39 protein-coding genes and 4 pseudogenes (1 of these 43 running past the window's edge) are annotated in these 49,801 nt (G+C 65.5%); 27 read left to right on the top strand and 16 right to left on the bottom strand.

Features of this window, described 5'->3' with window-relative positions; translation table 11 throughout:
• Window positions 1-124: 124 nt before the first annotated feature.
• Window positions 125-394: pseudogene (locus B9C99_RS26170) on the bottom strand (transposase); the annotation flags it as partial.
• An 81-nt stretch (window positions 395-475) separates the two neighbouring features.
• Between B9C99_RS26170 and B9C99_RS17815 the strand changes: the two are divergent.
• Window positions 476-1,541: pseudogene (locus B9C99_RS17815) on the top strand (IS1634 family transposase); the annotation flags it as partial.
• A gap of 256 nt (window positions 1,542-1,797) precedes the next feature.
• On the opposite strand, the gene B9C99_RS17810 reads toward B9C99_RS17815, so the two are convergent.
• The 5 genes from B9C99_RS17810 to B9C99_RS17795 all read right to left on the bottom strand — a co-directional run bounded on the left by B9C99_RS17810 (window position 1,798) and on the right by B9C99_RS17795 (window position 11,523).
• Window positions 1,798-2,853, bottom strand: a complete 1,056-nt coding sequence (locus B9C99_RS17810) for a restriction endonuclease (RefSeq protein ID WP_088898774.1) — start codon at window positions 2,851-2,853, stop codon at window positions 1,798-1,800.
• Window positions 2,854-2,960: 107 nt separating this feature from the next.
• The gene (locus tag B9C99_RS26285; protein WP_301179094.1) at window positions 2,961-3,404 is read right to left on the bottom strand and encodes a DUF3761 domain-containing protein; all 444 of its coding nucleotides are present in this window, start codon (window positions 3,402-3,404) and stop codon (window positions 2,961-2,963) included.
• The gene (locus tag B9C99_RS26160) at window positions 3,401-3,772 is read right to left on the bottom strand and encodes an HNH endonuclease family protein (RefSeq protein ID WP_253250118.1); all 372 of its coding nucleotides are present in this window, start codon (window positions 3,770-3,772) and stop codon (window positions 3,401-3,403) included. The genes B9C99_RS26285 and B9C99_RS26160 overlap by 4 nt, the downstream gene beginning before the upstream one ends.
• Window positions 3,773-4,506: 734 nt before the next feature.
• Complete coding sequence (locus B9C99_RS17800) at window positions 4,507-5,277, bottom strand: replication protein (protein WP_088898772.1); 771 nt, start codon at window positions 5,275-5,277, stop codon at window positions 4,507-4,509.
• Window positions 5,278-5,508: 231 nt separating this feature from the next.
• On the bottom strand, window positions 5,509-11,523 hold the full coding sequence (locus tag B9C99_RS17795) for a DUF3320 domain-containing protein (RefSeq protein ID WP_088898771.1): 6,015 nt from the start codon (window positions 11,521-11,523) through the stop codon (window positions 5,509-5,511).
• Window positions 11,524-11,677: 154 nt separating this feature from the next.
• Here B9C99_RS17795 and B9C99_RS25635 point away from each other — a divergent pair, with 154 nt between their 5' ends.
• Window positions 11,678-13,039: a hypothetical protein gene (locus B9C99_RS25635; RefSeq protein ID WP_143543571.1), complete on the top strand. Its 1,362-nt coding sequence runs from the start codon at window positions 11,678-11,680 to the stop codon at window positions 13,037-13,039.
• 48 nt (window positions 13,040-13,087) lie between these two features.
• Here the strand turns inward: B9C99_RS25635 and B9C99_RS17785 are convergent, their stop codons facing one another.
• The gene (locus tag B9C99_RS17785) at window positions 13,088-13,612 is read right to left on the bottom strand and encodes a hypothetical protein (RefSeq protein WP_088898769.1); all 525 of its coding nucleotides are present in this window, start codon (window positions 13,610-13,612) and stop codon (window positions 13,088-13,090) included.
• A gap of 519 nt (window positions 13,613-14,131) precedes the next feature.
• Here B9C99_RS17785 and B9C99_RS17780 point away from each other — a divergent pair.
• The gene (locus B9C99_RS17780) at window positions 14,132-14,887 is read left to right on the top strand and encodes a hypothetical protein (protein ID WP_143543570.1); all 756 of its coding nucleotides are present in this window, start codon (window positions 14,132-14,134) and stop codon (window positions 14,885-14,887) included.
• A 159-nt stretch (window positions 14,888-15,046) separates the two neighbouring features.
• Here B9C99_RS17780 and B9C99_RS25630 read toward each other — a convergent pair whose 3' ends face one another.
• The 4 genes from B9C99_RS25630 to B9C99_RS17765 all read right to left on the bottom strand — a co-directional run bounded on the left by B9C99_RS25630 (window position 15,047) and on the right by B9C99_RS17765 (window position 19,450).
• Entirely contained in the window at window positions 15,047-15,424 is a 378-nt protein-coding gene (locus B9C99_RS25630; RefSeq protein WP_143543569.1) for a hypothetical protein, read from the bottom strand.
• Window positions 15,421-16,635, bottom strand: coding sequence for a hypothetical protein (locus B9C99_RS17775; protein ID WP_253250117.1), 1,215 nt, complete (start codon window positions 16,633-16,635; stop codon window positions 15,421-15,423). The genes B9C99_RS25630 and B9C99_RS17775 overlap by 4 nt, the downstream gene beginning before the upstream one ends.
• A 26-nt stretch (window positions 16,636-16,661) precedes the next feature.
• Complete coding sequence (locus B9C99_RS25910) at window positions 16,662-17,231, bottom strand: hypothetical protein (protein WP_088898779.1); 570 nt, start codon at window positions 17,229-17,231, stop codon at window positions 16,662-16,664.
• Window positions 17,232-17,593: 362 nt separating this feature from the next.
• On the bottom strand, window positions 17,594-19,450 hold the full coding sequence (locus tag B9C99_RS17765) for a DNA/RNA non-specific endonuclease (protein WP_088898767.1): 1,857 nt from the start codon (window positions 19,448-19,450) through the stop codon (window positions 17,594-17,596).
• A gap of 327 nt (window positions 19,451-19,777) precedes the next feature.
• On the opposite strand from B9C99_RS17765, the gene B9C99_RS17760 reads away from it, so the two are divergent.
• The 4 genes from B9C99_RS17760 (at window position 19,778) to B9C99_RS17745 (ending at window position 22,741) form a co-directional block, all read left to right on the top strand.
• A complete protein-coding gene (locus tag B9C99_RS17760) occupies window positions 19,778-20,743 on the top strand; it encodes a serine protease (RefSeq protein WP_016692133.1) in 966 nt (321 codons plus the stop codon).
• On the top strand, window positions 20,731-21,000 hold the full coding sequence (locus B9C99_RS17755) for a carboxypeptidase-like regulatory domain-containing protein (RefSeq protein ID WP_016692132.1): 270 nt from the start codon (window positions 20,731-20,733) through the stop codon (window positions 20,998-21,000). The genes B9C99_RS17760 and B9C99_RS17755 overlap by 13 nt, the downstream gene beginning before the upstream one ends.
• A 163-nt stretch (window positions 21,001-21,163) precedes the next feature.
• Entirely contained in the window at window positions 21,164-22,189 is a 1,026-nt protein-coding gene (locus B9C99_RS17750) for a DUF2235 domain-containing protein (protein ID WP_253250116.1), read from the top strand.
• A 186-nt stretch (window positions 22,190-22,375) separates the two neighbouring features.
• Complete coding sequence (locus B9C99_RS17745; protein ID WP_019288181.1) at window positions 22,376-22,741, top strand: VOC family protein; 366 nt, start codon at window positions 22,376-22,378, stop codon at window positions 22,739-22,741.
• A gap of 208 nt (window positions 22,742-22,949) precedes the next feature.
• Here B9C99_RS17745 and B9C99_RS17740 read toward each other — a convergent pair whose 3' ends face one another.
• Window positions 22,950-24,494, bottom strand: coding sequence for an HD domain-containing phosphohydrolase (locus B9C99_RS17740; RefSeq protein WP_088898765.1), 1,545 nt, complete (start codon window positions 24,492-24,494; stop codon window positions 22,950-22,952).
• A 109-nt stretch (window positions 24,495-24,603) separates the two neighbouring features.
• Here B9C99_RS17740 and B9C99_RS17735 point away from each other — a divergent pair, with 109 nt between their 5' ends.
• The 3 genes from B9C99_RS17735 to B9C99_RS17725 all read left to right on the top strand — a co-directional run bounded on the left by B9C99_RS17735 (window position 24,604) and on the right by B9C99_RS17725 (window position 29,597).
• Entirely contained in the window at window positions 24,604-25,341 is a 738-nt protein-coding gene (locus B9C99_RS17735; RefSeq protein WP_253250115.1) for a hypothetical protein, read from the top strand.
• A 340-nt stretch (window positions 25,342-25,681) separates the two neighbouring features.
• The gene (locus B9C99_RS17730; RefSeq protein WP_088898763.1) at window positions 25,682-26,782 is read left to right on the top strand and encodes a hypothetical protein; all 1,101 of its coding nucleotides are present in this window, start codon (window positions 25,682-25,684) and stop codon (window positions 26,780-26,782) included.
• Window positions 26,769-29,597: an FtsW/RodA/SpoVE family cell cycle protein gene (locus B9C99_RS17725; protein WP_088898762.1), complete on the top strand. Its 2,829-nt coding sequence runs from the start codon at window positions 26,769-26,771 to the stop codon at window positions 29,595-29,597. The genes B9C99_RS17730 and B9C99_RS17725 overlap by 14 nt, the downstream gene beginning before the upstream one ends.
• Before the next feature lie 4 nt (window positions 29,598-29,601).
• Here B9C99_RS17725 and B9C99_RS17720 read toward each other — a convergent pair whose 3' ends face one another.
• From B9C99_RS17720 to B9C99_RS17710, 3 genes are all read right to left on the bottom strand, one after another.
• Window positions 29,602-30,591 carry a rod shape-determining protein gene (locus B9C99_RS17720; protein WP_088898761.1) on the bottom strand — a complete coding sequence of 330 codons (990 nt, stop codon included), beginning with the start codon at window positions 30,589-30,591 and terminating at the stop codon, window positions 29,602-29,604.
• Window positions 30,592-30,762: 171 nt separating this feature from the next.
• Window positions 30,763-31,116 carry a hypothetical protein gene (locus B9C99_RS17715; RefSeq protein WP_060654408.1) on the bottom strand — a complete coding sequence of 118 codons (354 nt, stop codon included), beginning with the start codon at window positions 31,114-31,116 and terminating at the stop codon, window positions 30,763-30,765.
• 140 nt (window positions 31,117-31,256) lie between these two features.
• Window positions 31,257-31,808 (bottom strand): helix-turn-helix domain-containing protein, encoded by a 552-nt coding sequence (locus B9C99_RS17710; RefSeq protein ID WP_088898760.1) that lies wholly within the window; start codon window positions 31,806-31,808, stop codon window positions 31,257-31,259.
• Window positions 31,809-31,890: 82 nt separating this feature from the next.
• Here B9C99_RS17710 and B9C99_RS17705 point away from each other — a divergent pair, with 82 nt between their 5' ends.
• On the top strand, window positions 31,891-32,250 hold the full coding sequence (locus tag B9C99_RS17705; RefSeq protein WP_088898759.1) for a hypothetical protein: 360 nt from the start codon (window positions 31,891-31,893) through the stop codon (window positions 32,248-32,250).
• A gap of 9 nt (window positions 32,251-32,259) precedes the next feature.
• Here B9C99_RS17705 and B9C99_RS17700 read toward each other — a convergent pair whose 3' ends face one another.
• A complete protein-coding gene (locus tag B9C99_RS17700; protein ID WP_088898758.1) occupies window positions 32,260-32,925 on the bottom strand; it encodes a FadR/GntR family transcriptional regulator in 666 nt (221 codons plus the stop codon).
• An 11-nt stretch (window positions 32,926-32,936) separates the two neighbouring features.
• Here B9C99_RS17700 and B9C99_RS17695 point away from each other — a divergent pair, with 11 nt between their 5' ends.
• The 16 genes and pseudogenes from B9C99_RS17695 to B9C99_RS17620 form a co-directional block, all read left to right on the top strand.
• Window positions 32,937-34,157: an MFS transporter gene (locus B9C99_RS17695; RefSeq protein WP_088898757.1), complete on the top strand. Its 1,221-nt coding sequence runs from the start codon at window positions 32,937-32,939 to the stop codon at window positions 34,155-34,157.
• A gap of 182 nt (window positions 34,158-34,339) precedes the next feature.
• Window positions 34,340-35,704: an MFS transporter gene (locus B9C99_RS17690; RefSeq protein ID WP_088898756.1), complete on the top strand. Its 1,365-nt coding sequence runs from the start codon at window positions 34,340-34,342 to the stop codon at window positions 35,702-35,704.
• Window positions 35,705-35,806: 102 nt separating this feature from the next.
• Window positions 35,807-36,685, top strand: a complete 879-nt coding sequence (locus tag B9C99_RS17685) for a sulfurtransferase (RefSeq protein WP_088898755.1) — start codon at window positions 35,807-35,809, stop codon at window positions 36,683-36,685.
• A gap of 120 nt (window positions 36,686-36,805) precedes the next feature.
• Window positions 36,806-37,435: a nicotinamide riboside transporter PnuC gene (gene pnuC / locus B9C99_RS17680; RefSeq protein WP_088898754.1), complete on the top strand. Its 630-nt coding sequence runs from the start codon at window positions 36,806-36,808 to the stop codon at window positions 37,433-37,435.
• Entirely contained in the window at window positions 37,435-38,490 is a 1,056-nt protein-coding gene (locus tag B9C99_RS17675) for an AAA family ATPase (RefSeq protein ID WP_088898753.1), read from the top strand. Before pnuC ends, B9C99_RS17675 begins: the two co-directional genes overlap by 1 nt.
• 115 nt (window positions 38,491-38,605) lie before the next feature.
• The gene (locus B9C99_RS17670; RefSeq protein ID WP_088898752.1) at window positions 38,606-41,128 is read left to right on the top strand and encodes a phosphoenolpyruvate synthase; all 2,523 of its coding nucleotides are present in this window, start codon (window positions 38,606-38,608) and stop codon (window positions 41,126-41,128) included.
• A 63-nt stretch (window positions 41,129-41,191) separates the two neighbouring features.
• Entirely contained in the window at window positions 41,192-41,977 is a 786-nt protein-coding gene (locus B9C99_RS17665; protein ID WP_088898751.1) for an AraC family transcriptional regulator, read from the top strand.
• 141 nt (window positions 41,978-42,118) lie between these two features.
• Window positions 42,119-43,156, top strand: a complete 1,038-nt coding sequence (locus B9C99_RS17660) for an iron-siderophore ABC transporter substrate-binding protein (RefSeq protein WP_088898750.1) — start codon at window positions 42,119-42,121, stop codon at window positions 43,154-43,156.
• The gene (locus tag B9C99_RS17655; protein ID WP_088898749.1) at window positions 43,153-44,196 is read left to right on the top strand and encodes an iron ABC transporter permease; all 1,044 of its coding nucleotides are present in this window, start codon (window positions 43,153-43,155) and stop codon (window positions 44,194-44,196) included. The genes B9C99_RS17660 and B9C99_RS17655 overlap by 4 nt, the downstream gene beginning before the upstream one ends.
• A 29-nt stretch (window positions 44,197-44,225) precedes the next feature.
• Entirely contained in the window at window positions 44,226-45,245 is a 1,020-nt protein-coding gene (locus B9C99_RS17650) for an iron chelate uptake ABC transporter family permease subunit (protein ID WP_088898778.1), read from the top strand.
• Window positions 45,242-46,042, top strand: a complete 801-nt coding sequence (locus tag B9C99_RS17645) for an ABC transporter ATP-binding protein (RefSeq protein WP_088898748.1) — start codon at window positions 45,242-45,244, stop codon at window positions 46,040-46,042. Before B9C99_RS17650 ends, B9C99_RS17645 begins: the two co-directional genes overlap by 4 nt.
• A gap of 151 nt (window positions 46,043-46,193) precedes the next feature.
• A pseudogene (locus B9C99_RS25905) lies at window positions 46,194-46,366 on the top strand (LacI family DNA-binding transcriptional regulator); the annotation flags it as partial.
• Window positions 46,366-46,581 (top strand): annotated as a pseudogene (locus B9C99_RS17635) (bifunctional 3,4-dihydroxy-2-butanone-4-phosphate synthase/GTP cyclohydrolase II); the annotation flags it as partial. The pseudogenes B9C99_RS25905 and B9C99_RS17635, both read left to right, overlap by 1 nt.
• Window positions 46,582-46,711: 130 nt before the next feature.
• Window positions 46,712-47,770: a DNA polymerase IV gene (locus B9C99_RS17630; RefSeq protein ID WP_088898747.1), complete on the top strand. Its 1,059-nt coding sequence runs from the start codon at window positions 46,712-46,714 to the stop codon at window positions 47,768-47,770.
• Window positions 47,771-47,799: 29 nt separating this feature from the next.
• Window positions 47,800-49,797, top strand: a complete 1,998-nt coding sequence (locus tag B9C99_RS17625; protein ID WP_216359309.1) for an ABC transporter ATP-binding protein — start codon at window positions 47,800-47,802, stop codon at window positions 49,795-49,797.
• Window positions 49,794-49,801, top strand: the start of a protein-coding gene (locus B9C99_RS17620; RefSeq protein ID WP_088898745.1) for an energy-coupling factor transporter transmembrane protein EcfT. Its footprint extends 742 nt past the window's final position; the window shows 8 of its 750 coding nt (coding positions 1-8); the start codon lies at window positions 49,794-49,796; its stop codon lies beyond the right edge, outside the window. Before B9C99_RS17625 ends, B9C99_RS17620 begins: the two co-directional genes overlap by 4 nt.

Below are 49,801 nucleotides of genomic sequence, written 5' to 3'. Positions count from 1 at the left end.
ACATCAGAGGGCAAATCGATGCCTGAGATCATCAGATGCCAGAAACGCTATCTCGCCCGCGAAGTGTTCACCGCGCTACGACAGGACTACCGAGCTCTGACCACTTGACCTCTATAGGAGCGTCCTTCGCGATCTCCCGCAACGCGTCCTTCTCCAACTCGGCATCTGCGAGCAACCGTTTGAGCCGGCTGTTCTGCTCCCGCAGTTCCTTGAGCTCCTTCGCCGCATCGGCATCCATGCCGCCGTATTGACGACGCCAGTTGTACAGCGTCGCCGCCGACACCTCGAGCGCGGCGGCGATCTCCTCGCCGTTCTTGCCTTCCGCGGCCAACTCGTCGGCCCGGCGCAGCTTGCGCACGATGTCCTCGGCCGAGTGACGTTTGCGTCCCGCCATGATTCCTATCGTCCCTTCTTCGCCCTTACCAGGGCAATCAGGACTCTAGAACAACCCGGATCTACTCACAGGGGACACGCCACCACCTTGTACTTCGAAGCGGAGAAGGAAGACGACCTGCGCAAGGTCGGCTATTCGAGTTATGCCGAGGTCGGCATAACTCGAAGGAACGACGAGTCGACCCGCAGATCGTTGTCGGGCTGCTGGTGGATCGCACCGGTTTGCCGCTCGAGATCGGATGCTACGAGGGCAATTCGGCCGAGACCCACACGATTGTGCCGATCGTGCGACAGTTCCAGGCCCGTCACGACCTCGACGGGGTCGAGATGGTCGTCGCCGCCGACGCCGGGATGCTGTCCGCGTCCAATCTCGCAGCGTTGTACGAGGCCGGGGTGAAGTTCATCGTCGGCTCCCGCGCCACGAAAGCGCCCGGTGATCTAGCCTCCCACTTCCATTGGAACGGCAATGTTTTCACCGATGGGCAGATCATCGACACGATCACACCACGGCACGGCCGCTCCGTGGTCAACAACCGCCGGCGACGAGCCGAGCCCGTCTGGAACGAGAGGGACCATCCGAATGCGTGGCGGGCGATCTGGCAGTACTCGCGCAGCCGCGCCGCCCGGGACGAGAAAACACTCAACGCGCAGGAAGCCCGCGCCCGGGCAGTGGTCGACGGGGACACCGCCCCGAAATCGACGCGGTTCGTGAAGACGACTGCGAAAGGCCGGCGACTGGATACCGCGTCGCTCGAACGAGCCCGGATGCTCGTCGGGCTGAAAGGCTACGTCACCAACCTTCTTGTCTCGCTAATCGATCCGAGTGAAGTCATCGGGAAGTATCACGAGTTGTGGCACGTGGAGCAGTCGTTTCGGATGTCGAAAACGGATCTGCGGGCACGACCGATCTTCCACCGCACCCGCGACGCCACCGAGGCGCACCTGACGGTGTGTTCGCGGCGTTGGCGGTCTCCCGGGTGGTGCAGGACCGCAGCGGTCTCGCGATCGGCAAGGTCGTCAAGCTGTTGCGGCCGCTGCGGTCGGCGACCATCGCGATCAACGGCACCCGACACACGCTCCCGCCGCAGGTCGAGGCCGATATGCAGGTGCTGCTCGATCGGATTTCAGGTACCGAAGCCACGCACTAACGAAATGAGCCAACTCGGGTTAGACATGCACAGATGGGCTGGCATGTATGAAGTCTCACCCGAGTCGATCGAGGCGCGGTTGTACCAATTTGGCAGGGCGATCGGAAACAGTCGCCGAGCAGGGCTCAGTGCTGACGTTTCGCTTTATCGAGAGGGCGCACGCCGGTGACCTTCGAAGCCATCCTCGCCAGGATTGCCGAGCGGTGACTTCTTGCTGCCAGTAAGTGCCTATTGACAGAGGCGAACTCTTTCCCGGTCAGTCCTCCGGATTGCTCAGCATCCAAACCTGTTTCAGTGGTAGCCGGGTTTGGATACCGGAAGGGAGCCGTGCGTAGTTACGCAATACCGCGTCCACCACATCGGCCGCTTCCCACACTCGGATCCGCAGCCGATGGTGTCGCATCTGATCGCGCGCCGGGCGAGTCAGTCCACCCCATGCCACCAGTAGACCTTGATCTGCGCCCTGTGCGGACATCACGCCCTGCAACTGGGACACCACCGGTGCGCCCACCTGTCCGCCCACCTGTCCGCCCGACTTCACCTGCACCAACAAGGTCGGGGTGTCCAGCCCGAGCGGACCGCGTCCTGCGGTAATGTCGACACCACCGTCCGGTCCCGGAGGTGCCATGTCGCATCGAAATCCTTCCGCTTCCAGCACCGCAGTCACGAGACCGGCCAGTTCATGACCGGCGAAGTCCTCACAGATCCGAGTCAGAATCTGGTCTGTGACCACCTGTTCGAAATCCGTGCTCAGCTCCGGAGAATCGACTGAACTGTCCGCCTCGACCGATGTCGCCCCTTGGCTGATCAAGGTAGGCAAGGGCTCGACAGCGCCCGGATCGGTGCCGTAGTCGAGGCGAGCCACAGCGTTGTTCTTGCTGGGGGCAAACACCGTTAACACGCTGCCGAGGATGTAGAGCAGATCCTGCTTGACGGCCGAGCGGGGAAGATCTGTTCGTTGCCAATCAACCGAGACCACGTGACGCATCGCCGGCGAATTGTCGCTGCGATAGCGGTAGCCCTCCGTGACTCTGCCCAAAGCCAGCTGTTTGGTTGTCTTCATCGGCATCACCAGGATATCGCCGGGTGTGATTCGGCCTCGTAGTGCCCATAACTGGGCGACGGCATTTTGGATTCGTCCCTTGCTTTCCCTACTCAGAACGTCGTTGACGACCTTCGCTACTTCGTCGCGGCTGGTGCAATCGGTCAGATCCGGGAGTTCTTCCCATCCGCCACCGGAGCAGGACTGCTCGAGAGCGATCTGATCACGTTCTCCGAGCTTGCCGGATCGCACCACCCATGCTGCTGTCATGCAAGCCACAATAGCTATACCGTGACCGAGCGACTCGATCCGAATCTCTGTGTCCGGGAATCTGTACAGTGCTCAACTGCATGTCCGAGGTCGGCTGCCGAGTGCAATTACAGCCATTCGTCGACACCTCCATGACCCGAGCAAGTGCCGCGTCGATTCTGGCTGAACGAGTACGTGCCATCGGCACAGCGGGCGGATGCTCCAGCCGGAGCTGTGGGCGCCTGGACAGGGCCGGGAATGGAGTTGCCGTTCACATTGACGTAGCTGTTCGCTCCGCAACCGCCGCTGTAACCACTGTCGGGAGCGGGAGCGGGAGCGGGAGCGGGAGCGGGAGCGGAAGCAGGAGCTGGTGCCGGTTCGATCTCGACCGGCGGGGGAGGAGCGACGAACGCAGCCGCCGGCGGAGGTGTGTACTGCTCTGTGGTCGGCGCGGGCTCGGTAGTCGTGGGCGTCGGCGTCGGCGTCGGGGCAATGCCGCCACACGAAAGCAATTCACGCTCGAGCGCTTGGTGTTCCGTGATCGTAGTCCACAGCTGGTAAGCGGCCTTCACCTCGACCTGCCGTGCTGCACACGTGCAGCGGTATCCCTCGTTCGATGGAAACCATGCAGAAGCGTCCCTCTCGTCCTTTTCCGTGCTGACGTTCTGTGCGACCGCCTGAAGGTTACGAGGATCGTTTGCCAGGTCCCGGAGGTCTCGGCATCGAGTTCGTACGCACCCTTCTGCCATGCATCCCTCAACGAGACGACGTGGTCGATGACGACATCGTCGAATGCGACCGAATCACCTGTGTAGACGTCTTCGAGCGTTCCGGTGCGGACTGTGCACACAGACTGCGGATCGAGTGATACGGCCGTCAGATCGCGGCGGAGGATGTCGTTACGCGTGTCGCAGCCGTTGTGGCCACCGTCGACTGCCACGTCGTCGGACCATTCTTCACCGAAACGAGAGAGATCGAACTGCGTGGAAGGTGCTTCATCGCGGACGCTGATCGTTGCAAGAGTCTTCAGCGCTTGCGTTGCGCCATCGCTGTCGACTAACTCGAAACTGGCCGGTGCCGGTAGCGGCTCCGGTGGCGGCGTCGTCGTAGTCGATGTGGAGGAGGAGATCGGTGCTGCAATAGCGGAAGTCTGCTCGGTAGTGGCGTTTCCGGCTCAGGTTCGGGATCTGGGGCAGTAGCGCCAGCGAGTATGAAGCTGGGGATGAGGGCCCATGCCGCCCATTTGTAGCGCGCAGGACGTGTGCGGTCCTCGCGCAAGTACATGACGCCGGCAGCGACCGCAAGGAGTCCGAAGACTGCATGCCCCACGCTCCTGCGAAGACGGTCAACGCAAACATCGCGCCGAACACGATCGCGATTACAGCAATGAGCTTTCCCAGGCGAGTGCGTGCTCCCCGGTCACGTTGGGGCGTTCGGGAGGGATTCGTCGACATGGTTACACCTGCTCGACGCGGAAGCAGGGATGGATGACCGCGGCCAGAATGGCATGCGCGAGGGTGGAGTAGAGCATGTGTATACCAATTCATAGGGGCCGGCAATGGACGCCGAACCGGTGCACTTGTTTGTTTCGGCGGCAGTGTGAAATCCGTTACGGCATATCCGAAAAGACTGAAATTCTGTTTCTCAGAGGTGATCCAACGGGTGTAAGCCTGCTTACGCGACGCGATCGCCGCGGCACCGGCACTTCACCGCACGCCCGTACTCGTCGTCCGGTAACCATCCGTACTCGTCGCAGGCGTCGCACTTCTCCGGGACGCTGCGTGGGACGGTCAATTCTTGCCACATCCGCACCCACGCTTGTGCGTACTTCATGGGGTTCTCCGGACGATGGACTGCCCTGGCTGCTGCGACCAGCTTCGCGGTGCCGTGGGTGTCGATCAGATTCTCGATTGCAGTTGCCGCCTCAGGCTTGAGGTACGCGAATGTCGCCATCAATCCCGCTTGCTTGCAGGCCGCTGCCAGGCCTGCCACGGCTGGAGTGAGCGGAGCATTGGACGCCGGCCGGGTGCGGTTGGTTTTCGTTCTTGGATCATCAGTACTGGTAAGAGCGCCTGACATACCGTTATCCGCGTGACCGTGCGTCGGCTTTTCAGGCCCCGGGTCGGTGCGCGGCTCCTCATAAATCGTTTGAATAGTGATCCACTGCCCGCGCTCGTTCTGGATCTTCTCTCGGATCAAGTAGCCAAGCTCAGCCAGCTCTCGGAGGGCGGAGCGTATGGCGTCTCGTCCCTCCTTCGGTGACTGGCCGGCTATCGCGTCGGATCGAGTACGCCAGTCGTCCGGCTTCGACAAGAGCCAGATGAGCACGCCACGGGCGCGGAAGGACAAGCGCTCGTCGTTGATGACGGCATTGCTGAGGATCGTGAAGTTGCTGGCGAGGCGCGGTCCACGACGCACGCCGCCAGCCAGGGTATTCTGGCCCACGTTCGACTCCTACTTAGTCGGACATCCGGCCCGTCGGGAGTTGCCGCTCCTGGCGGGCCTTCTTCACTTGTGACGCCACGCGGGTCGGTGACGATCTTGGAATCTTGGCATCGAACGATGATCAGCGCAAGGAGAATCCTCGACATCGTTGTTGCCCAATGTTTTTGGCGCACGACGAGAGTGTCGCAGTTCCGGACGGTCGATGCCGAGTATGGGTGTTGTCGGACGCAGTCAGATACCGGATCGGATCACCGGCCCCAGCTGAATCAAGCGCCCGCTCCTGAGACCGAGATTGAGGCACTCCTCCAGGCGCTCACGGGTGGGACCCGTAAGGCGCCGTTGGTTGAAGATGGCCAACGTTTCCCGGATCAGTGCTTCGACGTCCAGTTCTCGGCCCTCGCAGGTGGCGTGCATCGCGTTGAGGATTTCCTCGGGCGCGATTTCGCTGACCGGGCGGGTCACCTCGTCGGGTGTAGTACGGAACCCGCGCCAATTGGTCCTGTCGATCTGGCGAGGCCATACGAAAGATCCGAGAGAAGTCGTTTCGATCAACTCACTAGGCACACAATCGATTACGAAATCCCTGCGCGCTGCGGACACCCGGTCGAACCCGAATCGTCTCGCGACGTCCCGGGCCAACCGCTCCAGGAGGATCGGTCCTTCGATTTCCACCGTCTCGCGTACGGCGTCGGTGATGATTTGCCGTACCGACGTGGAGTGGACACGGTCGAGGTCGTCGCGCTCCCCGAGCGGAGTGGTCGGCGCACAGCTGTAGGTAATGCCGCGACCATGCCAGTCGCGTTCGGCGGAGGACGACGCCGGAGCTTCGTCGAAGTGGATCGTGGGGGTGGTAGTCGCCGCGACTCCTGCGACGAATTCGTGCCGCTCCTCCGGGGCAGTGTCGGGCACGCGCACCTGCTCGGACTCATCCTTCGCGAAGGAGAGATCGGCCAACACCTCCAGGTTCTCGACGACGAGCTCCTCCGGGGTGCGTGCTTCTGCCTCCGCGATCGCGATGGCGCGTGCCTCCGCTTCCTTGGCGAGCTGTTCTTCGTACTGTCGCCGGCGTTCACGCGCTGTGTCGACAGCAGCATCGATACGGTCGAGGACCGCCCCGGGATTCTCGATCCACTCGGGAAGCCACACACGCACCGACGAACCCCAGTGCATCAGAGTTTCGAGCAATCGGGGGGTGAGGTCGCGGTCGGACACGGTCGGGCGGCCGGCCCAACGCGGACCGTCCAGCATCACTGCGACCTGCCAATGATCGGAACCGGGCTCTCGCACAACGATGTCTAGAACGAACTCGGACAGGCCGTAGTTCGTGGTGACCTCGTACCCGCGGTCGGCGAGGGCCGTGCGGATGCTTCGCTGGACGGCATCGACGTTGTCGTTCGTCGTCACAGACGGGTTGGGAGCCACCCTCTGCGCTGCCATCTCCAGATACCCACGCAGATGCGCGAGCCCCACAGACTTCGTGCGCGACAGATCGATATCGGACGGTTCGAACGACGTGAAGATCACGACCTTCCGACGGGCACGCGTGATGGCGACATTGAAGCGCTTCTCGCCACCCGCCCGGCTCAAAGGACCGAACTGGAGGGGCAGCTGGGACTCACCCGGCTTCTTCGAGAACGCCGTTGTGAAGAGGATGACGTCGCGCTCGTCGCCCTGGACGTTCTCGAGGTTCTTGACAAAGATGCCCTCTTCCTTGTCAGGACGAAGCTGCTCGCGGACGAGGGGGTCGTCGCATGCCTCCAAGAGGTCCTGGACGAGAACGCGCTGCTGGAGGTTGAAGGTGACGACGCCGATGCTCTGGCCGGCCAGGCGCGGGGTGGCGAGCCGGGTGCGGATCTCCTCGACGATGGCTTCTGCCTCGACGCGGTTCGTGCGGTACCCGTCCTTGCGGTTCTCACGGTTGAAGTGACCGTCGACGCGTCGCCACTCGACACCCGCCGTGTCGTCCCCTCCGGGCGACGGAAGGCTGGCGAGGCGACCTTCGTAGTACTTCTGGTTGGAGAAGTTGATGAGCGTCTCGTCCTGACTGCGGTAATGCCACGACAACCACAGACGTGGAACTCCGGACTCGACGCACTCGGTGAGAATGCTCTCGAGATCCTCCGGTGCGATCGTCCCGTCCTCGTCCGCCTCATCATCGTCGACCGCACTGACCTGACCGAACGTCGATGGAGGCATCTGCTGCGAGTCGCCGACGATGACGGCTGCGCGACCCCGGCCGAGAGCACCGATGGCCTGGGCGACAGTCACCTGAGAAGCCTCGTCGAACACGACCAGGTCGAATGTCGCCGAACCCGGCGGGATGAACTGAGCCAACGACGTCGGACTGACGAAGACACAGGGCGTCGTCGCCAGGATGTGGTGTGCATACCGTGCCATGAGGTTGCGGAAGGATGCGCCGCCGCGTTTGCGTTCGAGCGCGCGACGGAGTTCACCGACTTCACCCTGGAGCGCACCGGCCTGGAACGGACGACGGGACAGCAACGCGGCTGGCAACGCTTTGACCTGCTCGCCGCGAAGTGCGTCTGCACTACGCGCGAAGTCCGAGATCTCACCGTCGCGCAGGGTAGGGGTGAAGTTGATGACCCCGGTGGCGCGACGCCGCTCGTCGAGCGAAGCACGTGCTGCGCCACGAATGAAAGCGACCGGCGCATCGGCCGCAAGAATCTGGCCGGTGAGAAGGGCTTCGACGAAGTCGTGCAGCTCGGCGCGACGCAACGGTTCGAGATATGCGGACATGCGTGACCACGCGAAGAATCGCTGAGAACCGCCGTACTGCGCCTCTTCTCGCACGACGAGACTGTCGCGTTGCCATGCAGTGAGCCAGTGGTCGCCATTCGTCCAACGTGCTACGTCGGCATCAGTGGTCCCGAGGCACGAACGCAAGCTCGCCCACGCGCCGCCCGCTTCGTCGAGCACGCGGATTTCGTGATCCGTCAGGAATCCGGCGGATTCGAGCTCTTTCCACAATCCCGGCGTTTCGTCGACGAAACGGATTGTGTCGTCGATGTATTCGAAGATCGGCCGTAACTCGTCGGTGCATGTGGGAGCGAGCGGATTCCAGGCGGGCGGAGCGAACGGCCCGAGGAGATCGCGGACGGTTGTACGGAGGTGCGTGATCTGTTCGCGGGCCATGGAGATCATCCGCAGCAACGGAAGCACGGCCTGGGGTGAGAGGTCGGCATCCGGGTTGGCGAACGGTGCGAGGCTTCGCTGGAACTGCTCGGCCTTCTTCTTCTTGCCGAAAAGACCCTTGTCACACTCCTCCGCCTCGGCAATGAAGAAGTCGACGTCGCCCGATTCCAGGAACATCGGAATGAAGGTCCGCAACACGGGTGCGCAATTCTGATGTGCGCGGTTGATGTCGACGAACAGTGCTTCGCGTGCAGCAGCGAATTGCGGACTACGCATCCAAGCGAGCGTCGCTGCGTCGGGAACCGGACGGCCGAGCTGGCGACGAGCCTGGGGGAGCAGCGCAATGACGTCCTCGGGCGTTTGCACTCGTTCGAGCATTGTGCGGGTCCGTGGACTCGCCAAAGCCGCATCGATCGCATTTGCGAAGCGAATCACAGCGAGGGAGACGTGCTGGTCTTCGATCCCCTGAGGCACGGACCCGGCAAGCGACCAGGGTGAGCCCGGGCGGATCTCCAACGAATGGGCGGCACGAGAGAAGAGCTCGAGGGTGTCCCGGATGGTGGCCCAAGGCTGAGTCGGTCGCGCGACGTACCAAGTTGGGATCGGAGCGACGGGTCCGTTGCCGACCTCCAGCGTCGCCTCGAAGGCACGCCACAACGAATGGTCGATGCCGTTGCGGCTGTGGATCTTGTGGGGATAGTCGGCGAGGGGCGCCAGCCTAGACCTGAATTCGGCAACCTTCGCGTCCCAGTTGTGGGAGTTGTAGTAGATGTTGTTGTCGATCGCGGCTTTGAGCTGTTCGCGAATTGCACTCGGGCTCTGGCTCTTGCCGTGCAAGTCGAGTGCAAAGTTGCTCAGACCGACCTTCGACAGGCGCTTCTTGACCACGTCGAGTGCGGCCTGCTTCTCTGCCACGAACAGGACGGTCTTACCGCGTTCGAGCGCGTGCGCGATGAGATTGGTGATGGTCTGGGACTTGCCGGTCCCGGGAGGGCCTTCGATGACGAACGTGCGGCCGGATGCAGCCAACGCAACTGCTCGTAGTTGCGAGCCGTCCGCGGGGATGGGGACCGGGACGGACGCCTCGTCCACCTCCACACTGTCGAGGCTCTCGTTGCCGTGCGGATCACGGAACGACTCGCCGGCGTGGTGCGTGAGGTGCCGGACGATCGGACTCTGCTCGAGGACGTCCCAGTGCTCGTTGAGGTCCTTCCACATTCCGAAGGTGCCGAACTGACAGATTGCTACTGTGGCAACCTCGTCGACCCGCAGGTCGATGTTGTTCTCGACGAGAGCTGCTCGGATACCGCGAAGCGCGTGAACGATGTCGAGGCCGCTGTCGTCCAGCTTCGGGGACTCGAGAGCTTCGATCGACACATTGTGCTTGAGGCGAAGCCACTCTACGAGGCAATAGTTGGGAGTCGCGACCTCGGTGGTGTCGACGGTGATCTGGAACGGCTTCCGTCCGGTGCCGCCGACGATACGGATGGGCAACAAGAAGAGGGGAGCGCGAGCCTCCGCGCCGGTCGATGTGCGGTGAATGAGTGCGCCGAGCGTCAGATAGAGATTGGACCTACCCGTCTCTTCGAGCATGGTGCGTGCCGTGCGAGCGAGTTCCTTGAACCGCTTGGCGTACAGATCACGCGAAACCGCGCCGTACAGCCGTCGGTCGTCCGCGAGATAGGACAGGAGTACATCGGATGCGATCTCCGAGGCTCGCCGCGCGCCCTGCAATTCGTGGATTGACGCCAAATCATCGTTGGGAGTGAGAGTGATCGAGTCGCCGGAGTGAATGATGTCGTCGAGAAGCGGGAGTCCGTCCTGAGGTACATGGAGGTCGATGACCTGCGCGGACGGCTTCAAGTTCAAGAGGCGATTTCGAGTGCTTAGATCGAGCAGAGCGCGCTTCCACTTCCGAACTCTCGCGGGCGCGTGGTCCGTGGTGTCGAGGACGACATCGTCGGTATTGCCGCGGGCCTTCAGTTCGTCGGGTAGCGCGAGGACGACGTCGTGAAGGTCGGCTTGCCGGGGTTGAGCCGTGGGCACAACGTCGTTGCCGGAAAGCAGCGGACGGATACCGCTCTTCCTGGCAGCGACGACATCGACGACACCACATAGGGTGTCGGGAGACGCGAAGTGCTCCCGAGCACGCCTCATCGCCCCCTTGAAGTCTCCGACATCGGTCTGGTTGTAGTAGACGGCTTCCACGGCGATGGCTTTGCCGGACTCGACGAGATTGATGAGAGCGTTCGGCTCCAGGATCGTCGGGAACGGAAGCGACGCATCCTCGGTCAAGAACCCGGTGAAGGCATGACCGGTGACGAGCCAGAGCAAAGGACGGAGTCCGGCTGCTTCGAGGCATGCGGCGTAGGTAACCGCCAGGTCGATGCAGGTGCCGAAACTCTGGTCGAGAACCTGAGCCGTGGTGCGAACCTTCTGTCCGGTTTCTTCGAATGACGCAGGAGGATCGATGTATCGGATCCCTCGGGATCGCAGCGATTCGTAAATGGCAGTGGCGATGAGCGCGGCCCGTTCCGGACCGTTCTGATATCCCTCCAGTGACGAACTGCCGGTGTTCGTGCGCAGCAGTTCGGCTGCATCGCTGAGGACCGACTGCACAGCCGATGTGTTGGGCTGGACGAACGCGGTCAGAGAGTCGTAGCAGATCGGCGCGTTGAACCACTCGTTGTGCGCAAGGACCTGAATCGGCATCGTCAGGTTGACATCCGTCGCCCACATCGTCGACACCGTGACTGCAATGGTCGCGGGATGAGATTCGTTCAGTGCACGCAGATAGGAAATTGCAGGGACGAGGTCCGAGAAGTCATCCCAGTAGGCGTCGCCGCCATCGGGCAGTTCGCCTTCGTATGTGCGAGTCCAAGTCGGCGCAAGTTCTTCACCGTTGCCGAACAGCCGGACTGTGACGGTGGTGTCGACGGCCGGCCGGCCGGACGAGTTCGTGACGCGAAGACTCGAAACCAACGGGACGGAGTTGTGAACCAGTGCCAGGTTGACCGCCGGCTGGGCAAGTAGCTGGACCACGAGTCCGGACTGCTCGACCGTCTTGTTTCGCCACAACGACTCGTGTCTCACTGCTTCACTCCAACTCTTCTGCGAACAAGCAGACGTATATCAGCCGGAACCGACTCATCGCCCACTCGCCCCTATCGGTGCGGAGCTTCCGAATGTGACATGCGGCAGTTGAGGCTGGCCAAGTGGTCACCGGAGGCGTGCATAGTCTTCCGCCATGACCGGAGCGCACGGCGATGACATCCTGCTACCCAAGCGTCGTGTGTACGCCGCAGAAACATGGGAGGAGCGGCAACGGGACGCCTGGTCCTCGTTCGCGAGCTGGCTCCGAGAGGAAATCTGGGACCTCGAGGGTTCCGCGTCGGTTGTGCTCGAAGCGGAACTCGGTGTGCGAACGGTAGGAGTTGAGATCGAGTCGCGGTCGGGTAGACCGTCGCGTGTAGCTGTGCCCGCCCGGTTACTCACTGAGCAAGAACTCGAGAGAATCCGTGATTTGTCCCGGTGGGAAGAAAAGTCGGTACGAACGTCGATTCCTGCTCCAGGGGAGTCTGTCGAATTTCGTTTGAAATCGGCCAGTGGAGCTTTCGGCGTTCGTGATCTGGCGGAACTCTTCGAGCGTGTATTCGTGCTTTCGCATCCCAACGGCACGTCGGCCAAAATCATCGATCATACGACCGGGCGTGTTCGTACTCGTCGATTCGAACACCGCACCGTTCCGCTGGGTCGGGAGACTCGTCAATACTCACTCATGACGGAGAGTGAATTGAACACCGCTGTCATCGTGCAGGACCGAGGTGAGCTCGGGAAACTGGTATTTCGTTCGCTGAAAAGGATGTTCGATGACAGGGTGAGATTGGTGCGACCCGAGTCCTGGGAGATTCCCCTCGGGTCGCAGATGGTGCGGGTGATGGTCGGTCCATCGTATCCTCGAGTCCTGGTCATCGTGCCGAAGATGGCTCGCCCGTTCGGTTTTGCGGAGTTTCCCGAACGGCGAGTGGAGATGTTGGTCAGAACCTCGTACCTGCGTTTCGTCGACGACGGACAACATCTGTCCGTCGTGATCGACATCCCAGCTCATCCTTTCGTGCCGCGACATCTGGACGACGCGATCGCGCAACTGCAGGACTTCATCAACCGCTGCAAAACGGAATACGGTGCGGGGGAAGAGGGTCGGACGAGGTACCAGGCCATTTATCAGGACGGGTCTCCGAAAGTTGCGCAGAAAACGGGCGAGGACGATGAGGGCGAATCCCTACCACCCGCACTCTCGGCTCTGATCCACCTCGACGAAGATGGAACGAAAGTGCTCGAGCCCGTCAAAGTCGCGCACATATGCAACCACGACCGTGATGCCATCCTGGAGTACCTCCGCCTGGTGAAGGAACAAGAATTGGAATGGTCGGCGTCTGCTGACGAGGCAACCGCCTCCGGAGAAACCGAGGAAGCTGCGTCATGCAACCACGAGGCGGCGGCCTGGGCAAACACCTACCAACGCCTGCGAGCAGCCCTCGAGGTCACGGTGCTCCCCGGGAGCGGAGGAGCTTGCGAGGACTGCGCCGCAAAGGTCGACAACTCGTAGAGGCGCGTGCAACCGTGACGGGTCGGGTGCCGGCTACTCGCTCATCCGTCATTCGCAGTAGTCACAGCGCCCGCTGCTGGGAAGGACGGTGTGATGTTCCGGGCACAGTTCGACCTTCTCGGGACGAGCTGCCGCAGCCTTACGCGCTGCCGCTTCGCGTGATGCGGTGACCTGGGGTGGAAGCGTAGGCGTGCCCCCATTAGAGGGCAGATCGGTGCTGTATGCGCGGTAGCACTTGAGGCGGGCTTCGGCAGCGTGGTGATCGAGATCGTCGGGGATGGGCTCACCTGCCGTCTCGAGGACGAAGCGGTACCCGTCGCCGACGGTCTGGTTCTGGGTGACGCACAGAGAGGTGAGTGGCGGCTCGTCCCTGCGCGCACATTCTTCGACGACGACTGCCAGGACCTTGCCGATCCAATTGCGCATCTGCGACTTCGTTCGGATTCCGGAGATCTCCTGGACCTTCTCGGCCAGCTCCTTGTAGGTGACGAAGTCGTTGTAGCGGGTAGCGGTCTCGAGCAGGACGTCGTGTGCGACCGTTCCCCACTCTGCGATCGCGTCTCGGAAGGACACGGCAGATCCATCGGACACTCGCCAGGTACCCGGCGTCGTCGTAGCCGGCTCAGGATGACCGATCGTGTCGCCACTCGCGGGTTTGTCGACTGCAGGACTTGTGTCCGAGGCGCCGCGTGGTGTGTAAACGCTCGTGGCGAAGCCGCACTTGCGGAGTTGAGCCAAAGCGTAATGGGTGTTGAATTCGGAGCGCGGCTGTCCGCTGATCAGGTGATACGCCTGCTTCGGAGGGTAGAGAACTCCATCGATGTCGGCCCAATGCTCCTGAAGAGGTTCGGGCGCGTTCTTCCGGATCAGTGCGGCTGCAGCCGCAGTGTCGAAATCGGGCGTATCGTTCATGTGGCTCATTAGAGCGTGCGGCGCCGACAGTCGAGGAATCGGGTCCATTGGTGGCCACGCGTTCCGGGCCGAACCATGGGTCGGATCCTTGGCGCCGGCGAATGCGGAATCCGCGATGGAGCATCGGCTCCTCTTCGGCTATTCTGCTGGCGGTCAATTCAATTCAGGCAAAGGGGCACCTTGAACGCCGACAATCGCGTACTGGAATCAATCATCCACTGCGATATTCTGGCGCGCTGCAAAGCCGGTGAAGACCTGCCGTGCTCGAAGATCGTTTCCGTCCAGGACGTGCCGCTACGAGAGCATCAGGTCCCCGAACCGTGGACAGGGCACCTAGAGAAAGCTCGCATGGTTTTCATCAGCAGCAACCCCTCGATCGATCCACTCGAGGCGTACCCGCGCTGGGGAGACGACATCGCCGAATCCGTTCGCTATTTCACCGATCGATTCGATGGCGGTGAGGGGCAGATCCTGAATGGCGTCCGCAGCCCGCTACCCGCAGGTGGCTGGTCCACAGGCGTTGTTCGATTCTGGGCATCGGTCCGCCAGCGGGCGTTCGAAATGATTCCTGACGCCATCCCTGGTGTCGACTACGCGCTCACCGAAGTCGTGCACTGTAAGAGCAAGAATGAGATCGGTGTTGCCGAGGCGCGTCACACATGTGCGACGAAATACCTCCCGCAGGTGTTGTCCGCCGCGTCAGAAGCTCGGGTCTTTGCAGTCATCGGTGTGCACGCGGCTCGGGAGGTCTCACAATTGTTCGACCTGGGTCTCGGCGGAGAGCACCGATACGCCGAACACGTTCACGACGGCCGTCCCCGAGCGTTCGTCTATCTCGACCATCCGTCGAGCGGCGGCAAGAAGAAGCGATTCGCGACGGCCCTGACACCGGAGCAGCTCGATCGGCTACGCGCTGGGTTCGCGGTCACCACCTGACGCTGCGCGATGTCCTGGCCGTCGATGCTGACGCGACGACGACTTGCGTGGTTCCAGCCCCGCGATCCGGGGCTGGAACCACACAAATCAGGCGGAGCTGCACCACCTCGCAATCCGCGTCCGCCGGGTATTTCTACATCGATTGCACGTGATCGTCGATCATCGCTGCCAAGGAATTCTGTATGGCTCTGGCTCGTCCTCGACCGGCCTTGCATCAGATGGCTGATAATCCCAACACCAGCGGTAGTGCTTCGATGTCTTCAGTTCGGTCACCTCCGGTGGGAGAGTGCGAAGGATCCGTTCGATGTCGTGCCACTCGGCTGTGCCTGCGTCGACGCGGGACGCGAAGGCTCGAAGCGAGTCGGAGGCGGTATCGGTTCCTGCGAGCCGGCTCATCAGTGCTTCGTCGACGTCTATCCGCGTATCCCAGTCACCGTTGGACACATGGTCTGCACGGATGCGATGGGTGTCGAGGCTGTATGCAGCGTCCTGGATCCTGCGGACGGCTGCTTCCAGGTGGAAGGGGACATCTCTCATACGGCATCCGCCCAGGGGTCATCGCCGACGACATAGCCGGACTTGGGGGCGTTGTATGTATCGCCTGCATCGGCCACGCTGGTGATGTCCATGGCCAGTTCGGCCTTGGTCTTGGTGTCGTTGTAAGCGTCGGTTATCGGTGCAAGCTTCTCTTCGAACTTCTCGTTGAGATAGCCGGACGGAGATGCCATCGCCGCAAGGAATCCTTCGAGCGCCTCCACTATCTCCCGCACGCTATTGACGAGATCATCGATCTGCGAAGCCGCTTGTTTGATGATCTCGACGATGGCGTTCACCTGGATGTACGTGCCTACCCAGGGAATCTTCTTGACGGCGAACTTCAATGCCTGGGTGGTGTTCTCGAGTGAGACTTCCTCTTCCAGCATCGTGGCGAGTCGCTGAACCCCGCTGATCGCCGCCTGCCTGACCTTATCGGAGGTGAAGAAGCACATCTCTTTCGCTACTCGGCCTACCGGGCCTTCCCACTCCATAGCTGCTGCTTGGCGTTCAGCGTGTTCGGTGAAGCTCTGAGCGGCCGCACCGTCCCAATGCGGATCGAGCTGTTCATAGCCGGCGCGGACGTTGGAACCACACGTTTCCATGCCTTCCGCTGCGATGCGATATGCGTCGCCGATACGCTTCAGTTCGTTCCAGTTTCCCGTCAAAGGCTCCACGAACTGCAGGAGCGGACTCCATCCCGTTGCAGCGTGAATGGCGTCGTCTACATCTCCGAGCCAACCTGCTGCGTCCGCGATGACCTGCCGAATATCCTCGGCTCCTACTTCGGGCAGCGAAAGGTCTACTTCCTCGGCCTTCCGGTAGGTTTCCGGGTCCATGAACGGAGCCGCGGGGCCGGGCGCCCGCGTGTACGAGTCGTAGTGGGTGTCGATCAGCTCTTCGAACAGTATGTTCGCGTTGAGAGCGTCGTACGTTCTGGCGTCCTGGTCGGCGTACATCCATGCAGCTCGATTCAGTTCCATACCTGTCGTTCTCGTCACCGCTGTCAACTCTTCGTACCGTGCCGACATGAAATCGGCGGTAGCGGCCAAAGGGTCGCTCAGCAGTGCGAGCACCCCAGCCCCTAGCCCCTGCTGAACACTGCATTCCGCACGTATGTAGTCGGTGGAGGCCGATGCATCGTCTGCAATCTGTTCGAACAGCACAGCCGCCCCGGCTACTTCTTCGGGAATGACATCAAAGTCTTCGCGCATGTGGCGCTGCTCCTCGCTGGCTCGGGTTACGTGGGGCGGAGGGTCGCAATGATTTCGTCTGCAACATCAGCGTCGTACGCGCCATCTATGCCTTGATGCACCTCGACCATCAGCACCATGGTTTCTGCAGTCGCGTATCCCGGTGTCGCAACAATGTCGAATCGAGCCGATTCGGGGTCGCACTCGCTGATCTGTGGGATGTCCGTGATATGGGCGGAGAGTCGGACGGATGGCCGGCCGGCCACCTCGAACCACACAGGTTCGGCGTACTCGACCGTCGGCAGTGTGCCCGCGTCGTCATCGAAGATCCACTCGACAGCTCGAATCTCCTTCGACGCGACCGCGAGAAGGTCGAGGTCCCGTGAACCTGCGGCACCCGACATCGCCAGTTGAGCGCCGTCGTTCTCCGAGCAGTAACCTTCGCCGAAATGCCCGATTGCCCCGAAGCTCGCCCGGTCGTCCTTGTTCGACCACCCAGCGATAGAGCGGTAGTCATTGGTCCAGTCCGCAGGAATGTCGTATGTGAGACCGTATCTGGTGCTGATCGGTTGCGGACCGCCCGGCGCGGCGGTCATTTGAGGCGGCGGACGCAACATGGAGGGGAACCCCTCCGGCAATGGCGGGGGAGAGGTTCGTGGGCCTGCTTGTGTCGATGGCGCGGATGTGGTCGGTACCAAGGTCGGTGCTGATGGAACTTCGGGACCCAGAAGCGAGGACACTCGAGGAAGGAGTAACAGCGCCGTGATTCCGCCAACTATCGGCAGTACCTTGCGCAGCAGAACTAACTTCACGTGCCCCCCTTCGAGTTGATCTCGACCCCCTCGAGATCAGCGCGGAGACTGTAACAGGCGCAACTTGACGCGCTGAACCGAGGTTCGCTCGCGCTACACGCGGGGCGAGCCTTGGTTCAGCGCGCGAGAGTTATAAAGACGCAACCGTTCTCACGTCCATACGAGCGTCACCAGTGGATGACGGCCACCGAAAATAGTGGCTCGGCGATCGCCTCCACCGCGACCTGCAGATCCGCATCATGCAAGGCCTGCGGAAACCGCAGCAGTGCGCGCTGTTCGATCTCGGTCAGTGGCACCTGGAATACCCGGAACTCGTCGAGATCGAGCACCTCGAGCTGGTCGAGGTTCTGGCTCAGCAGGAAGCCTCGGGCCTTGAGCTCGCCGTTCTGCACGAACACGAGCACTTTCCAGAACTCGCGGGGGATCTTCACCCTCCTGAACTCACGGTCGTCGTCCGCGAACACCGGGCCGCCGAACGCCGACACCTTCAGGTCGTCGACGTCTACATCAGCGAAGACGGCGTCCTCGAGCCTGCCCCAGACGCCGTCGCGGGCGCTCTGGTTGAAGTCGTCCATCTGCGGGGTGATGTTGGTGTAGAAGAACGAGTCGGTGTTCGCCTTCTTCGCCTCGCTCGTGCTGCCCCACAGCAGGTCGGCCCGTCGTGCGAGGTGGCCGCGATCGAGTCGGTTCGCTCGATACAGCTCGTTGCCGACCTGGGCGTCCGCCGCCAGACGTGGATCCTTGACGAAGTCGATGTTCTTGCGACTGAGTTTCTTCATGGATCCGCCGTCGATGTTCCACGCCACCCAGGCCGCGAACCGGCGCGACTTCCGCATCGCCAGCGAGAAGTGCGTGTAGTGCAGCACCTCGGACCCGTCGTTCGCCTTCGCGATGTCGGGCTTCACCTCGGCCGTCACGTCGGGAAGTGGGACGGGCGTCGACAGGAAGTTCGGGTCGTAACCGACGGCCGCGACCGCCTCTTCCGAGGCCGGCGGGGTGAGAGTTACACCCAGCTTCTCGAAGACGGACTGCGGCAGGCACGCCAACGCGTGCTCGTCGGAGCTACCGTTGGCCTCCCCGGCGAAGTGCAGCCCGGCCAGGACGGTGGTCGCCGCGCCGGTTCCGGACCGGAACATCCACGCCGCTCCCGAGTCGCCACCGCTGCTGATCTCACCGTCGGCTGCCGGGTGCTTTGGATCGGGTCCGATCTCGAACCCACCGATGGACTTCGTGCCGACCCCTCGATACGTGATCTTGGCGATCACATCGACACGACGCACCAGACCGTGGGTGATGCCGGTGGTGCGACCGCTCTTGATCACCTTGTCACCGAGCTCGGGTTCTCCGATCGCGTCCGGGACCACGCCGAGCCCGCAGATCTCCGGATCGAACTGCCGATCCTCGACCGTCGCCACGGCACAGTCCCCGGCCGGCCCCAGATGCGACCGTACGAGTCGTCCTACCCGGTTGTCGTTGATGCGATTGTCGTCGTGCGGACCGGGCTGGACGATCGTGTCACCCACCCGACCCGTCTCGTTGTGCAGAACGTGCCAATTACTGAGCATGTACGGGGTGTGGTTGTCGATGTCGTAGACGATGCATCCGATCGTCCCGGCACTGACACTCGTGTGCCCGACGCTCACACCCGGGACGATCGGATCCAGTCGCGTCTTCCGGGGCGGCGTCGTTGCTTCCGGGACGCGATGGAATGCGGGTTCGTACGACCTCTCGATCACATCGGTCGGAACCTCCACACCGTTCACGGTGATGCTCTCGGGAAGCGGGGAGGTACCCAATGCTTCGAGAGCCTCGGGCTCCGATACCTTCTCGTTCACCGTGAACTGCACGGCGAGCTCGTCGGTGGGCTTGCCGTCCACGTGTTTGTAACCGACGCCGACGGACGAGACGTTCGGATCATCGAGGTAATCGGCGCCCTTGGTGCGGATGAACTTCCGCAGAGCGACGGCGAGGTCGTCCTTTCCGGAGCGGGGTGTGCGTCCGTTTCCGCGATTCTTTGCAGGCATCCTGGATCCCCTTTCGACACGGCGCTGAAATGGAGTGCGGCGCCGTCGGCACGCCCCAATCGTCGCGGTGATTCCCGGGGACTACACGAGTAGGGCGCTACCCGAAATGACTGGCGACGTCACCCGCACACGGGAGTACGGTGATTCCGTACTCGGACGATTGCCCGAGTACGACAGCAGGATCCGACCTCGCGACGTCTACTCGATTCGAGAGCCCCTCGGCCACCCGAATCCGCGTAGTAGGGCACTCGTGCGGTCGGCGCTGTTCGCTTCCATTCTCGACACGAGTCCGAGTGACACTCTCGGTCGAATTCGGAAGGAAGAACAATGACCCTTACATTCAACGGTGCCGTCGTCGTGACCGATGCTGCGGAAGAGACCTCGCCACTGGATCTCGTCGCCGCCGAGACGGTACTCGAGCAATCACCCCCATCCACCGGATCCGATTCGGGAGTGATCGATCGGACCTTGTCCGGCGTAGAGGTGCTCACCGACTATGCGGGAACCCCACAACCCCTGGGCACCACACTGGAAGAGCTACTGCGCCGGCAATTGCCGGACGCCGCGGAAGCGACATTCGGTCCGGCAGAGCAAGGCCAGCTGTCTCCCGAGTCCGTGATCGAGACGGACGACCGGGTCCGGATCGTCGATACTGCGGTGTACCCCTGGCGGGTCCACGCGTCACTGCTGATCCAGATGGCGGACGGGTCTTTCGCTTCCGGCACGGGATTCTTCATCGGTCCGCGTACCGTCATCACGGCCGGCCATTGCGTCTTCGTTCAGGGCACCGGCCCCAGTCGCGGGTGGGTACGGTCGGTGACGGTGATGCCGGGACGGAACGGCACGTCTCTGCCTTACGGCTCGGTTGTCGTTGGTGCAGCGGGGATCCGGTCGGTATCGGGTTGGACGAACAGCGGAGATTCGAACTGGGATATCGGCGCACTGATCCTGCCGTCGAACCTCGGCTCGCAGACCGGCTGGCTCGGATTCGCGAACTACAGCGATGCCACCCTCCTGGCGACGACAGCCAACATCGCCGGCTACCCGGGCGACAAGCCGACCGGAACGCAGTGGTACCACTCTCGTCGCATGTCGTCCGTGACGGCGCAGCGGCTCCGCTACGAGGTCGATACCTTCGGTGGTCAGAGCGGTAGCGCGGTGTACAGGTTGGAGAACGGCCAGCGGCACGCCGTCGGTATCCACACCAACGGCGTGTCACCGGGTGTTCCCGTGAATTCGGGTGTGCGGATCACCCAGCCCGTTTTCGACCGGTTGAAAGCGTGGACCGCGTGATCCGAGGAATTGTCCGGTCTGCTGGTGCCCCGGTCCCGTTCGCCCGCGTGATGGTGGAGATGGGACCGGGGCCGATGCCCGACATCGCCATCCTTTCCGGCGCCGACGGGCGATTCGCCGTCGACACACCTTATCGAGGGCCTTATGCGCTGATGATCTACGCGGATGAGTTCCGGCCGGCACATCTCACCGCGGACGTGTCGAACCCTGAGGACTCGGTGGAAGTGGCAGTGGAACTTCACCCCGACTCGCTCTGAGATCCGGATGGCCACCACAAATGCATCGTGCGATGCAAGTGCACTCTTCCCGTTCCGAGTGGGCGCGAGGACATTCGCGTAGCGCACTACTCGTGCCTGCCGCACCCTGCCGCGTGACGATCGTTGCACCAGCTTCGAACCGATGCGGCAAGGACGAATCGACATGCCGAAGAACATCATCTATTGCGCAGACGGAACCTGGAACTCGGGGAAGCGGACGAACACGAATGTGCACCGCTTCCATGAAGCGCTCGCGTCGACCCCCACCCAGGTCAAGGTCTACGACCCCGGAGTGGGTACGGAAGGAAACCTGCTCTCGCGCTTGCGGGGCGGTGCCTTCGGGCGAGGCTTGATCGAGAACGTGCGGGAAGGTTACGGGCGTATCGCCGACGTCTTCGAGGAGGGCGACCGCCTCTTCCTCATCGGCTTCAGCCGCGGCGCGTACACCGCGCGGAGCCTCGGTGGGATGATCGCCTACTGCGGGCTGCCGTCCCGCCGACCCACCGGTCGCCTCGTCGAGCAGGCCTTCCACGCCTACCGCAACCGGACACCCGCCGACAAGAAGTGGACCGGTCCTTCCGGCGGAACCCGCATGGTCGACGGGCATATCGAGATGATCGGCGTATGGGACACGGTCGGAACACTCGGAATCCCGGGCGCACTCTTCGGCCGGCTCGACCAGAAGGACTACGGCTTCCTGGACACCCGGCTCCACCGGGACGTCAAAGCCGGCTACCATGCGCTGTCACTCGACGAGCGACGTCGACAGTTCCCGCCGACCCTCTGGGAAGGCGCACCGGCAGACGGGCAGACCATCGAACAGGTCTGGTTCGCAGGAGTGCATTGCGACGTCGGCGGTGGATTCCCGACGACCTCGCTCGCCGACATCAGCCTCGCCTGGATGTTGTCGAACGCCGAGAGGCACGGTGTCGAGATCGACCCAGCCGTCGCGTCGACCTATCCAGCGCTCCTGCTGGACTGCACTGCCGCACTCGGACCGGTCAACGAGTCGTGGAACCTACTATGGGGCTTCCCTCGTCGTCGGGTGGTCGGGAGCGATGCGCGCGTGGCCGACTCGGTGGCCTTCCGGGTTACCATGAACTCCCGATACTCACCTCCGCTCACCATGGACAACAATCCGCGGCGACTGTCGGCGTCGTACCGGCTCGCTTCGGTGGTTCGCATCTAGCCGCTCCACCGGCATCGATATCGACGACGGGAAACCCGGTGTTCACACGAGTCCGGCGCGATCGAACCCGCGAGGCATGAGTAGTGGTGTACTCGAATTCGAGATGGCCCATCGTCCCGATTTGTGTGGCTCGAGCCCCGCTGAGCGGGGTCGAACCCACCGAAGATCGTCGAAGGAGTGAACCGCATGCGTCCGACCGGCATCACCACGAATATCAACGTCCCGGACATCGGGGAGGCGCGGAGTTTCTACGCGGACTATCTGGGGCTGAGCGTCGAGGAGATGAACCTCGGGTGGGTCGCGCGGTTCGCCACTCCCGATGGTCGTGCCGTCGTCCAGTTGGTCAGCGGTGACGAGTCAGCTCCTGTGGACTCGGCGATCTCCGTCCACGTCGGAGATGAGGTGGAGGCGGCCTACGAAGAGGCGCAGCGTCGCGGGTTCGAGATCGTGTATCCGCTGACGACGGAGCCGTGGGGAGTGCGGCGGTTCTTCGTTCGCGCACCGGACGGCACGGTCGTCAACATCGTCAGCCACTCCGACGACCCGCGGTAAGCGGACGAGGACGCCGCTCCGATCTGGTGTTCTCGACGGCGTATATATCGGTCGAGAACACCAGATCTTCCGGCTCGTCGCGTCATCGCGTGCGGAGGTGAGGAAGTACCCAGTCTTGTAGTACGTCGGCATACATCTGGCGCATCGTCTGGTGCGGACACTGATTGTGTGGGTTCGACCCCGGAAGCGGGGGGCGGATCCACATTAATCAGTTGAGGCCGAGGTCGATGGCGGCGAGTCCTGCCTGCGTGCGGTTGTGGACGTCGAGCTTGGTGTACACGTGCTCGACGTGATTGCGGGTCGTCTTGTGCGCGATACCCAGCTCGTCGGCGATCTGTCGGTTCGAGTAACCCAGAGCGACGAGTCTGAGGATCTCCACCTCGCGACCCGTCAGTCCCGCAGGCCAGGGCGCGCGTCGCTTCGTCGGGTGCCCCGCCGCGAGCAATACGGCCTCGACCGCTTCGGTGTCGAGTCGACCGGCCTGCGCATCGTGGCACATCCGGGCCGCCGCGGCCTCCGCCGTCAATGCTTTGCGGTGCGGTCTAGCTTCTCGTAGCCGCTGGTAGGACTCCGCGGCGGCGAGGATCCGCGCCGTCACGCCCAGGTCGGCGGCCCGGAGTCCGCCGGGATATCCGGAACCGTCGAGTCGCTCGCGGTGCGTCACAGCGACGGCGACGACCGGCTCCAGCCCGCCGACGCGGCTGAGGATCCGTCCGGTCAGATACGGATACAAGCGGACCCGCTCCCATTCCGCGGTGGTGAGCGGACCGGCCTTCTCCCAGATCTGATTGGGCACACCCATCCGTCCCAGTCCGTGCACGAGACCCGCGCGGTAGAGGAGTTCGACCTCGTCGACCGGAAGTCCGCGATGCCGGCCCGCGGCCGCCGCCAGATCCGCCACGTGTCTCGAATGCCCCAACAGGTAAGGACATTTCAGGTCGACGAAATCCGCCATTGCGCGCAGCATCTCGTCCAGTTCGGGTCTGCTCAGGATGTAGTCACGATCCGACGCCTGGGCGAGCGCCGCCGACCATGCGTCCTTTTCGAGCACACCCGCCGTGATCGCATCGACGTCGTCGACGAACACCTGCACCACACGAGGGCCGAACTGGGTTCCGCTTCGCGCACGAGCGACGGCGACCGCCTGCGCGGGCCCACCGAGACGCACATACACCTCGGCGACGTCGGCCAGCTGCACGATCTGCATCTCGACGGGAATCTCGTCGCCGCGAACGCCCGAAGGTAGCCCCGCGCCGTCCCAGCGCTCGAAGGTGAAGGTCAGCATCGCGCTCACCCGAGGGTCCAGCCCGACGCGATCGGAGAGAACACTTGCGGACCCGCAGTGGGACCGGATGAGATCGGACACCTGCCGGCGCGCGGTGAACAGGAAGGCCGTGGCGTGGAGGAAACGCTCCGCGTACGGCAGTCCCCGCCCGCTGTGCCCCATCAGCATGCGGAAGAAGGGGAGTCCCGTCATGTCCACCGCGTAGGTATCGGCGCGGAACGCGATGTCGTCGCCGAACATCCGAGCCAGTTCGTGGGAGTCCGCGTGGCATCCGATCCAGGCCACCAGGTTGGCGTAGAAGACGACGTCCCGCTGGTCGGCGCTCAGTCCCATCCGGTCGGCGATGCGCGTGGCGATCACTGCCGAGCGCAGCATGTGCTCCATCGGCTGACCGAGACCCAGATCGATGGCGAGGGACAGCGCGGCGACCAGTTCCGCCCGTCGCGGACCGTCACCCGTGGACGTCATGGAATCAGTGTCCTCGCACGATGCCCGGTCCGAAAGATGAGGCAGCGGCCTCATGACGTGCGGACGCCGCGAGCACAGGATCGAAGTACCCGCAATCGAGGAGGACGACATGACCATCACCCCGCACGCAGCCGCCCAGCAGTCCTGCGAACTGCCCCGGGTTTCCGGAGAGCGTTTCGCCGGCTACGCCGTGATCGGCGCGCCGTTCGCGAGCGGCCACTATCTCGCGCTGCGCAGATTCCCGACCAACAGCATCGGCGACGGCTTCACATCCGTGTGGCACCGCGACCCGGACGGCACGTGGACGGTGTACAGCGACGTGCCCGCCGAACTGAGCTGCCCGCGCTATCTCGGTCGCGCGCTGAGCAGGATCGAGCAGACCGATGTGCGCGCCGAGTGGACCGGCCCGGCCGACCTGCACGTGACCGTCGGTACCGAACTGGAGTGGGATCTCCGGATGACGACCTCGCCAGCGACCACCGTCATGAACGCGGCGGGCAGTCTGATGCCCGACGCCCTCTGGCACAGCCCGACGGTGCTGGCCGCGATGGGTCGCGCCGCCGGGCCGGTGCTCGGCGCCGGCCGGATGCGGCTCGGTGGGCACCTGCCGAACGGGCAGTGGTTCCGGGCCAACCCCCGGCAACTGTGGGTCGCGCACACCGAGCGCGCCGTGGTCCGGGGAGTCGATCTCGGGCCGGAAGGTCCACTGACCCACCAGGACCGCTTCGGCGACTTCCGTCTCCCGCAGCGCGGCCTGTTCGCGACGGTGCAGGTCTGGCTCGAACCGTTCGACGCCCGGCGCCACCACCCGGCACGTCCCGACACGGTGTATGCGGACGGCGAGTGATCGGTGGGTGTTCCCGGGGGTAACAGTCTCCGGGGCAGGAGTGCCGCAAGGTTTCGTTCGAAAGTCGAGGCAACTCTTGGGCAAATGACACACAATGGATTTCGGTAACGAGTCGTCAAGTGGGAAAGGCAATTCAAGGTCAATTCACCCGCCCGCTCCGGTCTGGCTGACACTTGCGGGAGGCCTGGCGTTTTCGGGATGCGCGATGATCGAAGCAGTCTTGGGAATCCATGCGAGAGACTACGAGTCCGTCGAGGTTCGATCCGGACCGCCCACTCGGACGGACGACGACGCAGGGGGCGGCGGCGTAGAACTCGGAAGACTGCTTGCCGTAGCGACTTTGACGCCTGCGCAGGCCGCGCTGCTCGTCACCGATGCGGTTGATCAACTCGAACTCGCGCACACCCGGGGTCACCATCCGATCCGCCTTCGCGGCGACGCTGTGATGGTGTTCGAGGGTGGTCAGCTCACGATCGACTGCGTCAAGAACGCACGCTCCTGGGACGAGGTACGCGACGCGACAGCCGATCTTCTTCGCCGAATCGTGACGAACTGCCGCAACGAAGCGCTCGAGGAGAGAGTGGACGCGGCGATCGCCGAGTCGACGGATCTCGTCGGTCTGGCGAGACGCGTTCGTTATGCTGCCGCAACCGAATTCGACGAAACCGAGGTCGAAAGGAAACGATCGCAGATCGCCGCGCTCGTCTCGGTGGTGAAGGGGCATGCTCGTCCGGTGGACGGTACGGCGGAACGGGCAGACGTGCCGCGCCTGACGGACGAGAGGACCTTCGTCCCGAATCGCCGTCGCCCGCCGGCGGGAAAGGTGTGGCATCGCAAGAAGCGACGGCTGCCGCGACGCCGGACCGTCATGGCGCTGCTCGCGATCATCGCGCTCGTCGGGCTGGCGTGGGTGGCTCCCGCAGCGTGGTCGGAGCTGAATCGTGGCTGGCACACCCTTCTCGACCCGGTGGAGTCGTCGATGGACGACCGGATCGATCCGGTCTCACCACCGCCACCGGTGCCCGAAGTCGCGCCGGGAGCGCCCGTGCCGGGGCCTGTCGGCACCGGTCTTCCCGGTAGCGCCGGACCGATCACGCAGGTCGCCGCGAGCTTCGCGAACGGCCCGTGCGAGCCGGGACGCTCGTGCACTGTGCGCGTCGACGTCGGGCTCGACCCTGCGGCGAATATCGGTGCGGTCACATGGAATCTGACCGTCTACGACCGATGTATGGGCGTGACACTGCCGGGCGGGGAGATCACCTTGCCGGTGCCGGCGGGAAGCCCGGAGGCCTACGGCATCGGAAGCGTCGACCTGCCACCCGGGTCGGCACTCGCCGTCGCCGCGGTCACCACCGTTCCCGCAGCGGCCGCGTCCGAGCCGATGTACGTTCCCGCCGAGAATGCCGCCTGCGTGCCTGGGGGCTCTCGTGACGGCGGATAGGCACCCGTCCGATCCCTGGCTCGTCACGGCGGCCGTCGCACTGGTCGCTCTCGGCATGCTCAATATGATCTCGACGGGCATGTCGTCGCTCGCAGTGCGTCACGCCCTGCTCGCCGCCGCGGGGATCGGTGCGATGTGGGTGACGTCGCGCATGCGGATCGCCGCTCTGGGCCGTTTCGGGTGGGCGCTGTTCACCGCGTCGGTGGTCCTGCTCGCGGCGGTGCCGCTGGTGGGTATCGCGACCAAGGGCGCTCAACGCTGGCTGGATCTCGGCGTGTTCACCCTGCAGCCCTCCGAGATCGCCAAACTGGCGCTGGTCATGGTTCCCGCCGCGATACTGGCCGGCGGGTACACGCTCGGCAGGTTCGTCGGTGTCCTGATCGTGTCGGCGGTGCCGATCGCCCTGGTGGCGCTGCAACCCGACCTCTCGACCGCCGTGGTGCTCGTGGCGACCGTGCTGCTCATGCTGATCCTGGCGAGAGTCCCGTTGCGGTCGCTGTTCCCGCTGTTCGCGCTCGGCCTCGCCTCGTTGCCGATGGCCGTGTTGTTCCTGCGCCCGTATCAGCTCGAGCGGATCCATGTCTTCCTGTCGAACGACGCCGACCCGCAGGGATCGGGCTGGGCGGCGTGGCAGGCGGACATCGCGATCGGCAGTGCCGGGTGGTGGGGCCTCGGCCGCGAACCGGACTACGACCTGCGGGCGCAATATCTCCCCGAATCGGAACACGACCTGGCCTTCGCGAGCCTAGTGTACGGGTGGGGTCTGGTCGCCGGCATCGCCGTCGTTGCGGCCGTCGTGATCATCGTATGGCGTTCCGTGGTCGCCGCGCGCGTCGCACGCACCAGGGAGGCAGCGCTCGTCGCAGCGGGTATCGGTGGTGTGTTCGGACTGCACACCGTGGTGTCGGTGGCCCAGAGCCTGTCGCTGCTGCCGCACACCGGTATGCCGATCCCGATCTTCAGCTACGGAGGCACCGCCTCGATCATCGGGTTCGTCTCGATCGGGTTGGTGCTCGCAGTGCGCCGCGACGGGGTGACCCGGCCGCTGTGGGTGACCGAGCCCAAGAAGCGGCGTCTGCCACGAGGAGTGTCGGTGGGTGCGCTGACGCTGACGGCCTCGCTCGCCGCGATGTCGGTGTTCGCGTGGCAGATGCAGACCGAGCACGGCACCGAGTTCCGCGCGACGAGCGACACGCAGATGCTCCGCTGCATCCGTCTGCCCGCCGAGCGTGGCCAGATCCTCGACCGGACCGGCGTTCCCGTCGCGACCAACGTCGCGGAGTACACGGTCGCCGTGGTCGCCCGGATGTTCGCCGAAGGTGCCCCGTCGGCGCGCTACGAGCTCGCCGCCCTGCTCGGCATGCCTCCGGAGAAGCTCGACGAGGAACTGCGGAGCAGTACCGGCGGGGACATCCAGGTCGTGCTCGGAAGAGTCGGGCCCGAACAGGCCCGGGCGATCGTGGACGCTCGGCTGCCCTGGGTGCTCGTCTACCCGACGGGCCGCAGGCAGTACCCGCACGGGGAGATGCTGGCGTCGCTCCTCGGGTACGTCGGCATCGCGGACGAGCAGGACATGGAGCTCTGGCCGACCCTCGCGCTCGGATCTCGGGTCGGCAAGGCCGGGCTCGAACGGCAGTACGACGCGTTGCTGCGTGGCGTCGACGGCCGTCAATGCGTGTACGTCGATCCGTCCGGGCGCCCGGTGGGCACGGGGGAGCGGGTGGATCCGATCCGCGGCCACGACCTGCGGTTGCATCTCGATGTCGGCATGCAGCGGGCCGCGACCGACGCGCTCGCGCAGACGGTGCGCACCAGCGGAGGCGACCTCGGCGCGGCGGTCGTGATGGACGCCCGCACCGGCGCGGTGTTGGCGCTGGCCAGCGTCCCCGGCTACGACAACAACGTCTACGGACCCCCGGCCGACCTGGCCGCGATCGCGGCGCAGACCGAGGCATCGGGACCGGGCCGCATGCTCAACCATGCGGTGCAGACGGCAGTGCCACCGGGGTCGACGTTCAAGATCGTGACGGCGTCGACGAACGCCGCGTTCGACGTGCTGTCCCCGGATGCCTTCCTGGCGGGTGGTGCGGCCTACAACTACGGCGGTCACACCTTCGCCAACTGGCAGCCGATGGGCCCGAACAACCTGCTCGGGGCGATCCAGTGGTCCGACAACGTCTACTTCTACCAACTGGCCGACCTTCTCGGTCCCTACCGCATCGCGCAGGTCGCTTCCGAGCTCGGCGCGGGTGCCCCCTCGGGGATCGATCTGCCGGCCGAGTCCGCGGGCTTCCTCGGTACCCCGGACAACGTCGAGAGCATCGGCGGTGCCTGGTATCCGGGTTCGACCCTGCTCATGGGTATCGGTCAGGGCACCGTCACGGCGACGCCGATCCAGGTCGCGCGGTGGACGGCGGGTATCGCGTCGGGGCAGATGGTGACGCCGAAGCTTGCTGCCGCCTACGGACCCGGCGACGCGGTCCCGATTCCCACCGAGCAACCTCGGCCGTTGTCGTTCGCCGACAAGCTCGAACCGGTGCGCGCGGGCATGCGGGCATCGGCGTCGGCCGGCACTGCCGGTCAGCTCGCGAGCCTGCCGGTGACGGCCGCCGCCAAGACCGGCACGGCAGAGGATCCGTCGGCACCGGGCAAGGGACTCAACGCGTGGTTCTCCGCGGTGGTGCCCGCCGAGTCGCCGGAGGTCGTGGTGACGGCACTGGTGCGCGGCGGCGGTTTCGGATCGGCCACCTCGGGACCGGTCGTCAAGGGTCTGCTCGAGCGTTACCTCGCGCAGCTCCGGACGCCGAATCCCTGACAGGTCAGGCGGCGTAGGCGGCGATCACGTCGGCGTGCTCGATGCACGAGGTCGCGCCCTCGGCGACGCAGGTGAGCGGACGCTCGGCGGTCTTCACCGGCAGGCCGAAGGCCTCCTCGAGCAGTTGCGGCACGCCGCGCAGCATCGATCCTCCGCCGATTGCCAGGATGCCTTCGGACATCACGTCGCTGATCGCGCGCGGCGGCAGGTCGTCGAGGCAGCTCGACAGCGTCTGCACGATGCTCGTCGTGGTGGGCCGGACGGCATCCATGATCTCCTCGGTCTCGAGCGTCACCAGACGCGCGCGGCCGGTCGCGGCGTCGCGACCCTCGACCACGAGCGACCGTTCGTCGGCGGTCTCGGGCGCACCCACTTTGGCACGCTCGGCAGTGAGTTCACCGACGAGGATCTGGTGTTCTGCGCGGAGATACCGGAGGATCGCGCTCGTCAGGTCGTCCCCGGCGATGCGGCAACTGCGGTGCGACAGGACACCGCCGTAGCAGAGAGCTGTGACTTCCGAAGTGCCACCGCCGATGTCGACGACGAGATGGGTCCGGGGCTCGAGCGGGTCGATCCCGCACCCGATGGCACCGGCGACCGGCTCGGGAATCAACCCGACCTTCCGCAGGCCGGCCTCGTGCCCCACCTCGAGCAGCGCCCGACGCTCGAGCGGCGTGGCCCCGGCGGGAGCTGCGATGACGCCCATCGGACGGATGCCGTAGCGGCGGCGCGGCGCGAGCTGGGCGAGCACGGCCGTGACGAATGTCCGTGCCGTTTCGAGATCGACGATCACCCCGTCGCGTATCGGGTGGACGGGAGTGATCCCACCGGGTGTGCGGTCGACGAGATCGCTCGCCTCCTTGCCGATCGCGAGCGCGCGGCGCGGTTCCTTCGTCCGAACCATCATCAGTGACGGTTCGTTGAGGACTATGCCCTCGTCGGGAGTTCCGACGACGGTGTTGGCTGTTCCGAGATCGATACCGAATCCACGCACGTCGGCCTCCGAGAGGATCCCAGCGAAATTTTCCGGATGGTGTCCAGCGGCATCGTGATGATGTCGTGTACCGCTCAGGTTACCGCCGCCGAATTCCCTTACGCGCGTTGTTCACCGGAATGATATGCCGCGTTGTGCCGCTGAGTGCCCCGCTCGTCTCGGATGACCGGATCAGGCGGGATCGAGTTGCAGCACAACCTCGACGCGACCGCGTTCGTCGCGTGTCGCGACGGCGTGGCCGGTGCGTCCCTTGTCGTCGAGTTGGATGCTCATGGGAGCACCGGCGCCGAGAAAGTTGCGCCACCAAGACTTCTCGTCGGGCATCGCGACGCCGATCGTCACGGAGTCGCCCGAACGTCGGTAACTGATCGGCAACGTGATCTTCCTGCCGGATTTTCGACCCGTGTACGTGATCGGTGCGACATAGTTACGGATCCGGTTACCGATGACGGGTAGACCGGCGGCTCCCATGACCATGGAGTTGAAGGGACCTGCGAGACGGAACAGTGAACCGGCAATTGTCATGTCTACCTCCCGCAGACACGGTACGGGAAGGCGTAACCGTCCGACATCGGTTCGACTTCGGCCGGCCCACGACGATCTTCGCGCAGTGGGCCGGTGCGCACGTCGACGAGTTCCGCTGAGGTCTACTCCTCTGCCGGCCTCTACCCCTCTTCGGAAGCAGTGCTGGGAGGAGCCGGTATCACCGCGGTCGTCAGGGTGATGCGCATTCGGTCGTCACCGGTATCCGTGCGATACGGGGCGAGGATGTCGGCGAGCCTGCTCTGGATCTCCGCGAGATCGTCGGTCGTGACGTAGAGCGGGGTGGTCCCGAAACCCAGATAGTCCCGCAGGCTCCGATCGTCGTCCCCGATGAATCTGTCGAAGCTTTCACCGAGCGCGCCCAGGAAGGTGACGAAGGCATTGCGCAGCTCGGCGTCGCTCATGGCGGCGAGGTCGTCGTGGCCGAGGTGTGCCATGCGGTCGCCGAGCGCGAGGGTGCGTTCGACGGTTCCACGCACGCGACGTTCGTCGACGACGGTGACGATCTCGGCGTCGATCAACGCTGCGACGTGGCGGTAGAGCGTGGCCTGGGTGACGTCCGGTAGTGCCGACCGGAGTTCGCTCGTGGTCAGCTGCCGTCCTCCGAGTTGCTGCACGATCCGCAGTCGAACCGGATGCAGCACGACTTCCGCGATCGGGGACGTCTTCGCCATCGGTACCTACCCATCATTGTTATCACCGTGATAATGTTCTCAGTGCTGTAGTCAGTTTACCGTCGACGGAAGGTCCGACGTCATGGCCGAAACGACATACGACAACGCAACCCTCCACCTGTCCTTCTCTCGGTGGGAAGCCTTCCTGGTCCGCCGATCCGCGATGGAGGTGCCGATCTCGGCGATCACCGGCGTGGAGGTCCTTCCGGGATGGACGTCCGAGATCCTCGGTATCAGATCAGGCATCGTGATCTCCGGATTCTTGAAAGTGGGCACCTTCCGACACCCGCGCGGCATCAAGCGCCTGGTCGCCATGAAGCGAGGTCATCCGGTGCTGCGCGTCGCGCTGGGTGGCCCCGGCGCCGAGTTCGACGAACTTCTCCTGAGCTCTCCGGAGTCGTACACCCTCGCGGACGCCCTGCGCTCGGCCGGGGTCCGATGAGGGGTGGCCTCAGTCGGTGAGTTCCGCGAACAGTGCCCGCGCCGCCTCCACGGTGGCGTCCTCATCGCCGGCGATCACGGCGGTCACCAGCGCGGTGTGTTCCGGTTCGAAGCCGAGACCGGTGACGCGGACGTGCCGGTCGATGGTCCGCCGGATCGACGGGAGCAGCGAGTCGTAGAACTCGAGGTACACCGCGTTGTGGCTGGCCTCAACGATGCCGCGGTGCAGGGCGACGTCGGCGGCCACCGCGGCGTCGGTGTCGGATCCGGCGAACAGCCGGTTGCGTTCGGCGAGCAACTGCTCGAGCCGGGCCACGTCGTCGGGGGTGCGTCGGCGCGCGGCGAGGACGGCGGCGGTGACGTCGAGGGCCTGCCGCAGTTCGAGGACGTCGCGTTCGTGGGCGGTGGCGAAGTACTTGCCGAGGGTGCCGGTGACGTCGGAGGTCGCGATGACATAGGTGCCCGAGCCCTGCCGGCGTTCGAGCATGCCGGTGTGGACGAGTGCCTGCACGGCCTCGCGGACGGTGTTGCGTCCGGTGCCGGTGAACTCGCACAGCTGAGGTTCGGTGGGGATCTTCTCGCCCACCTTCCAGCGACCGTTGCAGATCTCACTGCGCAACTGCTCGGTGACCTGCTCGATCAGGTTCGTGCGCTGAACAGGTTTTCCCAAAGTCATCCCATCATCCTATGATTTCCGGTGTGAGTCTTCTGCGTGGCCGGCTGCTGGTGTTCTGTGCGATCGCGATGTCGGCCCTCGTGCTGAGACTCGCGGTCACCTCGTTCAGCCCGCTCGCTGCACAGATCAGCGAGGAGATTGGCTTCTCGTCCACCGTCGTCGGCGTCTTCGGCATGATCCCGACCGCGATGTTCGCGGCCTTCGGACTCGCCACCCCGGCGCTCGGCCGACGATGGGGACTCGAACGCACCGCGCTCATCGCGATGCTCATGGCCGGCGTGGGCATGGCGACCCGCGCGCTCATGACCGACACCTGGTCGCTGCTGCTCCTGTCGGGTCTCGCGCTCGGTGGGATGGGCATCGGCAACGTCGTCATCCCCCCTCTGGTCAAGCGCTACTTCTCCGACACGCTGGCACTCGTCAGCTCGGTATACATCGTCGGCGTGCAGTTGAGCACCATCGTGCCCGCCTTCGTCGCGGTTCCTCTCGCCGACGCCTTCGGCTGGCGCGTCTCGCTCGGTGTGTGGGCGCTCGTCGGATTCGCCGCGGCCGTTCCGTGGGTGTGGGTGCTGCTGCGTCATCGGAACGCCGATGCCGGGGAAGTGGCTCCCGTCGACCGGAACGTCGACGGCAGGGTGTGGCGGTCGCCGGTGGGCTGGGGGATGGCCGGCATGTTCGGCATGACGTCGCTCGTCACCTATTCGATGTTCACGTGGATCCCGGACATCCTCGCCGACGCCGGAGCCAGCCCCGCCTTCGGCGGCGCGATGGTGGGACTGTTCGCCCTGCTCGGACTCGTCTCTGCGTTCGGTGCTCCGTCGCTGTGCGCGCGGATGACGAATCCGTTCCCCGTGGTCGTCGCGTGCGCGTCGTGCTTCCTCGTCGCGTTCGCCGGTCTGTGGATCGCGCCGATGAGCGCCCCGATCCTGTGGATCGTGCTGCTCGGACTCGGCCCGAGCACATTCCCGATGGCCCTGACCCTCATCAACCTGCGCTCCCGCAGCCACGCCGGATCCGCCGCCCTGTCCGGCTTCACTCAGGGCGTCGGCTACACCGTGGCGTGCCTGGGCCCGCTGCTGTTCGGCGTCTTCCACGACCTCACCTCGGGCTGGACGGCCTCCTTCGCCTTCATGACCGTCGCCGTCGCCGTGTTGGTGACCGGCGCCTATCAGGCCTGCAAGCCGCGGGTGGTCGAGGACAGCTGGAACGCTCGCCCGATCTCGGTGGGTTAGACCCCGCTCAGCGGGGCCGGATCCACCGAAATCGTCGTTCGGTCCTGAGCCTTCCGGGAACGTCCCATTGAGCGGGCGCGTCCTTGGATCGTCTCGCCCGGGTCGACAGAGTCGAGGTGATGGGCGTCACGCAACCGCTGTGACCCCATCGATTCCGTCCCTGCGATCCCCAGGAGTGCTGAATGGAGCAGCCTGCGTCGGCCCCCACCGAGGAAACGAACACAGCACGCGACGTACAGAGCCCGCCGTCCGGTGACATCGCGCAACTGCGGAAGGTCACCCTCTCGAGCCTGCTCGGCACCACCATCGAGTACTACGACTTCCTGCTCTACAGCACGATGGCCGCCCTCGTCTTCGGCGACCTGTTCTTCCCGTCGTCGAACTCGGCGGTCTCGACGATCGCCGCCTTCGGGACACTCGCGGCCGGATACGTCGCGCGACCGCTGGGCGGCCTGGTGTTCGGGCACTTCGGCGATCGGCTCGGACGCAAGTCGATGCTCGTCATCACGATGGTGATGATGGGTATCGCCAGCTTCGCGATCGGCATCCTTCCCACCTACGAACAGATCGGCATGCTGGCGCCCGTCCTTCTCGTGACGCTGCGTGTCGTGCAGGGTGTCGCCGTCGGTGGCGAGTGGGGTGGCGCGGCACTGATGGTCGCCGAGCACTCCGACGACCGTCGTCGCGGACTGTGGACCGGCCTCATGCAGCTCGGTTCGCCGATCGGATTCCTGTTGTCGACGTCGGCTGTGATGCTCGCGACCCTGCTGCCGGACGAGTCGTTCGAATCGTGGGGATGGCGACTGCCGTTCATCGCCAGCGCAGCGCTTCTGGCGATCGGCCTCTACGTGCGCATGAGTGTCGTTGAGAGTCCTGTCTTCGAGCAGGCCGCGGCGAGAGCGGAGGACGCCGCGGAGGCGAAACCACCGGTGCTGCAGTTGCTCCGGCGTCCGCGCCCGCTCATCCTTGCGTGTGCGGTGGGTATCGGCCCGTTCGCGATGACGGCTCTGATCACGTCGCACATCATCGCCTACACGACATCGGTGGGATACAGCTCGTCGACCGTCATGCGGATTCTGGTGCTGATGTCGGTCGTCTCGATCTTCGCGATCCCCGGCTTCTCGGCGTTGTCCGACCGCGTGGGACGTCGCGCGGTGAGCCTCACGGGTGCGGCCGTCGCGGTGCTGTACGCCTTCCCGCTGTACATGATGATCAACACGGGTTCGATCGCGCTGCTCACGGTCGCGTTGCTGTTCGGGCAGGTCGTGCAGTCGGCGATGTACGCGCCGCTCGCACCGATGCTGTCGGAGATGTTCGGCACCGACGTGCGGTACACCGGGGTGTCGTTCGGCTACCAGTTCGCCAGCTTGATCGGCGCCGGCTTCACGCCGATGATCGCGGCGAGCCTGCTGGTCGCGTCGGACGGATCGAGCCTGCCGCTGAGCCTCATCCTCGTCGGTACCGCGTGTGTGACGATCTTCGCCGCGTGGATCGCGTCGGAGACCCGGGGCAAGAACCTCGCCGCTGCCCGGACCGAACAGATCTGACGTCGATTTCGGTGGGTTCGTCCCCGCTGAGCGGGGACGAACCCACCGGAGTCCTGTGACTGCTCTACTGGAGGGAGACACCGAGAGCAGAGGAGGACCTCGATGAACGACACGAAGCCGAACACCGTCTCCGCGGAGTGGTTGTACGAGCAGTTGGGGGACGAGGACCTCGTCATCGTCGACGCGACCGTGCACCTGAGCATGCCACCGGACGGGTCCGTGCACATCGAGCCCGGGTTGGCGACCTACCTGGAGGAACACATTCCCGGCGCGGTCTACGCCGACCTGTTCACGGACTTCTCCGATCACGAAGCGCCGCAACCGTTCACCGCGGCGTCGTCGGAGCGGTTCGCCACCGCCGCCGGTGCGGTCGGCATCGGTGAGGGACGTCGGGTGGTGCTGTACGACCAGAAGAACGGCATCTGGGCCGCGCGACTGTGGTGGCAGCTGCGGCTCGAAGGCTTCGACGACGCCGCCGTGCTCGACGGCGGACTACCCGCCTGGAAGGCCGCCGGATATCCGGTCTCGGACGAGCAGGTGGTCCCGCACGGTGCGACGTTCACTTCGCAGCACCGGCCCGAGCTCGTGCGGTCGACGGAGGAGATCGCGGCGTCGCTCGACGACCCGAACACACTGATCATCAACGCCCTGGATCCCGCGACCTACCGCGGGGAGAGCCCGTCCTACCCGCGACGCGGGCACATCCCGGGCAGCATCAACATCCCCTTCGGTGATCTCGTCGACCCGTCGACCGGACGCTTGAAGCCGGCGGCGGAACTGCGCGAGATCTTCGACAAGGCGGGCGCTCTGAACCCGGACGTCAAGCCGGTGACCTACTGCGGCGGCGGCATCGCGGCCTCCGGACTCGCGCACGCGCTCGCAGCTGCAGGTCGGTCGGACGTTGCGGTGTACGACGGTTCGCTCAACGCGTGGACCGCCGACGAATCCCTGCCGCTCGTGGAGGGCCCCGACCCCCGCTGATTCCCGAAACTTCGGTGTTCTCGACGTCGTATAGCGCCGTCGAGAACACCGAAGTCGATTTCACCGTTGCATCATTTAGAGCAAACATGATCTAATCGCTGCCACAAGCGAAAGGCGGCGATGATGATCGCATTTCTGAACTCGACGGCGTTCACTGCACTCGGTACGCCCACCACCTGGGCCGAAGTGTTCGGCTTCGTCAGCGGCGCGTGGTGCGTGTACCTGGTGGGGCGGCAGTCGATCCTCAACTGGCCGATCGGTATCGCCAACAACCTCGTGTGGATCCTGCTCTTCGCGACCGCCGGGCTCTACGCCGATTCCGGACTGCAGGTTGTGTACATCGCGCTCGCCGTGTGGGGGTGGAGCAACTGGGCGCGGGGCAGAGACGGGGATGCCCTGCCGGTGACGGGCACGAACACGACCGAGTGGAGCGTGCTCGCGGTCGTCGGTGTCGCTGCGGTGATCGGGCTGACGGCGTTGCTGGAGGTCGCGACGAACTCGACCGTCGCGTTCTGGGACGCGACCACCACCGTGCTGTCGTTGCTCGCGACGTGGGGGCAGGCGAAGAAACGGTGGGAGTCGTGGCTGCTGTGGATCGCCGCCGACCTGATCTACATCCCGCTCTACCTGCACAAGGGACTGACGCTCACGGCACTGCTGTATGCAGGGTTCCTGCTCCTGTGCATTCGGGGTCTGGTTGCCTGGCGACGCTCCATGGCGGCCGAGCAGGAACTCGTGGAGGTGCGCTGATGTATCGGCACGCACTCGTCATCGGGAAGTTCTACCCACCCCACGTCGGTCACCATCACCTCGTCCGGCGTGCCGCGGAAGTCGCCGAGCGCGTCACCGTCGTCGTCATGTCCTCTGCGGCGGAGACGATTCCGTTGGGCGACCGCGTGTCATGGATGCGGGAATCGCACGCCGCCGATACGACGGTCACCGTGACGGGGATTCCGTGCGACGCACCGATGGACCTGGAATCGGACACCGTGTGGACCGCGCAGGTCGCGTGTATGAAAGCGGCCGCGCGCACCGTCACCGATGTTCCGGTCGATGCGGTGGTCTCCAGCGAGAAGTACGGCGACGAGCTCGCTCGACGCTTCTCGGCCACGCACGTGTGCGTCGACCCGCTGCGGGTCGCGCATCCCGCATCCGGCACGGCCTGCCGCAGCGATCTCGTCGGGCGCTGGGACGATCTCGACGCACCGGCCCGTGCCGGCCTCACGACCCGCATCGTCGTCGTCGGCTCCGAATCCACGGGCACCACCACCGTGAGTCGAGAGTTGGTGCGTCGATACCGAAATCGAGGTGGTGTGTGGGAACGAACCGGATGGGTGCCCGAATACGGCCGACAGGTCACCTACGACAAGCTCGGCACCGGAACCGTCGACGACATCGTGTGGACCGGCGACGATTTCGAGAACATCGCCGTCGAGCAGACGCAACTCGAGGAACATGCAGCACGGGAAGGGTCTCCGCTGCTCGTCTGCGACACCGACGCGTTCGCGACCACCGTGTGGGAGCGCCGCTATCTCGGTAGCAGTGAACGGGCGTGGCGCGGTGTCCGCGACCGGCGAGCGCTGTACCTGCTCACCGACCACAACGGTGTTCCGTTCGTGCAGGACGGCATCCGGGACGGCGAACACATCCGCGCACAGATGACGGAGTGGTTCGTCGACGCGCTCACTGCCACGGGACGCTCGTGGGTGTTGCTCACCGGCAGTCTCGAGGAGCGGGTCGACCTGGCGGAACGGGTGGCGGACCAGGCGTTGCGGCTGGGTTCGCAGTTCGGCATTCCGCTGTAGCGTCGGAATTCGTCTTCCCCCTCTCACGTTATACCGGATCCTCGGCCCTCATGAGGATCGAAAATTGGGTTCATACTCGCTCACACAGCATTGAAGTCACAGGTGGGGAGCAGGAATGGGCTACGTACAGAATTTTCGGGAGATCGACCGCACGGCGGTGTCGATCGTGGGTGGCAAGGGGGCGAGCCTGGGGGAGTTGTGTCGCCTCGACGACGTCGACGTGCCCGACGGGTTCTGCGTGACGACGGACGCCTATCGAACGGTGCTCTCCGACTTACCGCGTGTCGACGACCTGCTCGAGCGACTCGCGAAGGCCGAACCCGACGACATCGCAGCGCTGAGCACGCAGATCCGTACGGAGATCGAAGAGTGCACGATCCCCGGCGACATCGCGGAGGAGATCGCCGCGCGGGTCCGCGAACTCGGGGAGGACGTGCCCGTCGCGGTGCGCTCGAGCGCGACCGCCGAGGATCTGCCGACGGCGTCGTTCGCGGGGCAACAGGACAGCTACCTGGACGTCCGGGGCGTCGAAGACGTTCTCCGGCACGTGCGCAGATGCTGGGCCTCGCTGTTCACCAAGCGTGCCGTCGCCTACCGGGTGAACAACGGCTTCGACCATCGGAAGGTACACATGGCGGTGGTCGTGCAGCGGATGGTGTTCCCGCAGGAATCGGGTGTGCTGTTCACCGCCGATCCCGTCACCTCGGATCGCACGGTGTCCTGCGTGGATGCGGTCGCCGGGCTTGGCGACGACCTGGTGTCGGGTCTGGTGAACGCCGACGCGTACGCGGTGCGTGCCGGCGAGGTCGTGGACCGGACGCAGCGCCAGGAGGCACCGGTGCTGAGCGACACGCACCTCGTCGAACTCGTCAAGCTGGGCAGACGCATCGAAGCACACTTCGGGCGTCCCCAGGACATCGAATGGTGCTTGGCCGCCGGCGTCTTCCACATCGTGCAGAGCCGCCCGATCACCACGCTGTTCCCCGTCCCGGAGGTCGGCGACGACGACAACCACGTCTACCTTTCCGTCGGTCACCAGCAGATGATGACCGATCCGCTGAAACCGTTGGGAATCTCCATGTGGCAGTTGACCAGCCGTGCGCCCATGCGACACGCGGGTGGGCGGCTGTTCGTCGACGTCACGCCCATGCTGGCCTCACCCACCCAGGGGCCGGGCATCGTCGGGATGATCGGCAGTTCCGACCCGCTCTTCGGCGACGCGCTGCGAACCGTGCTCGATCGAGGATTCGTCCCGACGCGCCCGGACGATCCTGCCGCCGCGCGGGTCGGTCTGCCACCCGCCCCGGACGAGATCGACCCTGCCGTCGTGCCCGAACTCGTGGCGCGCAACGAGGCCGCGATTGCCGAGTCGGCGCGTCTCATCGAGAACGAAACCGGTTCGGCGCTGCTCGATTTCATGCGCGCCGACATCCGCGAGCTGCAGGAATCGTTGTTCGGTAAGGAGGTCGGAGAGGTGCTCGCCGCCGGTATGCAGGCCGCCGAGCGGCTCAACGAGCTGGGTCGGGAATGGCTGGGGGAGAAGAACGTTGCGGACGTCATCTCCCGGTCTGTTCCTTACAACGTCACCTCGGAGATGGGGTTGGCGCTGCTCGACGTCGCCGATGCCGCGCGCCCGTACCCGGATGTCGTAGCGTTCCTGCGCCAGGTCGACGCGGAGGGCTTCGACGACGCACGCTTCCTCGACGCACTCGGCGCGCGTGAGGGCGGACCGCAGGTACGAGCGGCACTCGAGGACTTCCTCGACAGGTACGGCAGGCGGTGTGTCGGGGAAATCGACATCACCCGGCCCAGGTGGGGTGAGCGCCCCACGATGCTGGTGCCGATGATCGTGAGCAATCTCGACAACTTCGAACCCGGTGCCGCGACACAGCGTTTCGACGAGGGTCGCCGCCAGGCGGAGGAGAAGAAGCGCGAACTCTTAGAACGCGTGCGGGGCCTCCCAGACGGAGAACAGAAGGCTGAGGAGATCGAGAGGCTCGTCGACCGGGTCCGTGCCTTCGCGGGATATCGGGAGTACCCGAAGTACGGCATGATCGGCCGCTACTTCGTCTACAAGCAGGCACTGCTGCGCGAGGCGGAACGTCTCGTCCGAGACGGAGTCGTTGACGACGAGGAGGACATCTTCTTCCTGCGGTTCGACGAACTCGAGGACGTCGTGCGCGCGCCGCGGCCGGTCGGCGACCTCGTTGCGGAGCGGAAGCGGGAGTTCGCATCGTTCGCCACGCTCACGCCGCCTCGGGTGCTGCTGTCGACAGGCGAGACGCTCACCGGCGCGTACTGCCGTGACGGACTGCCCGACGGGGCGCTACCCGGTATCGCGGTGTCGACCGGTGTCGTGGAGGGCCGCGCCCGCGTGGTCACCGACATGGACCGGGCCGATCTCGAACCCGGTGACATCCTGGTCACGGCGTTCACCGACCCCAGCTGGACCCCGGCGTTCGTCACCGTCAGCGCGCTGGTGACGGAGGTCGGCGGCGTGATGACCCACGGCGCGGTCATCGCGCGCGAGTACGGGCTGCCGGCCGTCGTGGGTGTCGAGGACGCGACCCGCATCATCCGCGACGGACAGCGCATCCGCGTGCACGGCACGGAAGGGTACGTCGAGATCCTGTCCTGACCGGCGCCTCGGCAGCGCGACGTGTGAGGATTGTCGTCGTCGCGGAGCGGAGGAGGGCGTCGGGTGAAGAGCGTCGAGGCGGTCGAGAGCAGGACGTTGCCGGTCTACGAGGCCGGCGAGATCGACGTGCCCTTCGTCATCGCGGGCATGGACGAGCTCGTCTCCCGCGAGACCCGCTTCGAGGCGCATTCGCATCCGACGCACGAACTGCTGTGGAACGACCGGGGCGCCTCCACCGCGACCATCGGTTCGCGCACATGGACCATCACCCCGACCATGGGACTGTGGATTCCGGCGGGCATGCTGCACTGGGGCGTCCTGCCCGCCGGAACCTGGTACCGCACCGCACATTTCGGGATCGACGCGGCGCCGTCGTTGTCCGACGGGCCGGTGGCGGTGGAGATGACGTCCCTGCTGCGACTGCTGCTCGACCGGCTGGCGGACGACCGCCTGGGCGACGACTCGCGCGCGCTGACCGAACGCATGGTGATCGACGTGCTCGCGCCCGCCGAGAACGAATTGATGGTGCAGGTGCCCTCGTCGCCGGTCGTGCGGCCGATCGTCGAGGCGATCGCCGAGGACCCGAGCGATCCGCGGACGCTCTCGGACTGGGCGGCCGAACTGGGTGTGAGCACCCGCACCATCACTCGCACCTTCCGGTCGGAGACCGGCCTGAGTCTCGGGCGCTGGGTCGCGGCGGTGCGTGCCCAGAGAGCGGTGATGTTGCTCGGTCACGGCACCGACGTCGACGACGTCGCCGAGCAGGTGGGCTACCGGTCGGCGAGTGCGTTCGGTGCGGCCTTCCGCCGGGTCACCGGCACGACGCCCGGGGTGTTCCGCGTCGGCTGATGTCCCGATCGCTACAGGAGATGTCCCGATCGAGCGATTGCGTCGGACGGGGATCGACATTAAGTTTAGGCAAACCTCGCCTAACTGCTCGCGGCAGATAGGGCCGAGTCCCCATCCCGTACGAGAGTGAGTTCTGCCTCCATGCGTTCGAAGCGCTTTCTGACGATCGCCGCCGCATCCGTCGCGGTCGCCTTCGGTCTCACCGCCTGTGGATCCTCCGACTCCTCGGACACCGCCGAGTCCGGCTCCGCCGGTTCGGGCGAGTACCCGATCACCATCGAGCACGCGCTCGGCACCGTCACCCTCGACGAGAAGCCCGAACGCGTCGCCACGGTGAACTGGGCCAACCACGAGGTGCCGCTCGCGCTCGGCGTCGTGCCGGTGGGAATGGCGGCCGCCAACTTCGGTGACGACGACGGCAACGGCATGCTGCCGTGGGTCGAGGAGCGTCTCGAGGAACTCGGCGCCGAGACCCCCGTGCTGTTCGACGAGACCGACGGCATCGACTTCGAGGCCGTGTCCGACACGAACCCCGACGTCATCCTCGCCGCCTACTCCGGTCTGACGCAGGAGGACTACGAGACCCTCAGCGAGATCGCTCCCGTCGTCGCGTACCCGGAGGCGCCCTGGGCCACCTCGTGGCGCGACATGATCGAGCTCAACAGTGCCGGAATGGGCATGGCCGAGGAGGGCAAGGAGCTCGTCGCGAGCCTCGAACAGGAGATCGCCGACGCGGCCGCCGCCCACCCCGAACTCGAGGGCAAGGCGACGATGTTCCTCACCCACGTCGACACCGCCGACCTGAGCCAGGTCAGCTTCTACACCGCCAACGACACCCGCGCCGCCTTCTTCGAGGACCTCGGACTGGCCACCCCGAAGAGCGTCGCGGACGCCTCCACCGACGACGCCTTCTCCAAGAAGGTCAGCGCCGAGCAGGTCGACGTCTTCGACGACGTGCAGATCATCGTCACCTACGGCGACCAGGAACTCGTCGACGCGCTCGAGGCCGATCCGCTGCTGTCGCAGATGCCCGCCGTCCGCAACGGCTCGATCGTCTTCCTCGACGGCTCCGGCCCGCTCGGTACCGCAGCGAACCCGACGCCGCTGGCGATCTCCTGGGTCCTCTCCGACTACGTCCAGCTGCTCTCCGACGCAGCTGCCAAGACGAACGCGGAGTGACCGCACTACACGACGAGTCGATGCCGAGCGCCCCGGAGAAGGGGCGCTCGGCCATCGGCAATTCCGTCTGGCTTCTCGTTCTGCTCGGTGTGCTCGTCCTGCTGGTGATCGCATCGATCACGATCGGTTCGCGCAACGTCGACTGGGCCGACATCGTCGCGGCCCTCGGCGGCGCCACCGACAACATCGGTCAGGGCGCGATCGCCAAGCGCATCCCGCGCACGGTGCTCGCGCTGCTGGTCGGCGCGGCGCTCGGTCTCGCCGGTGCCGTGATGCAGGGGGTGACCCGTAATCCCTTGGCGGACCCGGGCATTCTCGGCGTCAATATGGGCGCCTCGCTCGCCGTCGTGATCGGCATGGCGTGGTTCGGACTGTGGACGCAGACCTCGATCATCTGGATCGCGATCATCGGTGCCGCCGCTGCTGCGGTGTTCGTCTACACGATCGGGTCGCTCGGGCGTGGGGGAGCGACACCCCTCAAACTCGCCCTCGCCGGTGCCGCCACTTCGGCGGCGCTCGCGTCGTTCGTCACCGCCGTGATCCTGCCGCGCGGCGACATCGCCGGCAGCGTGCGGTCGTGGCAGATCGGCGGCGTGGGCGGCGCGAACTACGACGCCATCTCCCAGGCCTTGCCGTTCTTCATCGTCGGCTTCGTCATCTGCCTGCTGTCGGCGCGCAGCCTCAACTCCCTCGCGCTCGGCGACGACATGGCCGCCGGACTCGGGGAACGCGTCGCTCTCGCCCGCGGCATCGCCGCGCTCGGCGCTGTGCTGCTGTGCGGAGCGGCGACCGCCATCGCCGGCCCCATCGCATTCGTCGGTCTCGTCGTGCCGCACCTGTGCCGGTTGCTCATCGGTATCGACAACCGGTGGCTGCTGCCCTTCTCCGCATTCGTCGGGGCGGGACTGCTGACCGCCGCCGACGTCGTGGGCCGCATCGTGGCGCGACCCGCCGAGATCGACGTCGGCATCATCACCGCGCTCATCGGGGCGCCCTTCTTCGTGTACATCGTCCGACGGCAGAAACTGCGCGAACTGTGACCGCCACACTCGAGACCACCGACACCGGCATCGACGAACTCGCCGCGAACCGGGTACGACGCGGACGCCGACGCCGTCTCGTCATCGCCGTGCTCGCAACCCTCGTGGTCGCGGCCTTCGCGGCGAGTCTGATGTTCGGCCGGACGTTCTATCCGCCCGCGGACGTGCTGCGCGTCGTCCTCGGACAGGACGTGGCCGGCGCGAACTTCACGGTCGGCCGCCTGCGGCTCCCCCGCGCGGTCCTCGCGGTGGTCGCCGGCATCTGCTTCGGCCTCGGTGGCATCACCTTCCAGACGATGCTGCGCAATCCGCTCGCGAGCCCCGACATCATCGGCATCAGCTCCGGCGCGAGCGCCGCGGCGGCCTTCGCCATCATCGTGCTCGGACTCGGTGGCACCGGGGTGTCGGTCGTCGCGATCGTCGCCGGTCTCGCCGTGGCTCTCCTGATCTACGGACTGTCCTATCGCGGCGGGGTGGCGGGCACGCGCCTGATCCTCATCGGCATCGGTATCGCCGCCATGCTCGACAGCGTCACGTCCTACCTCCTGAGCACCGCGGCGACGTGGGATCTGCAGGAGACGATGCGCTGGCTCACCGGCAGCCTCAACGGTGCGACGTGGGGTGCGACGGTGCCCGTCGTCGTCGCCCTCCTGGTGCTCGGGCCCGTGCTGCTCGTGCAGACACGCAACCTGTCGATGGTCCAGCTCGGCGACGACGCGGCGCAGGCACTCGGCGTGCGGGTCGAACGCACGCGGGTGTTCGCGATCGTCTCCGCGGTCGGGCTCATCGCGTTCGCCACCGCCGCGGCCGGACCCATCGCGTTCGTCGCCTTCCTGTCCGGCCCGATCGCCGCGCGGATCGTGGGGCGGGGCACGTCGCTGTTCGTCCCGGCGGCACTCGTCGGGGCGCTGCTCGTGCTGGTCGCGGATTTCGTCGGCCAGTACGCCTTCGGCACGCGCTACCCGGTGGGGGTGGTGACGGGTGCGCTCGGCGCGCCCTATCTCGTCTACCTCATCATTCGCTCCAACCGCGCGGGAGGCTCGCTGTGACCGCAACGCACACCCTGATCGCCGAGAATCTCGAACTCGGCTACGGCAACCGCACCGTCGTCGAAAATCTCGATCTGAAGGTGCCGCCTGGTCGGATCACGTGCATCGTCGGCGCCAACGCGTGCGGGAAATCGACGCTGCTGCGGTCGATGTCGCGATTGTTGTCGCCGCGCGGCGGGCACGTCCTGCTCGACGGCAAGGACGTCCACCGCTTGCCCGCCAAGAAACTCGCCCGCACCCTCGGTCTGTTGCCGCAGTCGCCGATCGCACCCGAGGGCATCGTCGTCGCCGACCTCGTGGGCCGCGGTCGGCATCCTCATCAACGGGTGCTCTCGCGCTGGAGCCGCGAGGACGACGCGGCCGTGGCCGATGCACTCGCCGCCACCCACACCACCGAACTCGCCGAGCGTTCCGTGGACGAACTGTCGGGCGGTCAGCGGCAGCGCGTGTGGATCGCGATGGTGCTGGCGCAGCAGACCGACGTGCTGCTGCTCGACGAACCCACCACCTTCCTCGACGTCAGCCACCAGGTGGAGGTCCTCGACCTGCTCACCGACCTCAACCGCGATCGCGGTACGACGATCGTCATGGTCCTGCACGACCTCAACCTCGCCGCGCGGTACGCCGACCACCTCGTCGCGATGGCCGACGGCAGCATCTACGCGTCGGGGGATCCCTCCGATGTGCTCACCGGGGAGACGGTGAAGGCGGTCTTCGGTCTGGACAGTCGCGTGATCTCCGATCCGGTCTCCGGCAAGCCGCTCGTCCTGCCCGTGGGTCGGCACCACATCATGTGATCGTCCATCCGCTACAGCAATGGTCATCCGCTACGGAAATTTCTGCAGCGGATAGCAGGAGTCGTAGCGAATGCGCGGGAGAGGCCGGAGGGTTCGTCCTGTTCTCCGCGTGAACTCTGCTCTCCCTGTCTCGTGTCCCTACAATCCGGGAATGGGGAACAGGTCGGTCACCAGTTACGACGTCGCCCCCCGCGCAGGGTGTCGCAATCGACGGTCTCGCGTGCCCTGCGCGACGACCCGCGCGTCGTGGAGAAGACCCGCCTGCGCATCCGGGCTCTCGCGAAGGAGATGGGGTACGTCCCGCACGTCACGGCCCGGAGCCTGAATACGGCGGTGCCGCGGTGATACTCCACGATCTCGGCATCGGCTCGGTGCGACTGCTCACCAACAACCCCGCCAAGATCGCCGGACTCGAGGACAACGGCATCGTCGTCGCAGGGCGGGAGCCGCTGCACGTCGGCGTCGCACCGGCGAACGTGCGGTATCTCGAGACGAAGCGGCGACGGATGGGGCACATGCTGCCCGCGGCGCAGAACTGAATCGGATCCTCGCTGCACGAACCGAGGTTCGCCCCTGCTGCAGCAGGGGCAAACCTCGGTTCGGCGAGCGAACCCGGACACTGTCGGAATTCTCGAACGCACACTTACCGCGCGTCCTACGGTTGTCGGCATGGGCACGCCCGGCATCGACCAGTGGGTCCTCCACGTCGACCTCGACCAGTTCATCGCCGCGGTCGAGGTGCTGCGCAATCCGGAGTTGGCGGGCCGGCCGGTGGTGGTCGGCGGTCGCGGCGATCCCACCGAGCGCGGAGTGGTCTCGACCGCGTCGTACGAGGCACGGGAGCACGGGGTGGGGTCGGGGATGCCGCTGCGCGTCGCGGCGCGCAAGATCCCCGACGCGGTGTTCCTGCCCGTCGACGCCGATACCTACAACGAGGTGTCGCAGGTCGTGATGGACACCCTTCGCGGCTTCGGCACGGTCGTCGACGTGCTCGGCTGGGACGAGGCGTTCATGGGTGTGCAGACCGACGATCCGGAGGCGTTCGCACGCGCGGTGCAGGCCGCCGTGCTCGACGCGACCGGTCTGCACTGTTCCGTCGGGGTCGGCGACAACGTCCTGCGCGCGAAGATCGCGACGGGATTCGGGAAGCCACGCGGGATCTTCCGGTTGACGCGCGACAACTGGTTCGAGGTGATGGGGGAGCGCTCACCCGATTCGCTGTGGGGCATCGGTTCGCGCACGGTGAAGAAGCTCGACGCCATGGGCATCCGCACGGTCCGCGAGCTGGCGCGTGCCCCGGTCGACGAGATGGCAGCGCGGTTCGGACCCAAGATCGGTCCGTGGCTCGTTGGCCTCGGCGCCGGTGCGGGCTCGACGGAGGTGTCGGCGGAACCGTGGGTGGCGCGGTCACGTAGTCGGGAGACGACCTTCCAGCACAACGTCGGCGACTGGAACGCGATCGTCGGGTGCGTACGCGACCTCGCGGCGCGGGCCGTCGACGACGTCCGCGGGGAGGGACGGCAAGGAGTGCGGGTCGCGCTGAAGATCCGCTACGCGCCGTTCGTCACCCACACCGCGAGCGTCGCTCTTCCGTCGCCCACCACGGATCTCACGACCGTCACGGACGCGGCCGTCGGACTGCTCGACCGCTTCGATCACGAACGCGAGGTCCGGCTCGTCGGAGTGCGGGTGGAGATGACGCCACCGGAGAACGTGCGGTCGCACTAGCGGCTGGCAGACTGGGCCCGGTGCGATCGGTGACCAGGACACGGGGACCTCTACGACCACCGGAGGCCGCCGCAGCGGCGGTCTTCGGGACGTTGACGGCTGTGCTGTCGGTCGTCGCGGGACTGATACCCGTCGGTGTCGCCCAGGTGCTGGTCGCGCTGCCCGTCGCCTTCCTCGCTGCGACCGGCCGCCTGCGCGCGATCGTCGCCGCGACGGTCGCCGCCGGGGTCGTTGCGCTCGTGGCCGGTGGGCCGTTCGCCGTCGCCGCGGTCGTCGTCCTGTCCGGTATCGGAACCCTCGTCGGGTTCGCGCACCGTCGGTGGGGTCACGCGGCGGTGCTCGCGGTGCTGGCCGGATCCGTCCCGGCGGGGTTGCTGCTCGCGGCCGCCGCCTGTGGTCTGCTGTTGCTGTTCGACCGGACCCGGGTGCTGCTGCTCGAGGCCCTCGAAGCATCCATGCGCGGCACGATCCGGGCGTTCGAGGCAGCGGGTGCGGGCCAGCAGTTCGTCGACACCTGGGACCGGACCCTCGAGATCATGGTGCGGCTGTGGTGGGTGTGGATCGGTGGCGCAGTGCTCATCGGGACCGTGGGCACCGCACTGCTGTGCTTCGGGATCTTCCGGGTGGTCGCCCTGCGCAGTACGTGGGCGACCCGATCGGTCGACTGGCCCGAGCAGGACCCCACGGCCGACCCGGCTCCGCTGCCCGTCGCACTGCGTCTGGCCGGCTACCGGTATCCGGGAACCGACCGCGACGCCCTGTCGGACATCGACCTCACGATCGACCCGGGGGAGTTCGTCGCGATCGTCGGCGGCAACGGCTCGGGCAAGTCGACACTCGTGCGGCTGCTCGCGGGACTGGAGCCGACCGTCGGCCTGGTCGACCGTCCCGGGCCCGTCGGGCCGGGACGCCCCGGTGGCACCGCGATGATCCTGCAGCATCCCGAGAGTCAGGTGCTCGGTCGCACGGTCGCCGAGGACCTGCGGTGGGGGATCGACGACGTCGACGTCGAGGATCTGCTCGCCCGCGTCGGCCTCGCCGGGATGGAGGACCGCGCCACGGAGGATCTGTCCGGCGGGCAACTCCAGCGACTGGCACTGGCGGGCGCACTGGCCCGGCGACCCGCACTGCTCATCGCCGACGAGATCACCGCGATGGTCGACGCGGACAGTCGCGCGGACCTGATCCGCCTGCTCGCGGACGTCGCGCACGACGGCACCGCGGTCGTGCTCGTCACCCACCTCGACGACGAAGCCCGCGCCGCAGACCGCGTCGTGCACATCGCCGACGGCCGGATCGTCCCGCGGGTTGCGCCGCAGCCACTGCCGTCGCCGGTCCCGGCGACCGCCCCGTCCTTCCCGCAGCCGGTTCTCGAACTACGCGACGTCACGCACGTCTACGCGGCCGGCACGCCCTGGGCGCACACCGCCCTGCGCGAGGTGTCGCTGACGATCTGCCGCGGCGAAGGAATGCTCGTCGTCGGGGAGAACGGTTCGGGCAAGTCGACGCTCGCGTGGATCGTCGCCGGACTGATGCGCCCCACGCACGGAACGGCCGTCCTGCACGACACCCCGACCGCCGACCTGCACGGGGAAGTAGGCATGGTCTTCCAGCAGGCCCGGCTCCAGCTGCAGCGACCGACCGTCGCGCAGGAGATCTCCGAGGTGGCCGGACTCCCGCACACCGACCGCGGTTACGTCGCCGCCGTCCTGCACCGGGTGGGTCTGCGTCCCGAACTGATCGACCGACCGATCGACCGGCTGAGCGGAGGAGAGATGCGGCGGGTCGCGATCGCCGCCCAACTCGCCCGCACCCCGCGGGTGCTCGTACTCGACGAACCGCTGGCCGGGCTGGACCTGCAGGGCCGCCGCGAGGTCGTGTCGATCCTCGCCCACCTGCGCGCGGTCGAGCACGTCACGATCATCGTCATCTCCCACGACCTGCACGGCATGGAAGAGGTGTGCTCGCGCACCGTGGTGCTCGAGGACGGACGCATCGTGGAGCAGACGGGAGCGGTGATCGCATGAGTCG

It is taken from the genome of Rhodococcus sp. BUPNP1 (assembly GCF_002215235.1).
In the GTDB taxonomy this organism is placed as follows: domain Bacteria; phylum Actinomycetota; class Actinomycetes; order Mycobacteriales; family Mycobacteriaceae; genus Rhodococcus.
Note: the sequence above shows the minus strand (reverse complement) of the source record. Positions and strands in the feature narration are given on the sequence as shown.

Excerpts from the sequence above, each read along its gene's own strand:
- B9C99_RS17760 (WP_016692133.1), top strand. The coding sequence starts at position 19,778 with ATGACCCTTACATTCAACGGTGCCGTCGTCGTGACCGATGCTGCGGAA.
- B9C99_RS17675 (WP_088898753.1), top strand. The coding sequence starts at position 37,435 with ATGTATCGGCACGCACTCGTCATCGGGAAGTTCTACCCACCCCACGTC.
- B9C99_RS17700 (WP_088898758.1), bottom strand. The coding sequence starts at position 32,925 with ATGACTTTGGGAAAACCTGTTCAGCGCACGAACCTGATCGAGCAGGTC.
- B9C99_RS17705 (WP_088898759.1), top strand. The coding sequence starts at position 31,891 with ATGGCCGAAACGACATACGACAACGCAACCCTCCACCTGTCCTTCTCT.
- B9C99_RS17715 (WP_060654408.1), bottom strand. The coding sequence starts at position 31,116 with ATGACAATTGCCGGTTCACTGTTCCGTCTCGCAGGTCCCTTCAACTCC.
- B9C99_RS17695 (WP_088898757.1), top strand. The coding sequence starts at position 32,937 with ATGATTTCCGGTGTGAGTCTTCTGCGTGGCCGGCTGCTGGTGTTCTGT.
- B9C99_RS17710 (WP_088898760.1), bottom strand. The coding sequence starts at position 31,808 with ATGGCGAAGACGTCCCCGATCGCGGAAGTCGTGCTGCATCCGGTTCGA.
- B9C99_RS17750 (WP_253250116.1), top strand. The coding sequence starts at position 21,164 with ATGCCGAAGAACATCATCTATTGCGCAGACGGAACCTGGAACTCGGGG.
- B9C99_RS17685 (WP_088898755.1), top strand. The coding sequence starts at position 35,807 with ATGAACGACACGAAGCCGAACACCGTCTCCGCGGAGTGGTTGTACGAG.
- B9C99_RS17775 (WP_253250117.1), bottom strand. The coding sequence starts at position 16,635 with ATGCGCGAAGACTTTGATGTCATTCCCGAAGAAGTAGCCGGGGCGGCT.
- B9C99_RS17735 (WP_253250115.1), top strand. The coding sequence starts at position 24,604 with ATGACCATCACCCCGCACGCAGCCGCCCAGCAGTCCTGCGAACTGCCC.
- B9C99_RS17630 (WP_088898747.1), top strand. The coding sequence starts at position 46,712 with ATGGGCACGCCCGGCATCGACCAGTGGGTCCTCCACGTCGACCTCGAC.
- B9C99_RS17745 (WP_019288181.1), top strand. The coding sequence starts at position 22,376 with ATGCGTCCGACCGGCATCACCACGAATATCAACGTCCCGGACATCGGG.
- B9C99_RS25630 (WP_143543569.1), bottom strand. The coding sequence starts at position 15,424 with ATGAGAGATGTCCCCTTCCACCTGGAAGCAGCCGTCCGCAGGATCCAG.
- B9C99_RS17765 (WP_088898767.1), bottom strand. The coding sequence starts at position 19,450 with ATGCCTGCAAAGAATCGCGGAAACGGACGCACACCCCGCTCCGGAAAG.
- pnuC (WP_088898754.1), top strand. The coding sequence starts at position 36,806 with ATGATGATCGCATTTCTGAACTCGACGGCGTTCACTGCACTCGGTACG.
- B9C99_RS25910 (WP_088898779.1), bottom strand. The coding sequence starts at position 17,231 with ATGTTGCGTCCGCCGCCTCAAATGACCGCCGCGCCGGGCGGTCCGCAA.
- B9C99_RS17670 (WP_088898752.1), top strand. The coding sequence starts at position 38,606 with ATGGGCTACGTACAGAATTTTCGGGAGATCGACCGCACGGCGGTGTCG.
- B9C99_RS17690 (WP_088898756.1), top strand. The coding sequence starts at position 34,340 with ATGGAGCAGCCTGCGTCGGCCCCCACCGAGGAAACGAACACAGCACGC.
- B9C99_RS25635 (WP_143543571.1), top strand. The coding sequence starts at position 11,678 with ATGACCGGAGCGCACGGCGATGACATCCTGCTACCCAAGCGTCGTGTG.
- B9C99_RS17660 (WP_088898750.1), top strand. The coding sequence starts at position 42,119 with ATGCGTTCGAAGCGCTTTCTGACGATCGCCGCCGCATCCGTCGCGGTC.
- B9C99_RS17740 (WP_088898765.1), bottom strand. The coding sequence starts at position 24,494 with ATGACGTCCACGGGTGACGGTCCGCGACGGGCGGAACTGGTCGCCGCG.
- B9C99_RS17810 (WP_088898774.1), bottom strand. The coding sequence starts at position 2,853 with ATGACAGCAGCATGGGTGGTGCGATCCGGCAAGCTCGGAGAACGTGAT.